Source organism: Caballeronia hypogeia (assembly GCF_001544875.2).
In the GTDB taxonomy this organism is placed as follows: domain Bacteria; phylum Pseudomonadota; class Gammaproteobacteria; order Burkholderiales; family Burkholderiaceae; genus Caballeronia; species Caballeronia hypogeia.
This window is the reverse complement of the sequence record NZ_FCOA02000004.1, coordinates 172,476-228,538: the sequence shown is the minus strand read 5'-3', so window position 1 is coordinate 228,538 and position 56,063 is coordinate 172,476. Positions and strand designations below refer to the sequence as shown.

General features: G+C 63.8%; 53 protein-coding genes (2 of these 53 cut by a window edge). 22 read left to right on the top strand and 31 right to left on the bottom strand.

The window, feature by feature from the left end; all coding sequences use genetic code 11:
* The 7 genes in view from AWB79_RS09750 to AWB79_RS09720 are tightly spaced (at most 28 nt apart) and all read left to right on the top strand, a layout consistent with a single transcriptional unit that may run on beyond the window.
* On the top strand, positions 1–420 hold the final stretch of the coding sequence (locus AWB79_RS09750) for a glycine betaine ABC transporter substrate-binding protein (RefSeq protein WP_061167198.1). 465 nt of this gene lie to the left of the window's left edge; the window shows 420 of its 885 coding nt (coding positions 466–885); its start codon lies beyond the left edge, outside the window; the stop codon is at positions 418–420.
* Between the two features lie 28 nt (positions 421–448).
* Positions 449–1,267 carry a nitrilase-related carbon-nitrogen hydrolase gene (locus AWB79_RS09745; protein WP_061167197.1) on the top strand — a complete coding sequence of 273 codons (819 nt, stop codon included), beginning with the start codon at positions 449–451 and terminating at the stop codon, positions 1,265–1,267.
* A gap of 19 nt (positions 1,268–1,286) precedes the next feature.
* Positions 1,287–2,459 carry an acyl-CoA dehydrogenase family protein gene (locus AWB79_RS09740; protein ID WP_061167196.1) on the top strand — a complete coding sequence of 391 codons (1,173 nt, stop codon included), beginning with the start codon at positions 1,287–1,289 and terminating at the stop codon, positions 2,457–2,459.
* Between the two features lie 17 nt (positions 2,460–2,476).
* A complete protein-coding gene (locus AWB79_RS09735; protein WP_061167195.1) occupies positions 2,477–4,051 on the top strand; it encodes a class I adenylate-forming enzyme family protein in 1,575 nt (524 codons plus the stop codon).
* Positions 4,048–4,848 (top strand): crotonase/enoyl-CoA hydratase family protein, encoded by an 801-nt coding sequence (locus tag AWB79_RS09730; protein WP_061167194.1) that lies wholly within the window; start codon positions 4,048–4,050, stop codon positions 4,846–4,848. The genes AWB79_RS09735 and AWB79_RS09730 overlap by 4 nt, the downstream gene beginning before the upstream one ends.
* A 3-nt stretch (positions 4,849–4,851) precedes the next feature.
* Positions 4,852–6,186 carry an MmgE/PrpD family protein gene (locus AWB79_RS09725; protein WP_061167193.1) on the top strand — a complete coding sequence of 445 codons (1,335 nt, stop codon included), beginning with the start codon at positions 4,852–4,854 and terminating at the stop codon, positions 6,184–6,186.
* A 3-nt stretch (positions 6,187–6,189) separates the two neighbouring features.
* Positions 6,190–7,233, top strand: a complete 1,044-nt coding sequence (locus AWB79_RS09720; protein WP_061167192.1) for a GlxA family transcriptional regulator — start codon at positions 6,190–6,192, stop codon at positions 7,231–7,233.
* Between the two features lies 1 nt (position 7,234).
* Here AWB79_RS09720 and AWB79_RS09715 read toward each other — a convergent pair whose 3' ends face one another.
* On the bottom strand, positions 7,235–7,852 hold the full coding sequence (locus AWB79_RS09715) for a hypothetical protein (protein WP_061167191.1): 618 nt from the start codon (positions 7,850–7,852) through the stop codon (positions 7,235–7,237).
* 438 nt (positions 7,853–8,290) lie between these two features.
* Between AWB79_RS09715 and AWB79_RS09710 the strand changes: the two genes are divergently transcribed.
* Entirely contained in the window at positions 8,291–9,445 is a 1,155-nt protein-coding gene (locus AWB79_RS09710; protein WP_061167190.1) for a porin, read from the top strand.
* 123 nt (positions 9,446–9,568) lie between these two features.
* Here the strand turns inward: AWB79_RS09710 and AWB79_RS39405 are convergent, their stop codons facing one another.
* On the bottom strand, positions 9,569–9,751 hold the full coding sequence (locus AWB79_RS39405) for a hypothetical protein (RefSeq protein WP_157695724.1): 183 nt from the start codon (positions 9,749–9,751) through the stop codon (positions 9,569–9,571).
* 201 nt (positions 9,752–9,952) lie between these two features.
* A complete protein-coding gene (locus AWB79_RS09705; RefSeq protein WP_061167189.1) occupies positions 9,953–10,588 on the bottom strand; it encodes a TetR/AcrR family transcriptional regulator in 636 nt (211 codons plus the stop codon).
* 97 nt (positions 10,589–10,685) lie between these two features.
* Here AWB79_RS09705 and AWB79_RS09700 point away from each other — a divergent pair, with 97 nt between their 5' ends.
* Together AWB79_RS09700 and AWB79_RS09695 are read left to right on the top strand one after the other, a co-directional pair.
* Positions 10,686–11,801, top strand: coding sequence for an MBL fold metallo-hydrolase (locus tag AWB79_RS09700; protein WP_061167188.1), 1,116 nt, complete (start codon positions 10,686–10,688; stop codon positions 11,799–11,801).
* Between the two features lie 159 nt (positions 11,802–11,960).
* Positions 11,961–12,602, top strand: a complete 642-nt coding sequence (locus AWB79_RS09695) for a hypothetical protein (protein WP_061167187.1) — start codon at positions 11,961–11,963, stop codon at positions 12,600–12,602.
* Between the two features lie 24 nt (positions 12,603–12,626).
* Here the strand turns inward: AWB79_RS09695 and AWB79_RS09690 are convergent, their stop codons facing one another.
* The gene (locus tag AWB79_RS09690) at positions 12,627–13,487 is read right to left on the bottom strand and encodes an NmrA family NAD(P)-binding protein (protein WP_061167186.1); all 861 of its coding nucleotides are present in this window, start codon (positions 13,485–13,487) and stop codon (positions 12,627–12,629) included.
* A 129-nt stretch (positions 13,488–13,616) separates the two neighbouring features.
* Entirely contained in the window at positions 13,617–14,624 is a 1,008-nt protein-coding gene (locus AWB79_RS09685) for a LacI family DNA-binding transcriptional regulator (RefSeq protein ID WP_061167185.1), read from the bottom strand.
* A 173-nt stretch (positions 14,625–14,797) separates the two neighbouring features.
* Here AWB79_RS09685 and AWB79_RS09680 point away from each other — a divergent pair, with 173 nt between their 5' ends.
* The 4 genes from AWB79_RS09680 (at position 14,798) to AWB79_RS09665 (ending at position 19,249) form a co-directional block, all read left to right on the top strand.
* A complete protein-coding gene (locus tag AWB79_RS09680; protein WP_061167184.1) occupies positions 14,798–15,832 on the top strand; it encodes a sugar ABC transporter substrate-binding protein in 1,035 nt (344 codons plus the stop codon).
* A gap of 200 nt (positions 15,833–16,032) precedes the next feature.
* Positions 16,033–16,875, top strand: a complete 843-nt coding sequence (locus AWB79_RS09675; protein ID WP_061167183.1) for an HTD2 family dehydratase — start codon at positions 16,033–16,035, stop codon at positions 16,873–16,875.
* Positions 16,876–16,895: 20 nt separating this feature from the next.
* Positions 16,896–18,059: an acyl-CoA dehydrogenase family protein gene (locus tag AWB79_RS09670; RefSeq protein WP_061167182.1), complete on the top strand. Its 1,164-nt coding sequence runs from the start codon at positions 16,896–16,898 to the stop codon at positions 18,057–18,059.
* A gap of 11 nt (positions 18,060–18,070) precedes the next feature.
* Positions 18,071–19,249 (top strand): CaiB/BaiF CoA transferase family protein, encoded by a 1,179-nt coding sequence (locus AWB79_RS09665; RefSeq protein ID WP_061167181.1) that lies wholly within the window; start codon positions 18,071–18,073, stop codon positions 19,247–19,249.
* A gap of 13 nt (positions 19,250–19,262) precedes the next feature.
* Here AWB79_RS09665 and AWB79_RS09660 read toward each other — a convergent pair whose 3' ends face one another.
* From AWB79_RS09660 to AWB79_RS09640, 5 genes are all read right to left on the bottom strand, one after another.
* The gene (locus AWB79_RS09660; RefSeq protein WP_061167359.1) at positions 19,263–20,207 is read right to left on the bottom strand and encodes a LysR substrate-binding domain-containing protein; all 945 of its coding nucleotides are present in this window, start codon (positions 20,205–20,207) and stop codon (positions 19,263–19,265) included.
* Positions 20,208–20,311: 104 nt separating this feature from the next.
* On the bottom strand, positions 20,312–20,692 hold the full coding sequence (locus AWB79_RS09655) for a hypothetical protein (RefSeq protein WP_061167180.1): 381 nt from the start codon (positions 20,690–20,692) through the stop codon (positions 20,312–20,314).
* Positions 20,693–20,733: 41 nt separating this feature from the next.
* Entirely contained in the window at positions 20,734–21,441 is a 708-nt protein-coding gene (locus AWB79_RS09650; RefSeq protein WP_096031516.1) for an RNA polymerase sigma factor, read from the bottom strand.
* Complete coding sequence (locus AWB79_RS09645; protein ID WP_198398998.1) at positions 21,438–21,779, bottom strand: cupredoxin domain-containing protein; 342 nt, start codon at positions 21,777–21,779, stop codon at positions 21,438–21,440. Before AWB79_RS09645 ends, AWB79_RS09650 begins: the two co-directional genes overlap by 4 nt.
* Positions 21,745–22,278 (bottom strand): DUF4142 domain-containing protein, encoded by a 534-nt coding sequence (locus tag AWB79_RS09640; protein ID WP_061167179.1) that lies wholly within the window; start codon positions 22,276–22,278, stop codon positions 21,745–21,747. The genes AWB79_RS09645 and AWB79_RS09640 overlap by 35 nt, the downstream gene beginning before the upstream one ends.
* A 156-nt stretch (positions 22,279–22,434) precedes the next feature.
* On the opposite strand from AWB79_RS09640, the gene AWB79_RS09635 reads away from it, so the two are divergent.
* Entirely contained in the window at positions 22,435–25,173 is a 2,739-nt protein-coding gene (locus AWB79_RS09635; RefSeq protein WP_061167178.1) for an MGH1-like glycoside hydrolase domain-containing protein, read from the top strand.
* 150 nt (positions 25,174–25,323) lie between these two features.
* Here AWB79_RS09635 and AWB79_RS09630 read toward each other — a convergent pair whose 3' ends face one another.
* The 4 genes from AWB79_RS09630 to AWB79_RS09615 all read right to left on the bottom strand — a co-directional run bounded on the left by AWB79_RS09630 (position 25,324) and on the right by AWB79_RS09615 (position 29,425).
* The gene (locus AWB79_RS09630) at positions 25,324–25,683 is read right to left on the bottom strand and encodes a DUF4189 domain-containing protein (protein ID WP_157695723.1); all 360 of its coding nucleotides are present in this window, start codon (positions 25,681–25,683) and stop codon (positions 25,324–25,326) included.
* A gap of 172 nt (positions 25,684–25,855) precedes the next feature.
* Positions 25,856–27,313, bottom strand: coding sequence for an NAD-dependent succinate-semialdehyde dehydrogenase (locus tag AWB79_RS09625; protein ID WP_061167176.1), 1,458 nt, complete (start codon positions 27,311–27,313; stop codon positions 25,856–25,858).
* 148 nt (positions 27,314–27,461) lie between these two features.
* On the bottom strand, positions 27,462–29,123 hold the full coding sequence (locus AWB79_RS09620) for a cation acetate symporter (protein WP_061167175.1): 1,662 nt from the start codon (positions 29,121–29,123) through the stop codon (positions 27,462–27,464).
* Positions 29,120–29,425 carry a DUF485 domain-containing protein gene (locus AWB79_RS09615; protein WP_061167356.1) on the bottom strand — a complete coding sequence of 102 codons (306 nt, stop codon included), beginning with the start codon at positions 29,423–29,425 and terminating at the stop codon, positions 29,120–29,122. The genes AWB79_RS09620 and AWB79_RS09615 overlap by 4 nt, the downstream gene beginning before the upstream one ends.
* 760 nt (positions 29,426–30,185) lie before the next feature.
* Between AWB79_RS09615 and AWB79_RS09610 the strand changes: the two genes are divergently transcribed.
* From AWB79_RS09610 to AWB79_RS09585, 6 genes are read left to right on the top strand one after another with little or no spacing between them, the layout of a single operon-like run.
* On the top strand, positions 30,186–31,445 hold the full coding sequence (locus tag AWB79_RS09610; RefSeq protein ID WP_061167174.1) for an efflux RND transporter periplasmic adaptor subunit: 1,260 nt from the start codon (positions 30,186–30,188) through the stop codon (positions 31,443–31,445).
* Between the two features lie 47 nt (positions 31,446–31,492).
* Positions 31,493–34,717, top strand: a complete 3,225-nt coding sequence (locus AWB79_RS09605; RefSeq protein WP_061167173.1) for an efflux RND transporter permease subunit — start codon at positions 31,493–31,495, stop codon at positions 34,715–34,717.
* A 1-nt stretch (position 34,718) separates the two neighbouring features.
* Positions 34,719–36,206 (top strand): efflux transporter outer membrane subunit, encoded by a 1,488-nt coding sequence (locus AWB79_RS09600; RefSeq protein ID WP_061167172.1) that lies wholly within the window; start codon positions 34,719–34,721, stop codon positions 36,204–36,206.
* Positions 36,203–37,531, top strand: coding sequence for a paraquat-inducible protein A (locus AWB79_RS09595; protein ID WP_061167171.1), 1,329 nt, complete (start codon positions 36,203–36,205; stop codon positions 37,529–37,531). Before AWB79_RS09600 ends, AWB79_RS09595 begins: the two co-directional genes overlap by 4 nt.
* Positions 37,528–39,129: a PqiB family protein gene (locus AWB79_RS09590; protein ID WP_061167170.1), complete on the top strand. Its 1,602-nt coding sequence runs from the start codon at positions 37,528–37,530 to the stop codon at positions 39,127–39,129. Before AWB79_RS09595 ends, AWB79_RS09590 begins: the two co-directional genes overlap by 4 nt.
* Entirely contained in the window at positions 39,129–39,713 is a 585-nt protein-coding gene (locus AWB79_RS09585) for a PqiC family protein (RefSeq protein WP_061167169.1), read from the top strand. The genes AWB79_RS09590 and AWB79_RS09585 overlap by 1 nt, the downstream gene beginning before the upstream one ends.
* A gap of 9 nt (positions 39,714–39,722) precedes the next feature.
* On the opposite strand, the gene AWB79_RS09580 is transcribed toward AWB79_RS09585, so the two are convergent.
* The 10 genes from AWB79_RS09580 to AWB79_RS09535 all read right to left on the bottom strand — a co-directional run bounded on the left by AWB79_RS09580 (position 39,723) and on the right by AWB79_RS09535 (position 49,941).
* The gene (locus AWB79_RS09580; protein WP_232470857.1) at positions 39,723–40,733 is read right to left on the bottom strand and encodes a hypothetical protein; all 1,011 of its coding nucleotides are present in this window, start codon (positions 40,731–40,733) and stop codon (positions 39,723–39,725) included.
* 2 nt (positions 40,734–40,735) lie between these two features.
* The gene (gene fabI, locus AWB79_RS09575; RefSeq protein WP_061167167.1) at positions 40,736–41,518 is read right to left on the bottom strand and encodes an enoyl-ACP reductase FabI; all 783 of its coding nucleotides are present in this window, start codon (positions 41,516–41,518) and stop codon (positions 40,736–40,738) included.
* Between the two features lie 19 nt (positions 41,519–41,537).
* Positions 41,538–42,713 carry an acetate/propionate family kinase gene (locus AWB79_RS09570; protein ID WP_061167166.1) on the bottom strand — a complete coding sequence of 392 codons (1,176 nt, stop codon included), beginning with the start codon at positions 42,711–42,713 and terminating at the stop codon, positions 41,538–41,540.
* A 4-nt stretch (positions 42,714–42,717) separates the two neighbouring features.
* Positions 42,718–43,689, bottom strand: a complete 972-nt coding sequence (locus AWB79_RS09565) for a phosphate acetyltransferase (RefSeq protein WP_074169346.1) — start codon at positions 43,687–43,689, stop codon at positions 42,718–42,720.
* Entirely contained in the window at positions 43,686–45,995 is a 2,310-nt protein-coding gene (locus AWB79_RS09560) for a DUF3141 domain-containing protein (RefSeq protein WP_061167164.1), read from the bottom strand. Before AWB79_RS09560 ends, AWB79_RS09565 begins: the two co-directional genes overlap by 4 nt.
* A 164-nt stretch (positions 45,996–46,159) precedes the next feature.
* Positions 46,160–46,480 carry an RNA-binding protein gene (locus AWB79_RS09555; RefSeq protein WP_157695722.1) on the bottom strand — a complete coding sequence of 107 codons (321 nt, stop codon included), beginning with the start codon at positions 46,478–46,480 and terminating at the stop codon, positions 46,160–46,162.
* Between the two features lie 283 nt (positions 46,481–46,763).
* Positions 46,764–48,464: a SulP family inorganic anion transporter gene (locus AWB79_RS09550; RefSeq protein ID WP_061167162.1), complete on the bottom strand. Its 1,701-nt coding sequence runs from the start codon at positions 48,462–48,464 to the stop codon at positions 46,764–46,766.
* Positions 48,465–48,483: 19 nt separating this feature from the next.
* The gene (gene ppk2, locus AWB79_RS09545) at positions 48,484–49,317 is read right to left on the bottom strand and encodes a polyphosphate kinase 2 (protein ID WP_061167161.1); all 834 of its coding nucleotides are present in this window, start codon (positions 49,315–49,317) and stop codon (positions 48,484–48,486) included.
* Between the two features lie 99 nt (positions 49,318–49,416).
* Positions 49,417–49,674, bottom strand: a complete 258-nt coding sequence (locus tag AWB79_RS09540; protein ID WP_061167160.1) for an RNA recognition motif domain-containing protein — start codon at positions 49,672–49,674, stop codon at positions 49,417–49,419.
* 54 nt (positions 49,675–49,728) lie between these two features.
* A complete protein-coding gene (locus AWB79_RS09535) occupies positions 49,729–49,941 on the bottom strand; it encodes a DUF2964 family protein (RefSeq protein ID WP_061167355.1) in 213 nt (70 codons plus the stop codon).
* Positions 49,942–50,225: 284 nt separating this feature from the next.
* Here AWB79_RS09535 and AWB79_RS09530 point away from each other — a divergent pair, with 284 nt between their 5' ends.
* Positions 50,226–51,164 (top strand): hypothetical protein, encoded by a 939-nt coding sequence (locus AWB79_RS09530; RefSeq protein WP_096031522.1) that lies wholly within the window; start codon positions 50,226–50,228, stop codon positions 51,162–51,164.
* 14 nt (positions 51,165–51,178) lie between these two features.
* Here the strand turns inward: AWB79_RS09530 and AWB79_RS09525 are convergent, their stop codons facing one another.
* The 7 genes from AWB79_RS09525 to AWB79_RS09495 form a co-directional block, all read right to left on the bottom strand.
* A complete protein-coding gene (locus AWB79_RS09525) occupies positions 51,179–51,562 on the bottom strand; it encodes an RT0821/Lpp0805 family surface protein (RefSeq protein WP_061167158.1) in 384 nt (127 codons plus the stop codon).
* An 11-nt stretch (positions 51,563–51,573) separates the two neighbouring features.
* A complete protein-coding gene (locus tag AWB79_RS09520) occupies positions 51,574–52,071 on the bottom strand; it encodes a hypothetical protein (protein ID WP_061167354.1) in 498 nt (165 codons plus the stop codon).
* 63 nt (positions 52,072–52,134) lie between these two features.
* Positions 52,135–52,719, bottom strand: a complete 585-nt coding sequence (locus AWB79_RS09515; RefSeq protein WP_061167157.1) for a hypothetical protein — start codon at positions 52,717–52,719, stop codon at positions 52,135–52,137.
* Positions 52,720–52,795: 76 nt separating this feature from the next.
* Positions 52,796–53,263 carry a glycine zipper domain-containing protein gene (locus AWB79_RS09510; protein ID WP_061167156.1) on the bottom strand — a complete coding sequence of 156 codons (468 nt, stop codon included), beginning with the start codon at positions 53,261–53,263 and terminating at the stop codon, positions 52,796–52,798.
* 82 nt (positions 53,264–53,345) lie between these two features.
* The gene (locus tag AWB79_RS09505; RefSeq protein WP_061167353.1) at positions 53,346–54,260 is read right to left on the bottom strand and encodes a DUF2950 domain-containing protein; all 915 of its coding nucleotides are present in this window, start codon (positions 54,258–54,260) and stop codon (positions 53,346–53,348) included.
* A 10-nt stretch (positions 54,261–54,270) separates the two neighbouring features.
* Positions 54,271–55,491 carry a DUF3300 domain-containing protein gene (locus tag AWB79_RS09500; RefSeq protein WP_061167155.1) on the bottom strand — a complete coding sequence of 407 codons (1,221 nt, stop codon included), beginning with the start codon at positions 55,489–55,491 and terminating at the stop codon, positions 54,271–54,273.
* A 197-nt stretch (positions 55,492–55,688) separates the two neighbouring features.
* Positions 55,689–56,063, bottom strand: partial view of a VIT1/CCC1 transporter family protein gene (locus tag AWB79_RS09495; RefSeq protein ID WP_061167154.1) — the 3' portion only. 306 nt of this gene lie beyond the right edge of the window; the window shows 375 of its 681 coding nt (coding positions 307–681); its start codon lies beyond the right edge, outside the window — the gene reads right to left on this strand; its stop codon occupies positions 55,689–55,691.

The following is a 56,063-nucleotide window of genomic DNA, read 5'->3' as shown; positions in this document are numbered from 1 at the left end:
ACGTTCGCCTGCAACTCGGAGTTCTACGCACGCCCCGACGGTCTGCGCCCGCTGCAGAAGCAGTACGGTTTCGAATTCAGCCAGGGCGACGTGAAGCGCATGGACACGGGCCTTACGTATCAGGCGCTGAAAGATCGTCAGGTGAATGTCGCGCTCGTGTTCGCAACGGACGGCCGGGTGCCCGCGTTCAACTTCGTCTTGCTGAAGGACGACAAGGGCTACTTCCCTTCTTACGCGCTGACGCCGGTCATCCGCAAGGCGACGCTCGACGCCAACCCGACGCTCGGCCCGCTGCTCAACGCACTCTCCGCCAAACTCGACGCACCGACGATGGCCCGCCTGAATGCGAGCGTCGACGTGCAGAAAAAGTCCTTCTCCGATGTCGCGAACCAGTTCCTCAAAGAGTCCGGGCTGATCTGACCCGCACCCTCGCACAAGGATCGAACTCATGACCACGATCAAAGTGGCGGCCGCACAAACCGATACCGCTTACGGCGACGTGCGGGCAAATCTCGCGCGCCATCTCGACCTTATCGCCGATGCGAGAAAGCAAGGCGTCAAGCTGCTTGTCTTTCCCGAGCTTTCCCTTCACGGCCACAGCGGTGGCAAGGACGCGCTGCGTCTCGCGATGACGCGCGACGATCCCGCGATCAAACAGCTTGCCGAAGCGAGCGCGGGAATGCACGTGGTGTTCGGGCTCATCGAGGAAGCGCCCGGCGGACAGTTCTACAACAGCCAGGCAACGGTGGCGAACGGAAAGCTGGTTCACGTGCATCGCAAGACCATGCTGGCGACATACGGAAAGCTGCGCGACGGTCTTTACTTCGCCGCGGGCCAGAAGCCGGAAAGCTTCGCAATCGACGAAGCATGGCGCGTGGCGACGCCCATCTGCAACGACCTGTGGAATCCGGCAGTGGTGCACGGGCTCATGTGCGAAGGCGTCACGCTGCTCGCCGCACCGATCAGTTCGGCGCGTGAAGCCGTGGGCGAAGGTTTCGACAATCCATCGGGATGGGACATCAATCTGCGCTTTTATGCGCTCACCTACGGCGTACCGATCGTGATGGCGAATCGCGTAGGCACCGAAGGCATGATGACCTTCTGGGGCGGCTCGCGCATTCTCGATCCCTTCGGCAAGACCATCGCACAGGCTGCGGGCGAGGACGAAGGTCTCGTCATCGGCGAGCTCGATTACGAGGCGCTCCGCCGCGCGCGCTTCCTTCTGCCGACCGTGCGCGATGCGCGCATCTACGCGCAGCGAACCTGAACGAACATCAACGACAACCATGCGCGATTTTCTTCTCAACGATGCGGACCGTGCCTTTCGCACCGAAGTCCGCGACTTTCTGCAACGCGAGCTGGCGCCGCGCGCCGCCGATATCGAAGACCGTCAGGACTGGGACGCGGTGAAACATGTGGTGCGCGCACTCGGCGCCGCGGGCTATCTGAAGCTGATGTTCCCCGATCTCTATAAGGGCAAGCTCGAACATCCAGGCCTCACGCACGCGACCATTCTTTCCGAGGAAGCGTCGTACCTCAACTATGCGTTCGAGACGACCATCGCAACGGCGCTTTCCTGTGCGTATCCGCTGCATAGGCATGCGAGCGAGCGTCTGCGCGACACGTATCTCCGGCCCATTCTCGAAGGCACGGCAATCGGAGCGATCTGCGTGACGGAGCCGAACGTGGGCAGCGATTCGGCGGGCATGGAGACGCGCATCGAGTTCGATGAAGCGCGCAACGAGTGGGTGATCAACGGCTTCAAGCGCTACATCTCGAACGCGTCGGTGGCGGACGTCTATATCGTGTACGGACTGACCGGCGACGGCATGACCGCCGTTGCCGTGCCGAAGAGCGCGGAGGGAATTGGCTTTCCGCGCAACTACACGTTCATGGGCCGGCGCGGCTGCATCGTGGGCGAAGTGAAGTTCGACGATTGCCGCGTCCCGGCCGATCATTTGCTGGGCGAGCAAGGCGGCGGCTTTCGCATCATGCGCGGCATGTTCAACTTCGAGCGCGCGATTCTCGGCGGCTCGGGTCTCGGCGTCGCGCGCAGCGCGTTCGATATCGCGAAGGCGCACGCGCAGACGCGCACGTCCTTCGGCCAGCCGCTCGGCTGCAAGCAACTGATCTGGGACAAGGTCGCGCAGATGAGCTGGCGCATCGACGCAGCGGAACTCATCACTTATCGCGCGACGAAGATGTACGACGCGGGCGCCGACGGCAAGGCGTTGATGAAGGAAGCCGCGATGGCGAAGCTCGTCGCAACCGAAACCGCGAACTATTGCGCCAACGAAACCGTGCAGATTCTCGGCGGCGATGGCCTCACCAAGGAATACGGCCGCGCGGAGCAGCTTTATCGCGATGCGCGCGCGCTGACCATCGTCGGGGGCACGTCGGAAGTCGCCAAGTATCTGATCGCGGGCCGCGATCTTCCCGATATCCGCATCACACTCTAAAGAGCAACACACGCATCATGCTCACGATCACGTCGCTTTTCGAAAACACGGTCTCCAAGTATCCGGACCGTCCCGCGCTGACCTGCGGCGCCGTCACCTTCACATATGCGCAATGGAACGCGCGCGTGCGCCGTCTTGCGCAAGCGCTGTTCGATCTCGGCGTGCGCCAGATGGATCGCGTCGCCATTCTGCAAAAGACCTCCGACGCGACGCCGACCGCGTACATGGCGTGCCAGTTGCTCGGCGCCATCGCCGTGCCGATGAACTTCCGTCTCTCGTCCAACGAAGCCGCGTTCATTCTGCGCGATGCGGGCGCACGCGCGCTGATCTATGACGACACGATGCTGCCCGTCGTCACGAAGATCGAGCGTGTGTTGCCCGATCTGCGCACGTATGTGTGCGTGAACGGCGGTGCGGACATGCCTTCGCATCATCATTCGTTCGATGCGTTGATCGAACGCGTCGCGCAACTCGACGCGCCGCTTCCACGCCTGCAACCCGGCGATATCTCCGCGCTCGTCTACACGTCCGGCACCACGGGCCGCCCGAAAGGCGCGATCCACACGCACGGCAACGATGTCTCCATCGCGACGAACTGCGTGATGGAGTACAGCCTCACGAGCACGGACGCGGCCTTGCATATCGCGCCGCTTTATCACGTCGGCGGGATGCAGGCGTACTTCGTGCCGCACCTGATGGTCGGCGCGCACAACGTGATCCTGCCGCGTTACGAACCGCTCGCGACGCTGCGAGCCATCGCGCACTACGGCATCACGACGCTGTTCGCGGTGCCGACGCAGATTCAGGACATGCTGTTCCACCCGGACTTCGCCGCCATCGACATGCACAGCCTGCGCATGATCACCACCGGCGGCGCGGCGATTCCCGCACGAACGATGCAGCGCGTCATCGACGAATTCTGCCCGAACATTTTCAACGGCTACGGCATGACCGAAGCGAGTCTCACGCTGCTGCTGCATCCGCGCGACGCGCTCACGTATCTCGGTTCGTGCGGCAAGCCCACGCTCATCAGCACATGCCGCGTGATTCGCAACGATCCGCAAAGCGTCGTGCCACCCGACGAAACCGTCGCGGCCGGCGAAGTCGGGCAGTTGATCGTGAAAGGACCGCAGCTCGCATCGGGCTACTGGAACAATCCGGTGGAGACCGACAAGAAGTTCAAGTCGGGCTGGCTCTATACAGGCGATCTGTTCAGCGTCGACGAAGCGGGCTACTTTCATTTCCAGGGCCGCGCCGACGACATGATCGTGTCGGGCGGCGAGAACATCTATCCGCGCGAGATCGAGGAAGTGCTGTACCACTGCCCCGGCGTGCAGGAAGCTGCGGTGATCGGCGTGCCGGACGAGAAGTGGGGACAAGCGGTGACGGCGTTCATCGTACGCAGTGTGGCGACCTTGACGGAGGACGATATCGTCGCCTTCTGCAAGTCAGGCGATGATCTCGCGCCCTACAAGCGGCCCAAGAAGATCTTCTTCGTCGAGAGGCTGCCGCTGAATCCGAGCGGCAAGGTGCTGCGCCACGAACTCGCCGGACCCGTTTATCAAAGCATGCTGTCAGGAGCCCCGCAATGAGCGAACCCGTGCTGTATCAACAAGACGGACACATCGTCACCATGACGCTGAATCGTCCGGAGACACGCAACGCGATCACGGAAAAGGAAGTCGTCGATGCCATCGTCGCGTGTCTCGAACGCGCGCAGGGCGACATGTCGGTGCGCGCCATCGTACTGACGGGCGCGGGTCCGGCGTTCTCGTCGGGCGGCAACATCAAGCACATGCGCGACGAAGTCGGCACGTTCTCCGGCAGCTCCGCGCAGATTCGCGAGAACTACCGGCGCGGCATTCAGCGCATTCCGCGCGCGTTTCATGAGCTCGACGTGCCGGTCATCGCAGCCGTCAACGGTCCCGCGCATGGCGCGGGCTGCGATCTCGCGCTGATGTGCGATATCCGCATCGCGGGAGAAAGTGCCTTGTTTGCAGAGAGTTTCGCGAAGGTCGGCATCATTCCGGGCGATGGCGGCGCGTGGCTGCTGCCGCGCGCGGTCGGTCTTTCGCGCGCCAACGAGATGATCTTCACCGGCCGCGCGATCGATGCGAAGCGCGCCGAACAATGGGGCCTCGTGTCGCAAGTCGTGCCCGATGCACAGTTGATGGACACCGCCCTCTCGCTCGCGCGCGAAATCGCGGGCAACGCACCCGATATCCTGCGCATGTCGAAACGTCTCGTGCGCGAAGGGCAACGTATGGATCTGCCGAGTCTGCTGGAAATGTCCGCGGCGTTTCAGGGCATCGCGCATCGCACGGCGGATCATCGCGAGGCGATTGCGGCGACCTTCGAACGTCGCGCGCCCAATTACACGGGAGCGTGATGCATGGGCGCATCGGCCATCGCGTTCATTCACGAACTGAGCTTCGAGGCGCTGCCGCCGCAAGTCGTCCGGCAAGCGAAGCTGTGCGCGCTCGACCTGCTCGGCGTCGCGCTCGCGGGCAGAAACACCGAACTGTCGCGCATCGCGCACGATCATGCGGCCGAGTTCTTCGCGGCCGGCACGCTGCGTTCGCGCATGTTGTTCGATGGCCGCATCGCGAGTCCTCTCGGCGCGGGACTCGCGGGTGCGATGACCATCGACAGCTGCGACGGCCACGACGGTCACGCGCAAACCAAGGGCCACGTGGGCGTCGCGGTGCTGCCCGCATTGCTCGCGCTCGCGGATATCCGGCGCGACATGACGGGCCGCGAATTCCTCGCGTGCGTCGCGCTCGGCTATGAACTCGGCACGCGCGCGGGCATTGCGTTGCATGCGAGCGCCTGCGATTATCATACGTCGGGCGCATGGAACGCCCTGGCTGCGGCGGCGCTCGCCGCGCGCGTGTTGCCGCTCGACATGCGGCAGACGCGCGAGGCGCTCGGCATCGCGGAGTATCACGGGCCGCGCAGTCAGATGATGCGCTGCATCGACCATCCGACGATGGTGAAGGACGGTTCCGGCTGGGGCTGCATGGCGGGCCTTTCCGCGGGCTTTCTCGCGCAGCGCGGCTTCACGGGCGGACCGGCCCTCACCATCGAGCAGGAAGAAACCCGCAATCTCTGGAGCGATCTCGGCGAACGCTGGCGCATCATGGAGCAATACTTCAAACCGCAACCGGTCTGCAGGTGGGCGCATCCCGCGATTGACGCCGCGCTCGCGCTCAGGTCGAAGCACGGCTTCACGAGCGAGCAGGTTCGCGCGGTGAACGTCCGTACGTTCCATCACGCGACGCGGCTCGCGCATGCCGCGCCGGCATCGACCGAAGAAGCGCAATACAGCCTGCTGTTTCCGGTGGCCGTCGCTCTGAAGCATGGCGCGGTGCGCTTCGATGCCTTGCAAGGCGACGCGCTCCATGACGAAGAAGTGCTGCGCCTGAGCCATATCATTCGCGCGGACGAATGCGCGCACCACACGTCGCGCTTCCCGAACGAGCGCATTGCGGAGATGAGCATCGAACTATTCGATGGACGGCTCTTCGAGTCGGGTCCGACGCAAGCGCTCGGCGATCCCGATTTGCCGCTCGGCGAAGAGGCGATCCGCGCGAAGTTCCGCGCCTTCGCCGACGCCGCCCGCGTTACGAGTTTCGCGCGCGATCTCGAAGACAGCATCGACGTACTCGATGTGAAAGACGCCGCCCTGACGCCGCTGCTCGATCTCGTGCTCGCGCGTCACGTCTGACGTATGAACGCGAAAGACATCCCGCCCATCGCGCGTTCCGTCAAGGCGGCGCGCACGCCCGCTTCGACCGCTTCCACCACCACGCACGACGCAAGCAAGCCGCAACGCATGGGCTTCTTCCTCGTCCCGCATTTCTCGATGATGGCGCTCAGCTCCGTCACCGAACCCTTGCGCGCGGCCAATCGCGTGAGCGGCAAGGAACTGTATAGCTGGCATCTGATCAGCGCCGACGGCGAGCCGGTCTCGTCGAGCTCGGGCTTCGCGCTGCTGCCCGACTTCGCGATCACGTCGTCGCCGGAACTGAGCCATGTGTTCGTCGTCGCGAGCATCGGCGTTTCGAACTATCGCAACGCGCAGGTCTTCGAATTCTTGCGGCGCTATGCGGCGAAAGGCTCGACGCTCGGCGGCATCAGTCTCGGCACGATGATCCTCGCGCGCGCTGGCCTGCTCGATCGTCGCCGTTGCACGATTCACTGGGAAGCGCTCAAGGAGCTCGCCGACGAGTTTCCATCGCTCGATGTGAGCCGCGATCTCTACTGCATCGAAGGCGATCGCATGACGTGCAGCGGCGGCACGGCGGCCATCGACATGATGCTCGATCTGATCGCGCGTCAGCATGGGCATCAGCTCGCGGCGGAAGTGGCCGATCAGTTCATCCACACGCGCATGCGCACCGCGCAGGAAAGCCAGAAGATGGCGATCCAGTGGCGCTATGGCGTGGAGGACCGGCGCATCGTGCATGCGGTCACGTTGATGGAACAGAACATCGAACGTCCCATTCCGATGAAAACCATCGCGTCGCTCGCGGGAATCTCGCCACGCACTTTCGAACGCATGTGGATCAAACACTTCAACGTGAGGCCTTCGCAGTTCTATCTGGAACTGCGGTTGAAGGCCGCACAGAAGCTGATTCGCGAGTCGTCGCTCTCCCTGCTCGATGTCGCGATGCAATGCGGCTTTGCGAGCGCGTCGCATCTCGGGCGCTGCTACAAGCAGCTCTTCGCGAGGACGCCCGGACAGGAACGCGCTGCAAGCGACGCGGGCTGACTCATCCGGCGTCACCTCCGCTGATGATCGACTGCATGCTCTTCAGGAGCCTCTGCAGATCGTGAAGCAGCCCGACCGTATCGCCGAACTCCATCAGGCCGGGCTTGACTCCGTCGCTGAAAAGCAGGGTGCCGTCGAGCGAGTGATCGACGATCAGGCCCGCATACGCGGCATGCGGCATGTAGTCGTCGCCACCGAGCGCGAAGACATTGCCGTTCACGGCGGCATCGCGCAGGCGCATCAGAAATTGCACTTCGGGCGCGCGCGACGCCGACAACCGATGAATATCGAAGTATTCGGCGACCGCGAGTATCGCGTTCGTGCACGGCACGATCAGCGCGAACGCGATGCGCTTGTCGGCCGTATCGAACGACGGCCACGAGAGCGTGTCTTCGGGCGGCGGAGTCTTGGTCGGCATGCCGTCGTCGCCATGCGCGTGGGCTTGCCTGTCCGAACGCGTGCGCGCGAGTAACGGCTGCGCTTTCGCGAAGTCCGGCGGCGGCGCACCGCGCTCGATCCAGTCGTGCAGCAGGCTCGCATAGGCGACGAGCGTCGTCAGTTGCGCTTCGATGAAGGCGACGCCGATTCGGCATGCGTCCGGATGTCTGTGCTCGGGCATGGCGGCTCCATGAGTTCGCGTGGGAATGTCGTCGATGCAATGTTCGGGCCTGTTCGAAGGTACGTTGCGCGATCGACGGTTAGTTGCACGATTGACACCGAAACCAGACATTGGCTTCGTGACAATGCTGTGGAAGAAATACTACAACTGTCATAAAGCAAATTTACCAATGCCTGACGACACGCTATATTCCAGCAGCTATAGCGTCGGTTCACAGGCCCTGAGGCGCTGCGGCAACGTTACTCTTCTGCGTTCATCGGGCTGCGGGATATCGTCCCGTTCGCCAAGTGCCATGCACATCGCGAAGCACTCGACCTTTGCGCCATCTCGCGCGAAGCCGGGACGTGCGCGCTCGCGCTTTGACCAAGCCGCGTCGTCCTCAATCGAGCCGCGTCGAGCGGCATCCGCATGAAGCGGACAACACCAAGGAAAAGAAGAATGAAGAAGCACATCGTAGCGGCGGCGGTTCTCGGCATGTTCGGCATCGCGGCGCACGCGCAGAGCAGCGTCACGCTGTACGGCGTCATCGACGCCGGTATCACGTATGCGAACAAGGTCGCGACGGCCAATGGCCACGACAGCGTCGTGAAGTACGCCGACGGCGTCGCGCAAGGCAGCCGCTGGGGCCTGCGCGGCACGGAAGATCTGGGCGGCGGTCTCAAGACGATCTTCGTGCTGGAAAGCGGCTTCAACAGCGGCGACGGCACGCTCGGCCAGGGCGGCGCGCTGTTCGGCCGTCAGGCTTATGTGGGCCTTTCGAAGAACGAATACGGCTCGCTGACCTTCGGTCGCCAATACTCGTTCTCGACCGATTACCTCGGCGGCAGCTACACGATGGGCAGCCAGACGCCCGCCGGCAACTACGCGTATCACATCAACGATCTGGACCAGCTGACCTCGAGCCGCATCAACAACTCGGTCAAGTTCAGCAGCGCGAATTTCTACGGCGTGACCTTCGGCGCGATGTACGGCTTCTCGAACTCGACGAACTTCGCGGGCTCGCCCACGACGGGCACGGGCGCGACGGCGGTGCAAGGTTCGTCGAGCGCGTACAGCTTTGGTTTGAACTACGCGCAAGGTCCGTTCGGCATCGGCGCGGCGTACACCAACATCCGCTTCCCGAATGGCGCGACGCCGCCGTTCAGCGTGAGCATCGCCAACGTGAACACGGGCGGCTTGCGCGACCTCGAAACCTTCGGCGTCGGCGCGCGTTACATGATCGCCGCCGCGACGGTCTGGGCGAACTGGACGCACACGAAGTTCGAGCCGATCACGGCGGCTTCGTCGACGCTCAACAACTATGAAATCGGCGGCAAGTATGCATTCACGCCGGCGTTGAGCGCGGGTCTCGGCTACACGTTCTCGGACCTCGGCGGCAACTTCGATGGCCGGTGGCATCAGATCAACGGCGTGATCGATTACGCGCTGTCCAAGCGCACCGACGTGTACGTGATCGGCGCCTACCAGAAGGCCTCGGGTGAGAACCGCGGCGTACCGGTGCAGGCGGAGATCGGCTCGTCCTCGTCGTTCATCGGCAATGCGGGCGCGAACACGCAGTTCGTGTCGCGCGTCGGCCTGCGCCACAAGTTCTGATGCACTGATGTTTCTTTGAGCGGTGTCGTACCGCTCGTGCAAACGAATCCCCTGCAAGTCATGCGGCTTGCAGGGGATTTTCGTTTTCCCGTAGCGTGGCGGGTCGCGTGCCGGTCGTTGCGGTCAATAGCACTTCGAGCCGTGCGCAATATCCTGCATGCGCGATGCAATCGACTGGACCATCGTGACGACGTTGGTCGGATCGAGCACGGTACATCCTCCGATGATGCCGCCATAAACGCGGGCCATCGCCTTGCTGTCCATCTCTTCGTCCCTGGGTAGATCCTTTATCACGAGCGTAGTCATGGCAGTTCTCCGAAGTCTTGGGTATGGAAAGTTCAAAATGCTTTCCATGCGCCTCGTTCATGCATGACCTGTGCCAATTGCAGACGAAATGTCCGCGTGCTTGCGTTACAAGGCTTCGCGCGTTTGTGCCGCCTATGCAGTGTCGATCCTTCGACGACTTAAGCGCTTACCTCTGTCGGTCGGTCGCCGACACTCGCGAAGTTATCGCTTTCGCGTCGGGACGTGCTCGTAGCGCGCGAGAAACATGTCGGCGGCCGTTTCCGCCACTTTCTTCTGTTCGGCTTTCGTGAGCGGCGGTTGACCCATCGTCACTTGCGGCCAGAAGGCGAAACCCTTCACGATGCCGTGCAACTGCTGCCCGGCGAACACCGGATCGGCGACCGCAAGGCGGCCATCTGCGGCGGCCTTCCTGATCCACAGCGTCACGTCCTCTTCGCGCTCGCCGATACGCGCCACCATGTCCCGCGCACGCTCCGGCGAATGAATGCCCGCCGCGATCGCGACGCGCGCCAGCGAAAGAAATGCCTCGTCGTTCATCAGACGCAGCTTGCGCGTGAGCAGCGCGAGCAGTTGCGCGCGCAGCGGTTCATCGGCGCTGTAGGCGGGCGCATCGCCCGCATCGCTCGCGTCCCATAAGCGATGCAGGATCGCCGCGAACAGCGCCTCCTTGCTCTCGAAGTGGTTATAGACGGTGCGCTTGGAGACGCCCGCGCGCGCGGCGATGCGGTCCATGCTGGTCGCGTCGTAACCGGCCGCGATGAACTCGTCCACGGCCGCCTCGACGATGGCGGCGCGCTTGCGGTCGGTCAGGCGCTGGGGAGTGGCGTTCGAATTCATCGTGATATTTTACACCGCTTGGTTTACTTTTTTTTCGAAATTAAACTACACTGTACAGTCTACTTTCATGCCGCGGACTCTCGTCCCGATTCGTCACATGACTTCGTTTGCCGATCGCATCAGCCGTGTCCTGGGTCTCGTCGCCGCCAAACGCGGTCGCGAGTTGTCGAGCGCATCGCCGCAGCATGACGGCGAGCGCTTTCGCAACGTGAAGCCGCGGCCGGTCGAGGGCTTCGGCAAAACTTTGCGCATCATGTGGAACATGCTGCTCAACAAGCCGCGCAACACGGCGCCGGCGCAGGCGCCCGTCGTCGATACGCTCACGCGCGCGCAACTCGACGCCGCCCCCGACCGCAGTCTGTACCGGCTCGGTCATTCGACCCTGCTCTTCAAGCTGCGCGGTGCGTACTGGCTGACCGATCCGGTGTTCGGCGAGCGCGCTTCGCCGTTCAAACGCGTCGGCCCGAAGCGCTTTCATGCGCCGCCCATTGCTCTCGAGGATCTGCCGCCGCTCGCGGCCGTGATCCTTTCGCACGATCACTACGATCATCTCGACCGCGACACCGTGCTCGCGCTCGATGCAACGACGCAGGTCTTTCTCACGCCGCTGGGCGTCGGCGACCGTCTGATCGAATGGGGCATCGATGCATCGAAGGTGCGTCAGCTCGACTGGTGGCAGAGCGCACAAGTCGATGGCCTCGCATTGACCGCGACGCCCGCGCAGCACTTCTCCGGCCGCAGTCTTTTCGATGGCAACAGCACGCTGTGGGCGTCGTGGGTGATCGCCGACGATGACCTGCGCGTGTTCTTCAGCGGCGACACCGGTTATTTCGACGGCTTCAGAACGATCGGCGAGCGCCTTGGACCTTTCGACGTCACGCTGATCGAGACCGGCGCATATGATCCGCAATGGCCTTACGTTCACATGCAGCCCGAGGAAACGGTGCAGGCGCATATCGATGTGCGCGGCCGCTGGCTCGTGCCGATTCACAACGGCACCTTCGATCTCGCGATGCATCCGTGGCAGGAACCGTTCGAGCGCGTGACCGGGCTCGCGCTGGCACGCGGCGTGGGCGTCGCGACACCGCGCATGGGCGAGCGCCTCGATCTCGAAGCGCCGCATCGCGGCGAACGCTGGTGGCGCGAAGTCGCCGACGCCCCGAAGCCTGGATCGTGGCGTCTGTGCGCGTCGCGGGCCGAAGGACTCGAATGACGCGCACACGCCGGGACGACTTCACTCGCCCTCGCCTTCCCCGAGTCGCGCTCGATGCGCGGCCACCGGTTGCTGCATTAATGAATGCCTGAAGGATTACCCACAATGCAGCCAGCCAATTGCGATTTCTTCCCGTTTCCCGGCGGCATCGCCTGAGCCATGCGCACGCCCCGCACAGTGCGAGCCGCAGAGAACTTCGGACGCGTACGCCTCTCGCGTTCGTTCTTCATGCGCGAGTTCCTGTTCAGCGAGATTGCTTGCATGCAGGGCATGTCCAACATGCCGGACGATCCCGAACTGGCGATAGCCGCGGGTCGCGCGTTATGCGAGCACTTGCTCGAACCGTTGCAGGCGACGTTCGGCAGAATCGCGATTCGCTCGGGCTATCGTTCGTCCCAAGTGAACGGCTTCGGCAACGAACACGATTTGAGTTGCGCGTCGAACGAACACAACCGCGCGCGCCACGGGTGGGATCGGCGCGACGCGGACGGCGGCATGGGCGCGATGGCGAGCATCGTGATTCCGTGGCACATGGACCGTTTGCGCGAAGGCGGCTCGTGGATATCACTGGCATGGTGGATCCACGATCATCTCCCGTACAGCGAGCTGGAGTTCTATCCGAAGCTCGGCGCGTTCAACATTGCGTGGCACGAGATGCCGAAGCGCCGCATATCGAGCTACGCCGACCCGCGCGGCGTGCTCACCGCGCCGGGTCATGCGAACCACGGCGGCGAGCATCGCGAGCACTATCCTGGCTATCCGGCGCTGGTGATGCCGCCGCCCTTTCGGCGCGACGATTAACGCGCGACGATTAACGCGCGACGATCAACGCGCGACGAGCTTGCGGATCACCTCGCGCAACGGCGTCGTGCCCTTGACGATTTCATCGCGATTGCCTTCGAAATCGATCCAGCCTTCGTTGAAGCCGTCGAGCATGCGCACGCGCGGCATGGGGTTCTTCATGCCCTGGCTCGTGAACAGCCCTTCCCACGTATCGCGCGGCACGGCCTGCGCGCGCACTTGCTTGCCGAGCACATCCGCAAACGCGGCGGCGATATCGTTCGGGCTGATGCGCTGCGGCCCTTCGAGTTCGACGAAGCGCGCGCCGCTCCACGTTTCCCGAAGCAGCTTCGCCGCGAGCCGCCCGATATCGTCGGTCGCGATCATCGGAATCGCGCGGTCGAGCGGTTGCAGGAACGAGTGAACGATGCCTTCGTTGCGCGCGCCTTCGACATCCCATGCGCAGTTCTCCATGAACCAGCCGGGGCGCAGGAACGTCACCGGAATCGCCTGCTCGCGCAATGCCTCCTCCAATAGCGTGCGCTGCGTGAGCAGATTGGTTTGCGTCGCCTGAGCGCCGATCGTCGAAAGGCACAGGATGCTGCGCGGCCGGGCGCGCGCCACCGCGGCGACGATTGCATCGCTCACTTCGCGCGCTTCAGGAAATCCCGGCGCGGGATCGAATTGCGGCGGCGGGAGAATGAACACGGCCTGCGCGCCTTCGAACGCGCGAGCGAGCGAGTCTGCATCGGTCATATCGGCGAGCGCGATTTCGCAACCGCGCGCCGCCCACACAGCGCCCTTGCGCGCGTCGCGCACCACGGCGCGAACGGGCTCGCCCGCCTGCAACAACGCACTGGCGACCGCGCCGCCTACTTGTCCCGTGATTCCAGTGATGACATACATGTTCCGACTCCTTATGCGATTCGTTTGACTGCAACGGATTGCATGTTAGGACTCGGACCCTGCCGGAAAAATGGCTCGCGCGTTATCGGATTCATGACGCGATGGCATTGACGGCATTCGAATGATGCGTCACGCGGCAGGCGGCAGATTCTCCTGAAGATAGATGGAGATGGGCGTCTGCAACGGCAGCCCCGACGATGTGCCCCGGTTGTAGTGCCCGAGTATGACTTCGACGGCACGGACCGCCTCGACGAACGGGCTTTGATCGAGCACCGCATCCATCACGCCTTCGATGAGCAGCGAGCGGCTGATCTCTGTGAGTTCGTGACCGATCAGAACGGTCGAGTGCTCCTTGCGCAGCGAGCGCAATGCACGCGCGATGCCTTCGTCGCCGACCGACAAGTTGTAGATGCCGCGCAGTGACGAATGCTTCCTGAACGCATCGCGCGTGAGGCGTTCGGTCGACTGGGCATCCTCGCGGCTCTCCACCGTCGCCACGACTTCGCAGGCGGGAAAGCGCCGACGCATCACCGAGCGAAACGCGCCGTCGCGCTCTTCATGGCCGAGAAAGGTGCGCAAGCCCGAGATCACCATCACTTCTCCGCCCTGCTCGCCGAGAAAGCGCCCCATCAGTTCGCCGGCGATGCGGCCCGCGCAGCGATTATCGATACCGACATAAGCCGTGCGGCCCGTATCGGGCAAATCGCTCGCCAGCGTCACGACGGGAATGTTGCGCGCGATGCGCGACACCACATCAACGACGACGGGATGCTCATACGCGATGAGGATCATCCCGTCCGCTTTCTGCGACGCGCGATTGATGACGGTGGCGAGCGACTTCGGTTCGAGGTCGTCGAAGAACGTCAGATGACACACCACGCGATGCGTTTCGAACGACTTCTGCGCGAGCTCGAAGCCCTGCCGCAACGCGACGTAGTAAGGCGATGTCGGCTTCTGCGTGAGGATGGCGATGCGCAGCCAGCGCACCGACACCTCGTCGAGCGCGCGGTCGATCTTGAGCTTGCGCGCCGCTTCCAGCACGCGCGACTCCTTTTCGCGCGCCACGCCGCCGCGTCCGTTCAGCACGCGTTCGACCGTCGAATAACTCACGCCTGAGGCCTTGGCGACGTCGTCCATCGTAGGCTTTCTTCGGGTATTCACGGAGCGTCCTTTTGAAGAAAAGTCCTCAATAAACCGTTTGAGAGCGGAAAGTCGATCAACTAAATTCTAGCCATCGAATGCAGACAAGGGCGGAAAAAGAATCGCTCGTGCATCGATTCAATAGAAATTGCCGTCCAGGAGACAACCCCATGAACCGTATTGCTCATCGCGTGTCCGCCCTGTGCGCGGCGCTCGCTCTCGTGTCAGGTTTCGCCGCTTCCGCACCGGCATCCGCCGACGAACGCTTCGTTCTGGTCAGTCATGGATCGGATTCGAACGTGTGGTGGAACACCGTGAAGAACGGCATGCGCGACGCAAGCGAGGACTTCAACGTGCCGGTTGATTACCGCAATCCGCCATCGGGCGATACCGGCGACATGGTGCGCATTCTCGAACAGGCCGCGGCGCGCAACTACTCCGGCGTGATCACCACGGTGCCGAACTACGAGATGATCCAGAAGGGACTGACCGGGGTGAAGGCGAAGCACATTCCCATCGTGACGATCAACGGCGGCCCTGAAGCGGGCATGAAGCTCGGCGCGATCATGCATATCGGCCAGCCCGAATACGACGCGGGCAAGGCCGCCGGCGAGCGCGCGAAAGCGGCGGGCGTGCATAACTTCCTGTGCGTGAATCATGGCGCGGACATTCAGGCTTTGTGGGATCGCTGCAAGGGTTTCGCCGATGCGATCGGCGCCGACTACAAGAAGTCGACGATGGATAGCGGCGAAGACCCGACTGTGATTCAGAGCAAGGTCGCGGCCTATCTGCGCGCGCATCCGGACACGCAGGCAATCCTCGCGCTCGGTCCCGATCAGGCGACCGGCGTGCTGCGCGGCATCAACGACGCCGGCCTGACGGGCAAGGTCTACGTGGCGACTTTCGACCTTTCGCCCGACATCCTGAAAGCGATACAAGGCGGCAAGATCGCGTTCGCGATCGATCAGCAGCCGTATCTGCAGGGTTATCTCTCGGTCGCGGCAATGGCCATTTCGATTCGCGACAAGACCACGGACACGGCGCGTATCGTCGCGGCATTGAAGGACGACAAGAAGGTCGCGGCGCGTCTCGCCAAGTATGACCTCAAGCCCGTCTATACGGGATCGACCGTCAGCTCCGGTCCGAGCTTCGTGACCAAAGACAATCTCGCGCCGGTGCAGAAGTACGCGGGTTCATATCGCTGATCCGCGAATCATGTGAACGCGATTCACCGCGCGGACAGCGTTCGCGCGATTGATCGCGTACTCCGCAGGAAATAATGCCGCGATAGGATCATCCTATGCCCGGCACATGAAACTGATATTTCCACTCTCCTCCGCATTTGCTTAAAGTCTCCGTGTCCAACAAGAATTAGCTGGCTCATGTCAGCCATGGAGACGACACAATGCATGATTCGCTGGCGTCAATCAAAACGCGCACGGATAGCGCCGCCGATATCGTCGCGCCGACTTCCGTCGCGGCCCTCGCCGCCACGCTCGATTACGATGCCGCGCCGCGCGAAGGCGATGCGCTCCCGCCCTTGTGGCACTGGATCTTCTTCAGGCCGATAACGAAGCAATCGCTGATTGCGGAAGATGGTCATCCGCGCAAGGGCGGCTTCCTTCCCGATCTCGGTCTGCCGCGGCGCATGTGGGCGGGCGGAAGGCTGCGCTTTCCCGCACCGGTGATCGTGGGTGCGAACATCACGCGCGAATCGACGATTCTCGATATCAAGGAGAAACGCGGACGTACGGGCAAGCTCGGTTTCGTGACGGTCGGGCATCGTATTTGCTCAGGCGATATCGTCGCGATAGAGGAAGAGCACGACATCGTGTACCGTGAGCCCGCTGTGCCCGGCGCACCAGCGCCCGCTCCGAACGCCGCGCCGTCCGAAGCGCAATGGCAGCGCGATATCGTGCCCGACGAAGTCCTGCTGCTGCGCTATTCCGCGCTCACCTTCAACGGGCATCGCATTCATTACGACAAGCCTTATGTGACACAGGTCGAAGGCTATCCCGGTCTCGTCGTGCATGGACCGCTCATCGCGACGCTGTTGATGGATCTGTTGCGCCGACGGTTGCCCGATGCCACCGTCCTCGAATTCTCGTTCAAGGCGCAGCGTCCGTGCTTCGCGGGCAACGCGCTGCACTTGTGCGGCCAGACGTCGGCCGATGGCAAGAGCGTCGAACTCTGGTCGAAGGACCACGAAGGATGGCTCGGCATGACTGCGCGCGCCACGCTTGCCTGACCCTGATCGCCACACAGACCATGATCGAAACCACACCCGACGCTTATCAGGACATTCGCGAGGCCGTGCGCGATCTTTGCGGCCAGTTCTCCGGCGAATATTTTCGCAAGATCGATGAAGCGCGCGGTTATCCCGAAGCGTTCGTTGACGCACTCACGAAAGCCGGCTGGCTCGCCGCACTGATTCCGCAGGAATACGGCGGCTCGGGTCTCGGGCTGACGGAAGCCTCCGTCATCATGGAAGAGATCAATCGATCGGGCGGCAATTCGGGCGCGTGTCATGGCCAGATGTACAACATGGGCACGCTGCTGCGTCACGGGTCGGCGCAGCAGAAGCAACGCTATCTGCCGAAGATCGCATCCGGCGAACTGCGTCTGCAATCGATGGGCGTCACCGAGCCGACCACCGGCACCGACACGACGAAGATCAAGACGACCGCGGAAAAGAAAGGCGACCGCTATGTGATCAACGGCCAGAAGGTCTGGATCTCGCGCGTGCAGCATTCCGATCTCATGATCCTGCTCGCGCGCACCACGCCGATCGCGGACGTCAAGAAGAAGAGCGAGGGCATGTCGATCTTCATCGTCGATCTGCGCGAGGCGATCGGCAATGGCCTGACGGTGCAACCGATCCTCAACATGGTCAATCACGAAACCAACGAGCTCTTCTTCGACAACCTGGAAATTCCCGCCGAGAACCTGATCGGCGAGGAAGGCATGGGCTTCAAGTACATTCTCGACGGCCTGAATGCGGAGCGCACGCTGATCGCGGCGGAATGCATCGGCGATGGTTACTGGTTCATCGACAAAGTCTCGGAGTACGTGAAGGATCGCGTCGTGTTCGGGCGTCCAATTGGCCAGAATCAGGGTGTGCAGTTTCCGATCGCGCGCGCGTTCGTGAACGTCGAGGCGGCGAACCTGATGCGCTTCAAGGCGTGCGAACTCTTCGACGCGCACAAGCACTGTGGCGCACAGGCCAATATGGCCAAGCTGCTCGCCGCCGATGCATCATGGGAAGCGGCCAATGCGTGTCTGCAATTCCACGGCGGCTTCGGCTTCGCGGCCGAATACGATGTCGAACGCAAGTTCCGCGAGACACGTCTCTATCAGGTCGCACCCATCTCGACCAACCTGATTCTCGCGTACGTCGCCGAACATATACTCGGGCTGCCGCGCTCGTTCTGAGGAGGCTCGCCATGCGTCCGTTGCAAGGCATCAAGGTCGTCACGTTCGAGCATGCGATCGCCGCGCCCTTCTGCACGCGTCAGCTCGCCGACCTCGGTGCGCGCGTCATCAAGATCGAGCGTCCCGGAACGGGCGACTTCGCCCGCAACTATGACGAGCGCGTCTCGGGGCTGGCCTCCCATTTCGTCTGGACGAATCGCTCGAAGGAAAGCGTGACGCTGGACGTCAAGCATCCGGAGGCGATCGATGTCGTGCACAAGCTGCTCGCCGATGCCGATGTCTTCGTGCAGAATCTCGCGCCCGGCGCGACACAAAGGCTCGGCCTCGATTACGACACGTTGAAGGACCGCCATCCGCGTCTCATCGTATGCGATATCTCCGGTTATGGCTCCGATGGCCCGCTGCGCGACAAGAAAGCCTATGACTTGCTGATCCAGAGCGAATCGGGCTTTCTCAGCATCACGGGTTCGGAGGGCGAACCCGCCAAAGCGGGCTGCTCCATCGCCGATATCGCCGCCGGCATGTATGGCTACTCCAATATTCTCGCTGCGCTCATCGAACGTGGCAAAACGGGGCGCGGCAAGCGCATCGACATTTCCATGTTCGAAAGCATGGTCGAGTGGATGAGCTATCCGCTCTACTACGCCATCGACGGGCAGACGCCGCCGCGACAGGCGGGTGCATCGCACGCGACCATCTTTCCATATGGTCCGTTCCAGGCGGGCGATGGCAAAACGGTGATGCTCGGCCTGCAAAACGAACGCGAATGGAAGAAGTTCTGCGAGATCGTGATCCGCCAGCCCGCGCTTGCGGACGACGAGCGCTTCTGCGCAAACAGCCGGCGCACGCAGCATCGAGATGAACTGACTCGCATCATCGTCAATGCGTTCGCTTCATCGAGCGCGGCGCAGGTCATCGAAAGGCTGGAGGAAGCGGGCATCGCGAACGCGCGCATGAACGACATGCACGATGTGTGGAAACACGAGCAACTCGAAGCGCGTCAACGCTGGACGCGCGTGGGCACACCCGCAGGCTCGATTCCCGCGCTGTATCCACCGGGCCTTTGCGATGCGGACGAACCGCGCATGGATGCCGTCCCCGCGCTCGGCCAGCATACCGAAGCCGTGCTGCGCGAACTGGGTCTCGATAGCAACGCAATAGAACGCTTGCGCGCGGCGAACGCGATCTGAAGTCGAAATGTTCTCACGGCGATGCGCGCTCGCGCATCGTCACGCCTTGCCAGCTCTCGCGTTCGATCTGCTCCCCGATCAGCCGAAGCAAGGTCTCGCGCACCGCGACCGTCGCTGAATTCATCGGCACGTCGTTCGGCCAGCAAATGCTTGCCGGCCTTCTGATGACCGGATGGACGATTCTGCGCATCTTTGGCAAACGCGCCTCGTCCCATTGCGCGATCGCCGACGATGGAAGAATCGTGCACGCCCTGCCCGAATGCGCGATCAGCAATAGCGAAGGCAAGGAATCGATATCCGCGACGATGTTCAGCTCGACCTTCTCGCTCGCGAACGTGCGCTCGATCAGCAGACGCAAACCATTCGAAGCGCCGGGCGCAACGAGCTTCACGCCCGCGAGTTTCGCCAGCGGGCATGTGGTGGCGCGTGGCGAGATATCGCCGCCGGGCTCGCCGAGCAGATAGAGGGTTTCATCGAGCACGGGCATGGCCGTGATGCCGGGCGTATCCGACTCGCGAAACAGGATGCCGAGATCGAGTCTGCCGTTTGCGAGCAACTCGTTCAGATAGCCGCTCATGCTTTCGAAGAATTGCAGACGTATGCCGGGATACTGGTCCTGCATGCGCTCGAACAGAGGCACGGCGAGCACGGAGGCCATCGTCGTGGGCAGGCCGACGGCAACTGTCCCGGACTGCGCGCCCGCGCCCTTCGTCACTTCCTGCTTGAGCTGCTCCATCTGCCGCAACACGACGCGCGCATGACGATAGAGCGCGTCGCCTTCGGCCGTGGGCTTGACGCCGTGATTGCTGCGCAGAAGAAGTGTCACGCCGAGTTCTTCTTCGAGCCGCGCCATCTGCTGGCTGAGCGAGGGTTGCGCGACATGGAGCTGCTCCGCTGCCTTGCCGAGACTGCCGTAATCGACGATGCTGACGAAGTAGCGAAGCTGGCGAACGTCCATGAAGAATGGCGAGTGGTCGATGACGTGGCGCGCTTCCATGTCATGGCGCCGGTCGCCTATTCTATAACTCACATTGGGCCGTCATAGGCAAAGCCTGGGGCATCTCAATGTCCGGGACCGTTCTGCTCAACGCAACTCAACACGAGCGTGCTGTTCATACCCGCTTCGGGGCTGAGCATGGCGGTATGAAACTCGGTGTCGGTGCAGCGCCAGTTGGCCTGGAGATCTTTTCGGCAAGTTCCTGCGGGATCGCTTATGCGCTTTCTGTCCAGCATGTACGCGCATGTATCGCGGCCATTGCACTGACGCGTCAGATCGCGCGTCGCGTTGCCGTTCTGCGCGCCGCAGTTCGCGCCATAAGTTCCGGATATGACCTCGATCGTCCGCGCCTGCGCGCCCGCGATGCCCGCCAGCATCACGATCGCCCCTGTCGCGCATACCCGGCTAAAGCCTGCAGCACGCGCAGCCGCCCTGTCCTTGTCCATGGCGCCTCCTTCCGTTTCGCCGGCAAACCCGCCGCGACACGCTATGACGCGCCGCCGGATAGTTTCGATAGTACGCTCGCCACGACGCGGTCGCACTGCGCGCCGCCGAACTCGAACACGTCGCGCTCGGCGAGATCGAAAGCCTGTGCCAGCGATTCGCGCAACATGCTGCGCGCGCGGAAATGGCGGCTGCGTACCGTCGCTTCGGGTATGTTCAGGCATTGCGCCGTCTCTTCGACGCTCATCTCTTCGATCGAGCGCAGCACGAACACGACGCGAAACAGCTCCGGCAGTTCATCGAGCTTGCGTTCGAGCAGCGCGCGGACCTGGGAGCGCGCAAGCGCTTCGTCGGGGTTATCGTCGTCGTGCGCGCTCATGGCGTCCGCATGTTCGATATAGTCGGGCGCGTCGACGATCGGAATCACGTTCTGACGCCGCGCCGTGCGCCGCAAGCGTGCGAAGCATTCATTGAGCACGAGGCGTGACAGCCAGGTGAAGAGTTGCGAATCGCCCCGAAACTGGCTCATCGATCTGAACGCGTGCAGATAGGCCTCCTGCAGCGCGTCCTCGGCTTCGGCATCGTTGCGCAGGGTCGCGCGCGCCATGCGATAGAGACGCCGGTTATGCCGGCGCATCAGAAGCGCAAACGCGCTCCGGTCGCCCGCGACGATGCGGCGCGCGATATCCATGTCATCGCTTGACGGGACGGTCGTCTGGTTCGCGGCGGGATCGCTCATGATCGTGTTCATCGAACGTTCAGGACCGCGTGCATGGTCGGATGCAAGGTGCACGAATAGGCATAGCTGCCCGCCTCGCGCGCCACATAGCTCCACGATGCATCTGCCGCAATGTCGTGCGAGTCGAAGGCTTTCGCGTCGGCGGTCGCGGTATGCGGGAACAGGTCCTTGTTGAGCCACACGACGCGATCGCCACGCGCCACCGTCAACGCGGGCGGCTCGAAGCGCATCTGCTCGATCACGACGACATAGGTCGCCGCGCCCGCGTCGACATGCAGCGCAAGCACGCCCGCAAGGCCGGCGAGCAAGCGCAGCTTACGCACCGCTCTTGCCCAGTTCGGCCTGCACATGCCGGGCATGTTCGAGATGCGCGACGAACGCGGGCCGCACCTTGACCAGAAGCGCCTTCAACTCCTCGTTTTTCGCCCCCGGAATCAGGGTCTTGTCGAGCGCATCGAGCACGCTTTCATGATAGGCGACCTCGTGATCGATATACGATTTGTCGAAGCTGCCGTCCGATAGCGTCCTCAGCTTCGCAAGGTTGTCGTCGCCGCCCTGCTTCAGGCTCTGGCTCGTCGGGCTATCCTCGGGCGTCACGTTGAGCTTTTTGACGAGCGCCGTCGCGGCCTTGTTCACGCCGCTGTGGTCCGTGACCATCTGTTGCGCGAACGCCTTCACGTCCTTCGATCTGGTCTTCGACTCGGCGAGCTTGCCCGCGTCGATATCGACCTGATTCGCCGTCACGACGATGGCCGCGATCTGCGGGTCGGTAGGCCCTGCGCCCTGCGCGTGGGCGCCGATGGTTGCAAGCGCCAACATCGCGGTGCAGGCGATATGAATCGGTTTCATGTGAACTCTCCTCGCACTCGTTGCGGTTAAGGCGTTGGATGTCGTGACGAAAAATCCCGTTCCCGGCCGATGCGGTCATGCGGCTTTCCACTTCGCTTATCATCGGAAAAGCCGCGCACGAAACATATCGAAAGCACCGGACGCACCGGAGGTCGCATGCCACCGCTACGCGCAATCCATCTGCTGCAATCGAAGGAAGGCTCGCGCCTGCATGGGCCGGAGCGCGACCGGTGGCGCCGCTGGGGCCCGTATCTGAGCGAGCGCCAGTGGGGCACGGTTCGCGAGGACTACAGCGAATACGGCACCGCGTGGGACTACTTTCCGCACGACCATGCGCGCAGCCGCATGTATCGCTGGGGCGAGGACGGCATCGCCGGCTTCGGCAATGACCCGCTCGACTGGTGCGTGTCGCTCGCGCTGTGGAACGGGCGCGATCCGATCATCAAGGAGCGGCTCTTCGGCCTGACGAACGAGCAAGGCAATCACGGCGAGGATGTAAAGGAGTTGTACTTCTATCTCGACGGCACGCCGACGCATTCGTACATGAAGATGCTGTACAAGTATCCGCACGACGCGTATCCATATCAGCAACTCATCGACGAGAACCGCGCGCGCGGCCCGGAGCAACCCGAATACGAAGTGCTCGACACCGGCGTGTTCGACGACGACCGCTACTTCGACGTCTGCGTCGAATACGCGAAGCACACGCCGGACGAGATCGCGATGCGCGTAACGATAGAAAATCGCGCGAATCAGGCCGCGACCTTGCACGTTCTTCCGCAATTCTGGGCGCGCAATCGCTGGGCATGGTCGAGTAAATGGGGCAAGCCGTCGCTCACGCTGGAGCAGGATGCGGAAGAAGGCGCGCGCGTACTCGCGCATCATCCGTCGCATGGCACGATGATCGTCACCGCAAGCGCGGATGCGCCGATCGAGTGGCTGTTCTGCGAAAACGACACGAACGTTCGACGCATTTTTGGCATCGAAGGAACGGGGCCGTTCAAGGATGGCTTCAACGACTATCTCGTCGAAGGCGACGAGGAGGCGATCCGCCGCGATCGCGGCACGCGCACCGCCGCGCACGCGCGCCTCGAACTCGCGCCGCATGCGCGCTCCGTCATGTATCTGCGCTGGCGCGCGGCGAGCAACGCGGTCGACGCGCCGCTCGACCTGGAGGCGCTGTTCGCGCGCCGCCACGCGGAAGCCGACGAGTTCTACGCAACGTTGCAACACGACATCGACGATGCCGACGCGCGCCTCGTGCAACGTCAGGCGCTCGCCGGCATGCTATGGACCAAGCAGTACTATCAGTTCGACGTAACGCGCTGGCACGACGGCGATCCGGGCCAGCCCGTGCCGCCGCGCGAACGCAGGCACGGCCGCAACGCAGACTGGCGGCACATGTGCAACGGCGACATCGTGTCGATGCCGGACAAGTGGGAATATCCGTGGTATGCGTCGTGGGATCTCGCGTTCCACGCAGTCGCATTCGCGACGATCGATCCTGAGTTCGCGAAGAACCAGTTGCTTCTGCTCGTGAAGGAACGCTACATGCATCCGAACGGACAATTGCCCGCCTACGAATGGGCCTTCGGCGATGCGAATCCGCCGGTGCATGCGTGGGCGACCTGGCGCGTGTTCGAACTCGATCGGGAAATGACCGGCATCGGCGATCACGCCTTCCTCGAAGTGATGTTCCACAAGCTGCTGCTCAACTTCGCGTGGTGGGTCAACCGCAAGGACGCGGACGACCACAACATCTTTCAGGGCGGCTTTCTCGGACTCGACAACATCGGCATCTTCGATCGCTCGCAGCCGTTGCCGACCGGTGGCCGCATCGATCAGGCGGACGGCACCGCATGGATGGCGTCGTATGCGCTCGACCTCATGCAGATCGGTCTCGAACTGGCGATGTCGAACGAACGCTATGTCGAGATCGCCGTGAAGTTCTTCGAGCACTTCCTGTATATCGCGGAAGCGGTCAGTTGCGGCGAGGGTTGCAACACCGGACTCTGGGATGGCAGCGACGAGTTTTTCTATGATGTGCTGCGCACGCCCGACGGCAAACGGGTGCCTTTGCGCATTCGCTCAATCGTCGGATTGATTCCGCTGTTCGCCGTGCACGTGCTCGAAGAACGCGTATATGGCGATTTGCCGGGATTGCGCGAGCGGCTCGTGTGGTTCCTCGATCATCGGCCGAATCTTGCGCGGCTCGTCTCGCGCTGGACGGAGCCGGGCAAGGGCAAGACCACCTTGCTCTCGCTATTACGCGGACATCGCATGAAGGCGCTCTTGCGCCGTGCGCTCGATCAGGCGGAATTCCTCTCGGACTACGGCGTGCGGGCGCTCTCACGCGTGCATTGCGACCAGCCCTATATCTTCGATCACGATGGCGTGAACCTCTGCATCCGCTATCTGCCGGCCGAATCGGACTCGCGCGTGTTCGGCGGCAATTCGAACTGGCGCGGGCCGATCTGGATGCCGGTGAATTATCTGCTGATCGAATCGCTGTACGAGTTTCATCGCTACTATGGCGATGAGTTCCGCGTCGAGCACCCGACCGGATCGGGCAACACGCTTTCGTTGAGCGAGATCGCCGACGATCTCTCGCGCCGGATCACCACGCTGTTCCTGAAAGACAAGGATGGCAAGCGCCCCGTGATGGCCGCTTACCCTAAGCTGCAAGCCGATGCGCGCTCGCAGGACCTCATTCTCTTTCACGAGTATTTTCATGGCGACAGCGGCCGCGGCGTCGGCGCGTCGCATCAGACTGGCTGGAGCGGGCTCGTCGCGCTACTGTTGCAACCGCGCCTCATGAAGCTCTCGCACGTGGGCCCCGAGGCGCCCGTCATGGCCGTGCGTCTGCATGAGGATGTCGTGGTGGCTGCGAAGTAGTAGAGCCTATTTCACGATCCCGACGCTCCCGGGAGGCCGGAGCGGCGGATCGGCCCTGCACATCAAAGGCATGACACGGTGAGGATCGAGCGACGGCCGCCGCGATCAAGAACCGTGGTCACGTGCAAGCGGTATAGGGTCCCGAATGCCTCACTCGCAAATCGAGTGAACGATCTCGCAGTTGTCAGCGCATGCTTTGCGTGCGTCGTTCTGAGCATTGCGCGGCGTGGAGCCGCTTCCGATTCCCCAGTTATAACTGGACGACGCATATGAGCCGCATCGTTGAAACGAGCCGAGCACCTTGCAGCCAGTATTGCCATGCGCCCTGCATTGGGCCAACGCTTCCCTCTCCGCCGCCGCGGCGCTTGCAGAGTTGACCGCGTAACCGTATCCGTCCTTCGACGGGTCCTCGCCGGCGGCCTGATCCGCGGCATACGCGCCCCAGGCGAATGCGCTGGATGCGAACAGCATTGCCGCCGAAACTGTGAGGACTTTCAAAAGTGCTTTCATCTTGCAGATACCGCCTGGTGTTGTTCTGAAGGCGGTATGGTGGCACGCACGTCGATAAAAATTTGTCGACAGATACAATTTTTCAAATCGCGCAACAACGTGCATTCAGGCGGCATTCGCTCGTTGCGTCACACTTCTTGCACACGCTTGCGGCGACTTCTGTCGGTCTCCCCTATCCCTCCAGATTCCCAAAGCAGACATACTTCGCCTCCAGATATTCCTCCACACCCGAGGAAGCCCCTTCACGCCCCATTCCCGATTCCTTGATGCCGCCGAACGGAGCTACCTCGTTGAACACGAGACTATCGTTCACGCCCACCACGCCGCATTCGAGCGCCTCCATCACTCTGAACGCGCGGCTGATGTCGGCCGTGTAGAAGTACGCCGCGAGCCCCGTGCGCGTATCGTTCGCCAGCGTGATGACATCGTCTTCGTCCTTGAACCGGAGCACGCTCGCAATCGGTCCGAGCACTTCGTCGCCGCAGATGCTCATCGACGGCTCCACGTCCGTCAGCACGGTCGGCCTGAAAAAATTCGATCCGGGAGCGACGCGCGAGCCGCCCGCCGCGACGGTTGCGCCCAGCTTCACCGCTTCATCGACGAGACTTTCGATGCGTTGCACCGCCGCCTCGCTGATCAGCGGCCCGATCTGCGCGCCTTCGTCCAGCCCGTCGCTCACTTTCAGCAACGCGACGCGCGACACGAGCTTCGCGACGAAGCTCTCATACACGTCCTCATGCACGAAAAACCGGTTCGCGCACATGGCCGCCTGCCCCGAATGACGAAAGCGCGCATCGAGCGCGCCCTTCACGGCGAGGTCGATATCCGCATCGCCGAACACGATGAAAGGACAGTTCGCGCCGAGTTCGAGCGACATCTTCTTCACCGTCGAGGCGCATTGCGACATCAGCTTCTTGCCTTCGTCGATGGAACCGGTGAACGACACCTTGCGCACCTCGGGATGAGCGAGCAGCGTGCTTCTGACCGGATCGCCTTCGCCCGTCAGCACCGACAGCACGCCGCGGGGCAGCCCGGCATTCTCCCCGAGCACGCACAGCGCGAGCGCGGAGAACGGCGTTCGCGGATCGGGATGATGAATGACCGTGCAGCCCGCCGCGAGCGCCGCGCCGACGCGCCGCGCGACCATCGACGAGGGAAAGGTCCACGAGGTGATCGCGCCGCATACGCCGACCGGCTGATGCAGCACGCGTATGCGCTGATTGCGGCGCGGCGCGGGAATGTTGTCGCCGTAAATGCGGCGCGCTTCCTCCGCGAACCAGTCGAGATAATTCGCCGCCTGTGTGATCTCGGAACGCGCTTCGTGAAGCGGCTTGCCCTGCTCGCTGCACAGGATGATGGCGAGATCGTCGCGATGCTGTTCGACGAGCCGCCCCCATTCCCTCAGCACCGAAGCGCGCTCCCTGCTGCTCCAGCTGCGCCAGTCCCGCAGCGCCGCGTTCGCGCATTCGATGGCTTCCGCCACCTGCTCCGCCGTGACTTGCGGAACAGTGCCGATGATCTCCCCGCTGGAAGGATTGGTGACGGGCACGCGCGGCAGCGACGTGCTGTCGACCCACGCACCGCCGATATACGCCGATTGCTCGAAAAGACTGGGGCACTGCAGATTCATGGCTCGCTCCAATGCGTTCGTTGCTTCGTGCATTCAGGTTGCATCGAGCTTAACGCATTTCTTGCCTGCCATTCGGACGCGCGCGGCATCCCGGGTATACGAATACGTATGGCGGCGGCGCATCGTAAAACGCGCCGCCGCGTGCGGGTCAGTGGCTCGCGCCCTCCACCGCGCCGATGCCCGTCTCGGAGCGCACCGTCTGCGCTTCGAAGCCAGCCTGATCGATGCGGGCGCGCGCGGACTTGTCGGTGATCGAGAAGATCCAGATGCCGAGGAAGCCGATCGCCATCGAGAACAACGCGGGCGACGCGTACGGAAACGGCGCATCCGCGTAATGGAACACATCGACCCAGACGGCTTTCGAAAGCACCGTCAGCGCGACCGCCGAGAGCAGGCCGAGGAAGCCGCCGACCGCCGCGCCGCGCGTCGTGCAGCCGCGCCACAGCACCGACATGAAGAGCACCGGGAAGTTGGCCGACGCCGCCACCGCGAATGCGAGCGACACCATGAACGCAATGTTCTGCTTCTCGAACACGATGCCCAGCACCACCGCGACGATGCCCAGCACGATCGTCGTGATGCGCGACACTTTCAGCTCGCTCTTGCTCGACGCCTGGCCTTTCTTGAACACGGTCGCATAGAGGTCATGCGACACCGCCGACGCACCCGCCAGCGTCAGTCCCGCGACCACCGCGAGAATGGTTGCGAACGCGACCGCCGAGATGAAGCCGAGGAACACGTTGCCGCCCACCGCGCTCGCCAGATGCACGGCCGCCATGTTCGTGCCGCCGAGCAGCTTGCCGCCCGCATCCTTGAACATCGGATTGGTGCTCACCAGCACGATCGCGCCGAAGCCGATGATGAACGTGAGAATGTAGAAGTAGCCGATCCAGGTCGTCGCCCAGAACACCGACTTGCGCGCTTCCTTCGCGTTGGGCACCGTGAAGAAGCGCATCAGGATGTGCGGCAGACCCGCCGTGCCGAACATCAGCGCGATGCCGAACGAGATCGCCGAGATCGGGTCCTTGATGAAGTTGCCCGGGCCCATGATCGACGCCTTCTTCTCGTGCACGTCGACCGCCTTGGCGAACAGCGCTTCGGGGCTGAAGTGGAACTGCCACAGCACCATGAAGGCCATGAAAGAAGCGCCGGCAAGCAGCAGACACGCCTTGATGATCTGCACCCACGTGGTCGCGGTCATGCCGCCGAAGAGCACGTACACCATCATCAGCGCGCCGACGATCACCACCGCGATCCAGTATTCGAGGCCGAACAGCAGCTTGATGAGCTGTCCCGCGCCCACCATCTGCGCGATCAGATAGAACGCCACGACGACCAGCGTGCCGGACGCGGCGAACGCGCGAATCGGCGTCTGCTTGAAGCGGTACGCGGCGACATCGGCGAACGTGAAGCGGCCGAGATTGCGCAGGCGCTCCGCCATCAGGAACGTGATGATCGGCCAGCCGACCAGAAAACCGATCGAATAGATCAGGCCGTCATAGCCATTGGTGTACACCGCCGCGGAAATGCCGAGAAACGAAGCCGCCGACATGAAATCGCCGGCAATCGCAAGGCCGTTCTGGAAGCCGGTAATGCCGCCGCCCGCCGTGTAGAACTCCGCGGCGGAACGCGTCTTCTTCGCCGCCCATTTGGTGATGAAGAGCGTCGCGATCACGAACACGACGAACATGCTGATGGCGGTCCAGTTGGTCGGTTGCTTGACCGCCTGCCCGAGATCGCCGCCGGCTGCGAACGAGCTGGCGGACGCGGCGAAGAGCGCGCCTGCCGTGAGGAATCGATATGCCTTCATGCGGCCTCCCGCTTGATCTTGTCGGTGAGTTCGTCGTACGTGCTGTTGGCGTGGCGCACATACAGGCCCGTGATCACGACCGTGAACACGATCACGAACAGACCGATGGGCATGCCCCATGTCATGACGCCCGCGCCCATCTTCGCGGCCAGCAGATCCTTGTCGAACGCGATCAGCAGCACATAGCCGTAATAGACGATCAGCACGAGTGCGGTGAGCGTCCAGCCGAGTTTCGAGCGCTTGCTCACCAGTTCGTGATAGGCGGCGCTCGCCTTGATTTTCTCAACGACCTTGAGGTCCATCTCCGTCTCCTGCATGGGTATCTCTTCTCTGACTGAAAAGGCGCGCGCGTTCCGGCCAGGCCCGGACAGCCAGCGATCCATTTGAATAGGGAAATCCCCGAGCGGGGACGACATGCGATGCACGCGCATGCTTTCGACGCGCTGGAGACTAAGGTAAGAGCATCCGCTTACCCGTTTCTTACGCGAGGCGTTTTCCTGTGGCGGGGTTTACGCGAAGCCATGCGCGCGATCGCCGATCGATCGTTCGCCGCGACGTCGAATATGAAAACATCGACAGTTGCCGCCGATGTTTCAAAATGCGGGATAACGATTCGGCAGACTGATAAGAATTCCATACCGATAACCTGCCGATAACAATTTGTCAGCTTGCCGCAGCTATTCAGCACGTGCTTCGAAGATCGATACACAACGTTCACGAGAAATGGCAATAAACGCTATGGCGTTTTCAGCCGAGTTCGGCTATTACTAGACTCGTCACGCACGTCACGCTAAGCGGCGGCGAACCATCAGCAGCTCTCTCGTCAGAACTCGATCATCAAAAATCGGAGGCAGCTACGACCTATGTCAAGACTCAGGCTCGCGCTCGTTGACGTCGCCAAGTAATCCTTTCCCGCGCGATTTCATCGCATAGCGAAAGCATCCCACGGAAACGCATGTTTTCCGGGCATGCGCTCGCTTGGGTCACCGCGAGCATGCCGTGGCGGGCGCGTTCGAGCGCGTCCACCCTTCAACGATCGGCTATCCCAAAAGGGAGGCGCCTATGGCGTTCGTGTCGAAACAGATACAGGACTGCTGCTCGTTCGCTACACCGTCGCGTCCGCTGGGCGCGCTGCGCCTGTTCGCGATCTGCGCGCTCGCGTCGCTTGCGCTCGCCGCGTGCAAGAAGCCCGCTCCCGAAGCACAGAGACCACCGGTCGACGTCACTGCGATGACCGTCACCGCCCGCTCGACGCCCGTCGACTTCGAATTCACCGCGCAGACGCAAAGTTCGCGCGAGGTCGAAATTCGCGCGCGTGTCGATGGTTTCCTTGAAAAGCGCATGTATACAGAAGGCGATCTCGTCGCGCCGAATCAGGTGATGTTCATCATGGACAAGCGCCCGTTCGAAGCTGCGTTGCAGACCGCGAAGGGTTCGCTCGCGCAGCAGGAGGCGCGGCTGCTCGTCACCCAGCAGAATCTCGCGCGCGTGAAACCGCTCGCCGCGATGAACGCATTGAGCAAGAAGGATCTCGATGACGCCATCGGCAACGAGAAGAGCGCGCAGGCGGCCGTGATCGCCGCCAAGGGCGAGGTGCAGACCGCCGAGCTGAATCTCAGTTACACGACGATCCGCTCGCCGCTCAAGGGCCTGTCGAGCTTCGCGCGCGTACAGGAAGGCAGCTATGTGACGCCGACGCAACAGGGCCTGCTCACCTACGTCTATCAACTCGATCCGATGTGGGTCAACTTCAGCATCTCCGAGAACGAGTTGCTGACGTATCGCGAGCAGATCAAGAAAGGCCTGCTCATCTTTCCGCCCGAGAACAAGTTCGACGTGACCATCATCCAGGCGGACGGCACCAAGTATCCGCAGACCGGCCGTATCGATTTCACGAATCCGGCCTTCAGCACGGAGACGGGTACGTTCCTGGTGCGCGCGGTGTTCGCGAATCCGAAGGGCACGCTGCGGCCCGGCCAGTTCGTCAAGGCGCGCGTCGCGGGCGCGCTGCGGCCCAACGCGATCCTCGTGCCGCAACGCGCGGTGCTGCAGGGCGCGAAGAGCCACTTCGTGTGGACGCTCGACGACCAGTCGAAGCCGCATCAGCGCGTCGTCGAGGTCGGCGAATGGCACGGCGACGACTGGTTCATCACGAGCGGGCTGAAAGCGGGCGAGCGCGTGATCGTCGATGGCGCGATCCGCGTCTCGGCCGATTCGCAGATTCGCATCACGGGCGCGCCCGCCGACAACGGAGCGCCGGCATCCGGCCCGTCGACCACGCTGAGCCAGGCGGACACCCAGAACGGCGGGAATCAGAAGTGAATTGACGAAAAGCCCCGGGTCAGAAAAGCACGTCGCGGAAGAGGCCAATGAACATTTCACATTTCTGCATTGACCGTCCGATTTTCGCCTCGGTCATTTCCATCATCATCACGCTGGGCGGCGCGCTGACCATGCTCGCGCTGCCCACCGCGCAGTATCCGGACATCACGCCGCCGCAGATAACGATTTCCGCGACATATCCGGGCGCGAGCGCGGACGTCGTCGCGAACAACGTGGCCGCGCCGATCGAGCAGCAGGTGAACGGCGCGGACAACATGATCTACATGAGCTCGTCGAGTTCGTCGACGGGCAATCTGACGATCAACGCCTACTTCCAGATCGGCACCAATCCGGAACTCGCCCAGGTCGACGTGCAGAACCGCGTGAACCTCGCGCTGCCGCAACTGCCGCAGTCGGTGACGGCGCAGGGCGTGCAAGTGCAAAAGAAGTCGCAGGCCTTCATGATGGTCATTGCGATCTATTCGCCCGACGAGCGCTACGACGCGACCTATATCGCGAACTACGCGAACGTGTATGTCCTGGACGCGCTCAAGCGCATTCCCGGCGCAAATCAGGCGGCCATCTTCGGCACGCCCGACTACGCGATGCGCATCTGGCTCAAGCCCGACCGCATGGCGCAACTCGGCATCACCGCCAGCGACGTGCAGCGCGCGGTCGCGAACCAGAACCAGCAGTTCGCGGTCGGCCGCCTCGGGCAATCGCCGACGGGCGCTCCGGTCGAGCAGTCCTTCGCGGTGACGACCACGGGCCGGCTCACCGAGCCGTCCGAGTTCGAGAACATCATCATCCGCGCGCAATCCGGCGGCGCCGCGATCGTGCGGCTGAAGGATGTGGGCCGCGCCGAACTCGGGCAAAAGGACTATTCGATCCGCAGCCGCTTCCAGGGCAAGTCGGCGACCGTGCTCGCGGTCTATCAGCAGCCGGGCGCGAACGCGCTCGACGTGTCGAAGCAGGTGCGCGCGACGCTCGCCGAGATGAAGAAGAGCTTTCCGCCGGGCATCGACTACCAGATCGCGATGGATACGACGGAGTTCACGCGCGCGTCCATCTCCGATGTGGTGCACACGTTCTTCGAGGCGGTCGTGCTGGTGGTGATCGTCGTGTTCGTGTTCCTGCAAAGCCTGCGCGCGACGCTGATTCCGGTGATCGCGGTGCCGGTGTCGATCGTCGGCACGTTCATGGGCATGCAGGCGCTCGGCTTCTCCATCAACATGCTGACGCTATTCGGCATGGTGCTCGCGATCGGTATTGTCGTGGACGATGCGATCGTCGTGATCGAGAACGTCGAACGCAACATGACCGTGTTCAAGCTCGACCCGAAGACCGCCGCCAAGCAGGCCATGGACGAAGTGGCCGGACCGGTGGTCGCGATCGTGCTCGTGCTGTGCGCGGTGTTCGTGCCGGTGGCGTTCCTCGGCGGCATCACGGGACAGATGTATAAACAGTTCGCCATCACGATTGCGATATCGGTGGTGATATCGGGCGTCGTCGCGCTGACCTTGTCGCCAGCCCTCGCCGCGTTGCTGCTCAAACCCGGACACCACGAGAAGAAAGGCTTCTTCCGCTGGTTCGACCGGCAGTTCGAGCGCATGACGCACGGCTATACGCGTATCGTGCGGCTCATCATCAAGCGCTTCGTGATCGCGTTGCTGCTGTTCGTCGGCATGATCGCGCTCGCCGTGGTGATGATGAAGGACATTCCAACCGCGTTCCTGCCGCCGGAGGATCAGGGTTATCTGCTCGGCGCGGTCATCATGCCGGATGCCGCTTCCCTCGACCGCACCGGTCAGGTGTCCGACCGCGTCACCGAGTACTTCATGAAGCAGCCGGCGGTGGGCAGTATCACGACGATCGACGGCTTCAGCATTCTGGACAGCCAGAACAAGAACAACGCATCGACCTTCTTCGTGGGCTTCAAGAGTTTCGACGAGCGCTACAAATCCGCGAACATTCGCACGCAGAACGCGCGCGCGGTGCTGGTCGACGCTTACAAGAATCTGTCGCAGATCAGGCAGGGGATCGTCGTGCCGCTGAATCCGCCGTCGATTCCGGGTCTCGGCACCACGGGCGGCACCGAAATATGGATTCAGAGCAAGGGCGACGCGACCATCTCGCAGTTCGCGGCCGTCGTGGACGATTTCGTCGCCAAGGCGAAGGCGCGCCCCGAACTGACGGGCGTGACGAACACCTTCAACGCGTCGTCGCAGCAACTGCTCGCCAGCGTCGACCGCGACAAGGCGGAAACGCTCGGCGTGCCCGTGGAGGACGTCTACAGCGCGATGCAGACGATGTTCGGCTCGCTGTACGTGTCGCAGTTCAATCGTTCAAGCCGGCTGTGGCAGGTGATCCTGCAGGCCGAGCCGCAATACCGCCTGAGGCCGGACGATCTCACGCAGATTTTCGTGAAGAGCAAGACAGGCGAGATGGTGCCGCTCAAATCCGTGGTCACGACGAAATACGTCACCGGACCGGACCTCATCACGCGCTTCAACAACTTCCCTGCGGTGAAGATCACGGCGAACGCGGCGCCGGGTTACGCATCCGGTCAGGTGATTCAGGCGCTGGAGGAAGTCGCAGCGGGCTTGCCATCGGATTACGGCATCGGGTGGAGCGGCGAGGCGTATGAGGCGAAGCAGTCGGGCAGCAGTTCGGCGCTCGTGTTCGTGTTCGGTCTGATCATGGTGTTCCTGATTCTCGCCGCGCAGTACGAGAAGTGGAGCCTGCCGTTCGGCGTGCTGATGGCGGTGCCGTTCGCTATCTTCGGCGCGCTGCTCGCCATTCTGCTGCGCGGACTCAACAACGACGTGTACTTCCAGATCGGCCTCACGATGCTGGTCGCGCTCGCGGCGAAGAACGCCATTCTCATCTTCGAGTTCGCCGTGCTGAACCGCGAACATGGCAAGTCCGTGTTCGATGCGGCGATGACCGCCGCCGAAGAGCGTCTGCGCCCGATCGTCATGACCTCGCTCGCGTTCATTCTCGGCTGCGTGCCGCTCGCGATCGCCACGGGCGCATCGGCCAACAGCCGTCACTCGATCGGCACCGGCGTGATCGGCGGGATGCTGGGCGCGACGGTCATCGCCGTGTTCTTCATCCCGATGTTCTTCTGGGGACTGGAAACGCTCACTTCTCGCTCGAAGAAGAAGAGCGGCGATGCGCCCGCGCCATCGCCGGACGCAAGCTCGACGACGCAAGGCGGCGGCGGACCGAACGCCTCGCCCTCGGCTCCGGACACGGGCAAGGGAGACTGACATGCGGCGCGCACGTCTCATTCTCTCGTTCGCGGGCGTAGTCGCCGCGCTCTCGCTGAACGGCTGCCTGCTCGGGCCGGATTACAAGCGCCAGCCGGTCGAAACGCCCGCGACCTATCGCTTCGCCGCGGCCGAAACCGCCGACGCCGCCAACAGCGAATGGTGGAGGCAGTTCCAGGACCCGACGCTCGACGAGCTGATCTCCACCGCGCTCGCGAACAACAAGGACGTGAAGATCGCGGCGGCGCGGGTCGAGCAGTTCATGGGCCAGTTCGTCACGACGCGCGCGGCGCTCTTTCCGCAGATCGGGGCGGGCGGCACGGCGTCGCGCAATCGCGCATCGGCGGCAGGGCCGCAGCCGCTGAACGGCTTCGGGCCGGTCTACAACAGCTTCGAGCTATCGGTATCGGCGGCGTGGGAAATCGATCTCTTCGGCCGCAACCGGCGTCTCACCGAGGCCGCGCGCGCGAACCTGCTGTCGACCGAGGAAGGCCGGCGCGCGACGATCCTCTCGCTGGTGGCGTCGGTGGCGTCGTCGTATCTGAATCTGCGCAGCCTCGACCAGCAGCTCGAAATCGCCAAACGGACGACCGCGAGCCGCGCCGAATCGGTGAAGGTGTTCACGTTGCGCTTCGAAGGCGGCGAAGTCTCGCAGATGGAACTGGCGCAAAGCCAGTCCGAATACGAGGCCTCGCTCGCGACGATTCCGCAGCTCGAAACGCAGATCGCCCAGCAGGAAGACGCGCTCTCGGTCCTGCTCGGCAACAATCCGGGGCCGATCCTGCGTGGCCACACCCTCGACCAGCTGACGACGCCCGTGATTCCGTCTGGCCTGCCTTCCGATCTGCTGGAGCGGCGTCCCGACCTGCTTCAGGCGGAACAGGATCTGGTCGCGGCCAACGCGCTGATCGGCGCGGCGCGCGCGCTGTACTTCCCGCAAATCTCGCTCACCGGCATGCTCGGCACCGCGAGCGGGCAATTCTCGTCGCTGTTCACGGGACCGGCGAGAGTGTGGTCGTTCGCGGGTCAGGTCACGCAGCCGATCTTCACGGCGGGCAACATCTCGGGGCAGGTACAGAGCGCCGAGGCGCAGCAGCAGGCTGCGCTGCTCACCTATCAGAAGGCGATCCAGGTCGCCTTCCAGGAGGTCGACGACGCGCTCATCTCCTCGCAGAAGCTGCATGAGCAGCTCGAAGTGCAGATCCGCCAGGTCACGGCGCTCGCCACCTATGCGCGTCTCGCGCGGGCGCGCTACGAAGGCGGCTACACGAGCTATATCGAAGTGCTCGACGCCGAGCGCAGCCTGTTCAACGCGCAACTCTCGGAGACGCAAACCCAGGCGGCCGCGCTCGCATCGTTCGTGCAGCTCTACAAGGTGATGGGCGGCGGCTGGGTGATGGCGGCGGACAAGCTGACCACGCAGCAGATGGCGAACCCGCCCGCCGACGCCACCCCAACCGGTCAACCCGCATCGCAGACGGTGCAATGAACACGGCGATCTCCGCGCAGTCGACGGCACGCGATCCACGCAGCGAACGCGGGCTGATCGCATGCCACGAATGCGATCTGCTGCAACGCGAAAACGACGTGCCGCCGGGCGGCGCGCTGCGCTGCTGCCGTTGCCGCGCGGTGCTGTACCGGCGGCGCGGACGCGGCTTCGATCGCGCGCTCGCCTACGCGTTCGCCGCCTGCGTGCTGTGGGTGATCTCGAACGCGTTCCCGATCGTAGGTCTCGCGGTGAACGGCGACCTCGTCGAAACGACGCTGGCCGGCGCGGTGCGCGTGCTGTATCGCGACGGCATGTGGCCGCTCGCCGCCCTCATTTTCGTCACGACGATCCTGATGCCCGCGCTCCAGTCGTTCGGCCTCGTGTGGCTGCTGCTGCCGCTGTACATCGAGCGCCGTCCGTGGCGCGCGGACGCCGTGTTCCGGCTGTTGCGCGTGGCGCGCAACTGGGGCATGACCGAAGTGCTGATGCTGGGTCTGCTGGTCGCGGTGGTGAAGCTCGCGCATATCGCGTCGGTGGTGACGGGTCCGGCGCTGTGGTCGCTCGCCGCGCTGATGCTCCTGCTCGTCGCGGCGAATTCCGCCTTCGACGAACGAGCGATGTGGGAACGCATCGAAACCGCGCCGCCCGCCCTGCCCGCCGACACGCCGCTCGCGGGACGCACGGCGGCGCAAAGCGGCATCTGCGTGTGTCACGACTGCGGATTGTCCACGCGCGGCGCGCGGCCTGACGGGCTCCATGAGGCGCACCTGCGCTGTCCGCGTTGCGGCGCTCGCCTGCATCTGCGCAAGCCGGCGAGCCTGTCGCGCACGTGGGCGTATCTGATCTCGGCGGCGATCCTCTACATCCCCGCGAACCTGCTGCCCGTGATGAACACGAGCTCACTGTTCGGCGCCCAGAAGGACACCATCATGAGCGGCGTCGCGTACCTGTGGCATTCGGGTTCGTGGCCGCTCGCAATCATCGTGTTCATCGCCAGCATCGCGGTGCCGATGCTCAAGATTCTCGCCATCGGCTATCTCGCCACGACCGCAAATCTGCGCATGTCGAAGCGTAATGTGCAGCGCGCGCGCATCTATCGCATCGTCGAGTTCGTGGGCCGCTGGTCGATGCTCGACATCTACGTGATCGCGGTGCTGGTCGCGCTGGTGCAGTTCAGCGCGATGGCGACGATCGAGGCCGGTCCGGCGGCCATCGCGTTCGGCGCCGTCGTCGTGCTGACAATGTTCGCGGCGATGTCCTTCGATCCGCGCCTGATCTGGGACCCCGAGATCTCCCCTGAATTTTCGCGCGAGGTTTCCCCATGAGCTCGCCCGACAACATGCCCGACGCCGAAGTGGTGTCGAAGAAGCGCTGGCGCATTCCCTGGGTCTGGGTCGTGCCGGCGATCGCCGTGATCATCGGCATCTGGCTCGCGGTGCAGGCCGTGCTCGCGCAGGGGCCGACCGTCACCATCACCTTCAAGACCGGCGAAGGGCTCGAGGCGGGCAAGACGAAGATCAAGTTCAAGGACGTCGATATCGGCCTCGTGAAATCGGTGGCGCTGTCGGATGACTTCAAGCACGTGGTCGCCACCGCGGAGCTGCGGCGCGACGCCACGAAAATGCTCGTCGACGACACGCGCTTCTGGGTCGTGCGTCCGCGCGTGGCCGGCGGATCGGTGTCGGGCATCGGCACGCTGCTGTCGGGCGCGTATATCGGCATGGATGTGGGCCACACGAAACGCGACCGGCGCGATTATGTCGGCCTCGAAACGCCGCCGGTCTTCGCGAGCGACGTGCCCGGACGGCAGTTCGTGCTGAAGGCCCCGGATCTGGGTTCGGTCGATGTCGGCACGCCGGTCTATTTCCGTCGCCTGCAAGTGGGCCAGGTCACTTCATTCGAGCTCGACAAGGACGGCAGCGGCGTCACCCTGCACGTGTTCGTCAACTCGCCCTACGACCGCTACGTGAACGCGGATTCGCGCTTCTGGCAGGCGGGCGGCATCGACGTGTCGCTCGGCACCGATGGCCTCAAGGTCAACACGCAATCGCTCGTGTCGATCCTGATCGGCGGGCTCGCGTTCGAGACGCCGGCCGTGTCGCTGACCTGGGCGGAAGCGCCCGCCGACACCACCTTCACGCTGTTCCCGACGCGCACCGAGGCGCTGCGCGTACAGGAGCACATCGTCGAGACTTACGTGTTCAACTTCCAGGGTTCGGTGCGCGGGCTCGCGGTCGGCGCGCCGGTCGAATTCCGCGGCATTCAGATCGGCGAAGTGTCGGCCATCAACACGCGCTTCGATCCGGTCACGAAGCAGATCAGCATCCCGGTGGAAGTGAAGCTGTATCCGGAGCGCTTCACGTCGCGCTTCGCGAACGGGCCGAAGGGCGGGCGCATGGTCAGCGACCCGAAGGCGCTGGCGGACTTTCTCGTCTCGCGCGGATTGCGCGGGCAATTGCGCACGGGCAGCATCCTGACTGGCCAGCTTTATGTCGCGATGGATTTCTTCCCGAGCGCGAAGAAGGAGAGCATCGACTGGGATCGCTCGCCGCCCGAGATTCCGACCACGCCGAGCGGCCTCGATTCACTGCAGGATTCGATCAACCGCATCATGACGCGCATCGACAAGCTGCCGATCGAGCAGCTCACCGCGAGCGCGCAGCAGACGCTCAACAACACGAGCCTGCTGATGCAGAACCTCAACACGACGGTCGTGCCGCAAGCCGCGACGACGCTCGCCGCCGCGCGCGCCGCGCTCGACGCAGCCCATTCGACGCTGATGCCGGATTCGGGTCTGCAGCAGGACACGGCCGAGGCGATCCGCGAGCTGACGCGCACGGCGGCGTCGTTCCGCAGTCTCGCCGACTATCTGCAGCAGCATCCCGAAGCGCTCTTGCGCGGCAAGCCGGAGGACAAGAAGTGATGCGGCCCGCTCTCGCCTCTCTCGTTCTGCTCGTGACGCTGCTCGGCGGATGCGCTTCGCCGACCGCGAAGTTCTATCACCTGAGCGCGGACTCGTCGCTCACGGCGACGGGCGCACGTGCCCCGTCGCGGCCCGTGATCGTCGGGCCGGTGACGGTGCCGGATCTCGTCGACCGCCCGCAGATCGTCACGCGCGATACCAGCAATCAGGTCACGCTCAATGAATTCGCGCGCTGGGGCGAGCCGCTGAAAAGCAGCATCGCGGACGCCATAGCCGGCGATCTGACGCTGTTGCTCGGGTCGGACAAGATCGCGCCCGCAGCGCGCGCGATTCCCGATCTGGACGCGTTGCGCGTGCGTGTCGATATCCAGCAGTTCGAATCGGTGCCCGGCGACCACGTGGCGATCGATGCGCACTGGACCGTGCGCACTTTTGGCGACGACAATGCGCTCACCGGGCGCACGCGCGTGAGCGAGCCCGTCAGCGGCGCGGATTACGATGCGCTGGTGGCCGCGCACAGCCGGGCGCTCGCGCGTGTCTCGCGCGACATCGCGACGGCGATCGGAGGCGGTGCCTCGAAGTGATCCGGCCGATCACAGCACCCAGTTTTCGGCGCCTTCGAGCGTCGAGCCCGCGGGCGGCATGTCGCGGCGCGCGATGCGTACGAACTCGACCGCGCGCGTCTGCGGCGGCTGCATCGGCATGTGCGCGAGGTGAATGGTCAACTGCGCGCCGCATTCGTCGCTGCCGTCTTCCACGAGCAGGTTCATCTGGTTGATGCACAGCGTGCGCTGCGTGACGTGAATCAGCGCCTCGGGCGCCGCGAGCAGATCGATGACCGTCTGAAGCTGCATTTCGATGGCGTCGGCGACCGAGCCCAGCGCGGCCAGCGCCGCCTCGTTTTCCTCGAAGTCGCGTTGCAGACGAGTGGCGTCGCCCGCGAGATCCGTCGATGCGATCAGGCTGCTCATGCCCACGCCGCGCCGGCCGAGCATCTGCATGCGCGCGGTGAGCAGCGCCCGATGCTCCTGCAGCGCGTCGCGGCGCGCGGCCTGCTCCGCCACGCGCGACACCGCTTCGAGCGTCAGTTGCTCGATCACGCGCTGGACGATGTTGTGCCTGAGCGCATCATCGGATTCGTCGCAGATGCGGATGCGCTTGTCATCGAAGCCGATGGTCGTGCGCGCGACATCCGAGCGCATCACGCCGCCTTCGAGCGCCGCGCCCAGCACGCGCCGCTCCACCAGCCGGCTGCTCAGCACCGCATACACGTGATCCGGCGCGATGTGCGCGTCGAACCAGTTGCGCACGTCGGTCGACTGGCCGATCACCTCGGTGATGTCTTCGGGCGTCGCGAACATCGCGCGCAGATGCGCGTCGCCGGCCCAGGCATCGGGCTTCGCATCGCGCGGCGGCGGCAGCGCGGAAACAAGTTCGCGCGCGAACGCCAGCGTCGTGCCGATGACCGGCGCAAGCCGCGCCTCGTAGCGATTCGCGAGCTTCAGTTGCGGCGCGATGCCGGTGATGCGATCGAGCGCGCGGCGCACGTCGTCGCGCGACGCATGATCGGTTCCGCCGCCCCGTTTGAAAAGCCAGTCGAACATGGTCATCCCATGATGTTCACGCCGCCGTCCACATAAAGCGTCTCGCCCGACAGTCGCCGCGCGTACGGCGTAGCGAGAAAGGCGCAGGTGAAGCCGACATCCATGATGTCCACCAGTTCGCCGAGCGGCGCGCGCTCGGCCGCCTCCGTCAGCAACAGGTCGAAGTCCTTGAGCCCCGAAGCCGCGCGCGTCTTGAGCGGTCCGGGCGAGATCGCGTGTACGCGAATGCCCTGCGGTCCGAGCTCATAGGCGAGATAGCGCGAGCAGGCTTCGAGCGCCGCCTTCACCGGACCCATCACGTTGTAATTGGCGACGACCTTGTTCGCGCCGTGATAGCTCATGGTGAACATCGTGCCGCCGTTCTTCATCAAGGGCGCGGCGAGCCGCGCCATGCGCACGAACGAATGGCAGGAAATGTCCATCGCCTTGGCGAAGCCTTCCGCCGAGCAGTTCAGGAGGCCGCCCTGCAAATCTTCCTTCGGCGCCCACGCAATGGAATGCACGAGTATGTCGAGGCCGCCCCACTCCTGTTCGATGCGCTCGAACAGCGCATCGAGTTCGTCCTGCCGCGACGCGTTGAAAGGCATGAAGACCGGCGCTTCGAGACTGCGCGCGAGCGGCTCGACATACGGCCGCGCCTTCTCGTCCGCATAGGTGATGGCGAGATCGGCGCCGAGTTCGCGAAACGCCTTCGCGCACCCATAGGCGATCGAGTGCTCGTTGGCGATGCCCGTGACGAGCGCTTTCGCGCCCTTGAGCGGAGGCTGCGGGACGTTCAATGTCATGCGCTTGCTCCTTGGGGTTTCAGATCAGCGCCTGCGTATGCCGCGCGATCATCAGTTCCTCGTTGGTGGGAATGACCCATGCGCTCACCTTGCTCGACGGCTTGCTGATGCACGCGTCGCCGCGCCCGTTCGCGGCGGGATCGAACTCGATGCCCCACCACGCCGCCTGCTCGCACACGCGCTGCCGGATCTCCTTCGAATGCTCGCCGATGCCCGCCGTGAACACCACCGCATCGAGCCCTTGCAGCGCGGCGCTCATCGAGCCGAGTTCGCGGCCGATGCGATACACGTACAAGTCGATGGCGAAGCGCGCGCGTTCGTCCTGGCTCGCGAGCAGCGCGCGCATGTCGCCCGACACGCCGGACACGCCGAGGAGTCCCGAGCCGCGATACAGCAGGTCTTCGATCTCGCGCGCGTTCATGCCGAGTTCGTCGAACATGTAAAGGATCACGCCCGGATCGAGATTGCCGCAGCGCGTGCCCATCATGAGACCGTCGACGGCCGTGAAGCCCATGGTGCTCGCCACGCTTTTGCCCGCGTCCAGCGCGCACAGGCTCGCGCCGTTGCCCAGATGCGCGACCACCGTGCGGCCGCGCGCGGCTGCGGGCGCGACCTCCGGCAGCACGCTCGCGATGTACTCATAGGAAAGGCCATGAAAGCCGTAGCGCCGCACCCCGTTCTTCGTGATCGACTCGGGCAGCGCGAAGGCCTGCGCGAGCGTCGTCTGGCTCGCGTGAAACGCGGTATCGAAGCACGCCACTTGCGGCAGGTCTGGATTACGCTCCGCGATGATGCGGATCGGCTTCAGATTGTGCGGCTGGTGCAGCGGCGCGAGCGGAGTGAGCTTGTCGAGCTCGTCGAGCACCTGGGCGTTGGCCAGCACCGGCTTCGTGAAATGCGCGCCGCCATGCACCACGCGATGCCCGACGCCGATCAGATGATGTCCCGCTTCATGCCCGCGCAGGAATGCGCCCAGATGCGCGATCGCGCCCGCGTGATCGAGCTGCGCGCCCTCGCCCCAGTTATGCTCTCCGGCCTTCTCGCCGTCCGCGTTGTACGCGACGAAATGCGGCGAGCTGAAAAGACCTTCCACTTGCCCGCGCGTGACGAGATCGAGCCGCGAGCCTTCCACGTCGAAGGCGCTGAACTTGATGCTCGACGAACCCGCGTTGATCACCAGAATGACGTCGGCCATGTGTTCACCCCATCACTTGCGCGTCTTCGCGGCGCTTTGCCGCCACGAGCGCCGCGACCGCGCACGACGCAAGCCGCGATTGCAGCGAATCGGCGCGGCTCGTGAGGATGATCGGCACGCGCGCGCCGAGCACGATGCCCGCGGCATCCGCGCCGGCGAGAAACGACAGGCTCTTCGCGAGCATGTTGCCCGCTTCGAGGTCCGGCACGATCAGCACGTTCGCGCGTCCCGCCACCGGCGAGTCGATCTTTTTCGTCCGCGCCGCTTCCAGGTCGATGGCGTTGTCGAGCGCGAGCGGTCCGTCGACGAGCGCCCCCGTGACCTGATGGCGATCGACCATCTTGCATAGCGCGGCGGCTTCGAGCGTCGACGGCACTTTCGGGTTCACCGTTTCCATCGCCGAGAGAATCGCGACGCGCACTTCCTCGAGGCGCAGCGCGTGACCGAGATCGATCGCGTTCTGCAGGATATCGACCTTCTCTTCGAGCGTCGGCGCGATGTTGATGGCCGCGTCGCTGATGATGAGCACGTTCTCGTGCCCCGGCACGTCCATGATGAAGCAGTGCGACACGCGCCGCTGCGTGCGCAGCCCGCCTTCGCGCCTGACGACCGCGGCCATCACTTCGTCGGTGTGCAGACTGCCTTTCATGAGCGCTTCCGCCTTCGCCTCGCGCACCAGTTCCACCGCCTGGCTCGCGGCGGCGTGGCTATGCGGCGCGTCGACGATCGGCAGGCCCGCGATGTTCAGCGCGCATTCCTCCGCGACTTCACGAATGCGATCACGCGGCCCGACGAGAAGCGGCGCGATCAGTCCCATCTCGGCAGCCAGCACGGCGCTTTCGAGCGAAGTCTTGTCGCATGGATGCGCGACCGCCGTCGCGAGCGGCGGAAACGTGCGGCATACGTCGATGAGACGCTGATATTTCTCGTGCGTGTGTTCCATATCGACTCCGGTGTGGGCGCTGGCTGATGTCAGTGCGCGGCTGCGGGACGGCGCGGCGCGCGCGCGGCCTTCAACGGCAGCGCAGCGCGGATGCGCCCGAGTGTGTCGCGTTGCGCCTCGGTCGGCTCGTAACCCTGAAGGCGGCTATCGGCGAGCAGCTTGTCGATCAGCGTGAGCAGCTTCTTGCGGTCGTCGCTGTCGTCGAGAAGCTCGGGCAGGCTCGCCAGCGCCTGCTCGGGCTCATAGCGCACGATGACCTCCTGCTCGCCGCGCATGCGCCGCCATGCGTCGCGCGGCATCTGCGGGAAATACTCCGCGTAATCGGCCGCCAGCTCCTGCCGCAGCACCATGCGCGCGAGCGGCAGCGGCTCGTCGTGACGCGTCAGCAAGCAGGCGACGCGCGCCACCGCTTCCGCATAGCCGCCCTGAGCGATCGCGGCGAGCGCGTCCTGCACGAAGGGCAAGTCGCGCGGATCGGATTCGTGCTTCGGCGGTTCCTGCTCTTGTGCGTGATGCGCCGAAAACATGTTGCCGTAGATCGAGAAGAACGTCGCTTCGGTCGCGGCGTCGCGCATCGCGCGATAGAAGTCGAGGCTCGCGCTGATCATGTCGGAACCGCAATGCTCCGCGCGGCGCAACACGTCGCGCTCGGAATCGGGCTGGCGCGCGGCTCTCACGGCGTTGGCCGTCGGGCCGAGCCACGCGAGCCACGGGTTGAGGTCGGAGAACATCCAGCGCTGCGCGCGCAACGGATGAAACGCGCGCAGCATGGTCGCGGTCGCATCGTTGGCCATGGCCTGGACGAACGGCTGGGCGAACAGCTCGTAGGCGCGCTGATTGAAATCGGACACCTGCTTTACCGCCTGGAACGGCTGTTCGTCGGCGCGCTCGAAACGGTTGAAGCGCGCGACCACGTCCTCCAGCCTATGCTCGCGGAAGGTGACGTCGTATTCGATCTTGCCGTCGTCGCCGACACGCTCGGCGATGTCCATGCCGTACAGCCCCGGCGGAAACGATTCGATCGCCTCCAGCACCGAGGCGATCTGCGTGTATTCCTTCTTCGCGACCTTGCCGCTCACGAAAATGCCCAGATGCCCGATGCTCTTGTGCATCAAGCCGACGATCACCTGTCCGCGCGCCTTGATCTCGTCGGTGCTGCCGTAAATATCGGCGACCCAGTTGAAAGCCTGTTGCGGCGGCGTGATGTTGTCGCCCATCGAGGCGAACAGAACGATCGGCGAGCGGATTGCGCGCAGGTCGAACGATGCGCCCGAGACGCCGGACACCTCTCCCGACCACAGCTTGTTGCCGACGAACAGATTGCGCGTGATCCACTCGATCTCCTCACGGTTCATCAGGTAATAGCCGCCCCACCAGCGCTCGAAGTCGAGAAAGCGCGGCGGCTCGGTGTCGATCTTGTCGAACAGCGTGTAGTACTTGTCCCAGAAGCTGTTCGCCGGATTCAGGTTCTCGAAGTTCTCGACCAGATACGCGCCGTCGAACTTGCCGTTGCCCAGGTCGGCCGTCAGCGACGCGAGCCAGGTGCCGCCCAGCATGCCGCCCGAATAGCGCATCGGGTTGTCGCCTTCGCCTTCGCTCCATGCGCCGCTCCAGTACGACATCGGCGCGCCGTTGATGACGAGCGGGCCGGTGTCGTCGGGTTGCGAGCTCGCGAGCATCATCGCGGCCCAGCCGCCCTGGCAGTTGCCGACGATCGCGGGCTTCGGGCTGTCCGGATGCAGCTCGCGCACGTGCTTGACGAACTGCTGCTCGGCGGCGCAGACATCGAGCAAGGTCTGACCCGGTTGCGGGTCGCGGAAGAAGGTGACGAAATACACAGGATGACCCGCGCGCAACGCGACGCCCACTTGCGAGTCGTCCTTGAAGCCGCCGATGCCGGGACCGTGCCCCGCGCGCGGATCGATGATCAGATACGGCCGCTTCAGCGGGTCGATCACGACGCCTTCGGGAGGCACGATGCGCAACAACGCATAATTCACCGGCCGCGCGAAGCCGCGTCCGTCGACCAGCATTTCATGGGCGAAATGCAGCACCGGTTCGAGACCGTGCTTCGTCTGCTCGATGAAATTATTGCCGCGCTGGCGCAGCGTGTCCCAGAAGAGAACCGAGCGCTGCACGAGATCGACTGCGTAGGCATAGCCGTTGAATTGGCCCGCCTGGTTGAGATGATCCGCCTGGCCATTGTTGAAAAGCCGCATGCCCGCGTCGCGCGCGCGCTCACTGAACTGCTGCTGCGCGAGTTCCGCGCGCTTCTGGAACACCCGAGTGACCTTGCCTGCGATTTCCTGGCTGCGAGTCAGCTTGCTTGCATACGTCATGACGAGGTCTCCGTTCGAGAGCACGAATCAGGTTTCGTTGCTCTTGCGTTGTCGAGTTCAGACGCCGGCTGGATGCACGAATGGCGAAGCGCATTCGTGATCCCCTGCACATGCAAATTGCGTTGCGAAACGCTTCAACAGCGACTACTGCTGCACGCCTGCACTCAGGCTTCGCATGTATCAGGCATGACCTGCACCACGAGCGTGCGATTCTTCGAGAACCGATGATGGATGCGCGATTGGAACGTGCGAAGCACGTGAGCCTCCACGAGGTCGAAGCTCACGATCGCGGCAGGATGCTCTCCGGCGCCGGAGAAGCGCTGAATCGAGTCGAAAACAGGCAATCCATGCTTGCAGTCGCTGGCCGCGTTGTCAGCGGCATTGCCCGGATAGACTCGCGTGCCATTTCCTGAAACGTCTTGACCGCGATCAAGTTGCCACGCTTCCATGATTGGATGATCTCCACGACGCACCAGACGTCTCACTGTAACCGCCCCGGGCATTGCAATTTCCGGAACATGATTGCGGAGCTCACCGATATGACTCTGACTAAACCAATCTTTCTGTCGCCGACAGGAAACATTTCGCGCGACTTTCTGTTTTCGCCATGCAATCGTGCATGACGAAACCCGAGCCGCAAAAATGCGGCAATAAAACACGCCAGCCGCATCGCTCGAACCGGTCCGACAAACGCAGGCGACGTTGATTTGAATACCATCAATAAAATATATGCGCAACGTGCGACAGGCACATGGCAAGCGCGATTCTTCAGCGGCGCGAAACCAGCGCGTCGCCGCGCGCGACGAGTTCCTGATACTTCAGCGCGACGTGTTCGAGGTTATAGAACATGCGTGCCTCGCCGAGGGTGGCGGCGAGCGGCGAGCGGCGCACCGTCGCGAGCACGCCGGGGTTGAGGCCCGCGAGCCAGAGCGCCATGCCGTTCGCGCTGAAACGCTGCTCCGCTTCTATCAGCATCTTGAGCGCGGTGTATTCGACATCGAACACGCGGCTCAGGTCGAGCACGACGATCCGCGCATCCGATTCGCGCACGAGCGGACGAATCTGCTCCGCGACGCGTTGCGCATTGGCGAAGAAGATGCGTCCCTCGGGACGCAGCAGCAACAGGCCGGGAAACGCTTCATCGTCGGGATGACGCGATGAGGCGCGCCTGAACACGTTCGTGCCCGGTATGCGCCTGAGCGCGTACACCGGCGGATTCGACGCCTGATGAGCGAGCGCGAACAGCGACACGACGATCGCGACCAGAATGCCCTCCAGCGTGCCCAGCAACACCACGCCGGCGCACGCGGTCAGCGCCCATACGAACTCGGTGCCGCGCACCTTGAGGATCGCGCGAAACTCGGCCGGGCTGAACAGACCGACGGAATAGAACACGACGACGGCGGCGAGCGTCGCGTGCGGCATCAGCGCCATCAGCGGCGCGAACATCAGCATCACCGCGAGCGCGATGATCGCCGTCACGATTCCCGCGAGCTGGGTGCGCGCGCCCGCCTGCCGGTTCACCGCCGTCTGGCTCGTGCCGCCGCCCGCCACCATCGCGCCGAACAATGCGCCGCCCGCGTTGGCGAGACCGGTCGCGAGCAGTTCGCGGTTCGCGTCGGGCATGGGCTCGTCGTTGCGCGAGAATGCGCGGGCCGCCGCGATGCTTTCGGTGAAGCTCATCAATGCGATGCCCAGCGCATCCGGCCATAGCTTTCGCGCGAGCGACAGATCCGGCGCTGTCCACGACGGCAATCCCGCCGGCACCGCGCCGACGGTCTCGACGCCATGCGCGCGCAACCCGAACGCCGCCACCGCGATGATCGCCGCCGCGACGACGAGCAGCGGCGCCGGCGCACGCGGCGTGAAGCGTTCGAGCAACACGAGCGCGGCGAGCGTGAGGAAAGCGAGCGCGACCGTGCTCGCCGACGCATGCGGCAAGCCGGCCACGAACGAGCCGACGTTATGAAAAAACGAGCCTTTCGTGAAGTGAATGCCGAAAAGCTTCGGCAACTGGTCCACGACAATGACGATCGCAACGCCTGCCTTGAAGCCGACGAGCACCGGCTCCGAAATGAAGTTCGCGACGAAGCCCAGACGCAGGAGCGCGGCCGCCACCAGCATCGCGCCGACGAGCAGGGTCAGGGTGGCGTTGGCGGCGGCCAGCATCGCCGGATCGCCGCTCGGGACGATCAGGCCGAGCGCGTTCGCCGCGAGGATCGCGAGCGTGGTCGTCGTGCTCACGCTCAAGGGCCGCGACGAGCCGATGAACGCATAGATGAGCATCGGCACACACGCGGTGTAGAGCCCCACCTGCACCGGCAATCCGGCGATGGTCGCGTAAGCGAGCGCCTTCGGAATGACGACGGCGGCGGCGGTCAGGCCCGCGAGCACGTCGGCGCGCGCCCACGGTTTCTCGTAGCGGAACAGCCATTCGGGCGCGATCCGGACGCGCCGCCACGTGGCCATGTCGTGCGCCGCCGCGCGTCTAGAAACGCTCCGGCACGTACCGGAGCGGACGATTGCTCTCGCGATACCCTTCCGGTTTCTGGCGTTTCGGCAGCTTCACCTTTTCGCGCGGCACCGGTTCATAGGGAATACTCTTCAGCAGGTGGCTGATCAGGTTGAGACGCGCGCGCCGCTTGTCGTCCGAGCGCACGACGTGCCACGGCGCGTGATCGGTGTCGGTGGCCTCGAACATGTCGTCGCGGGCGCGCGAATAGTCGTACCAGCGGCTGTACGAGCGCAGGTCCATCGGCGAGAGCTTCCAGATCTTGCGTTCGTCGTGGATGCGTTCCTCCAGACGCCGCGTCTGTTCTTCCTGCCCCACTTCGAGCCAGTACTTGAGCAGGATCACCCCGGATTCGATGATCGCGCGCTCGACCAGCGGCACGCCTTTCAGAAAGGTCTTGGCCTGCTCTTCGCTGCAAAAACCCATCACCCGCTCGACCCCCGCGCGGTTGTACCAGCTACGGTCGAACAGCGTGATTTCGCCGGCCGCCGGGAGATGCGGCAGATAGCGCTGCACGTACATCTGCGTTTTTTCGCGCTCGGTGGGCGCCGGCAGTGCGACCACCCGAAAGATGCGCGGGCTCACGCGCTCGGTGATCGCCTTGATCGTGCCGCCCTTGCCCGCGCCGTCTCGCCCCTCGAACACGACGCAGATCTTCGCGCCCGTATGAACCGCCCATTCCTGCAGTTTCACGAGCTCGACATGCAGGCGCGCCAGCTCCTTGTCGTACTGCTTGCGCGTCAGACGCTCATGCACGTCCGCGCCTTCGCGCGCGGGCCTCGGCTCGCTGGCTTCCTTGTCCTGTTTCATCGCGGTCCCCTCAAGATTGTCGATATGATCCGCGCGGCCGCCGTGCGACCGCCGTCGCGACGCTCGCCGCCGCACATTTGCCTGGCGCGAAGCCCGCCCTCAGGTTTCGTTGCGCTCGGGCATCACCTGCACGACGAGCGTGTGATTCTTCCAGAACATGTTGTGGACGCGCGGCTGGAACGTGCGCAGAACGTGCGGCTCGATCGAATCGAAGCTCACGACAGCGGCCGGATGCTCGCCGGTGCCGGGCACGCGCTGGATCGAATCGAACGGAGGGAAGCCGTAGTTGCAGAGAAATTGCTTGATTTCGTCGTCGGTCGTCGACGCTTCGACATTGCCTAGCCAGAGATCACCCATCGCGTAGTCCTCCAGTTGGTCGTGCGGTTATTCAGCGGCGCGGCGGGCCTCGTTTCAGGCCGATCCGTCGCGCTTTCTCGAGCGGCGCTGCGCGAGCGGATTGAGCGCGATCACGAAGGTCGCGATGCCGATGGCGAGCGCCAGCATGCCGTAGCGGAATTCGGGCTTTACGTCATACAGGAGACCGTGAATAGTGAAATACAGGCCGCCGAGCCAGACGAACACGCCGATCGAGGCTACCACCATGCGAGGCTCGTTCAGTCTCATCGATGTCTCCGTAACGCGATGCGCGAGATAAATCCAGTTTAGGAAATCTGGCGTCGCCATGTGAACACATCCGATGCATTCGGCTTGGCGCGCGCCGCCTGGTACGCTACATTCTCTGCGTGTCACCGTGGATCGGGCAACGGCTCCGTTCGATCGAAAGCGGCGGAGCGGCCGAACATGACGTATGCAACGACCGACCAACCCGCCGTTCAACGTTCAGACTCGCTCCGGACATGCGAAAGCCGATCCTCCCGTCGATCACTCCGAGCCGCTTGCGCAGCTCGATGGCGTTCGTTCTCCTGCTCTCCGCAGCCGGCGCCGCGGGCAATGCATACGCGCAGACCGCGCCGGACCGCACGGTCGTCGGCGCCAACGTAAAGAACTACGCCAACGCCGTGCTCGCGATCATGTCGTACACGGCGGTGCCGGACGTCACGACCAGTTCTCTTTCCATCAACAACGGCACCAGCGGCAACCCCGGCTTCGGACAGACCCAGCTCGGCGGCGGCTTCACCCTCAGCAAATCGTTTCCGCTCTATCTGGAAGGCACGGTCGCCTACAGCCGCTACGATCCGACCTTCATCGCCACCGACGGCAATCAGGAACGCGCCATTCCCGCCAAATGGAACACGGCGAGCACGACGATCGGCATCGGCTGGGACTTTCCGATCACCGATGAGCTGAAGCTTCGGCCGATCATCAACGGCATGATCGGCCGCGTCGCGAGCGACCTGCGCATCGCGCAAACGGTTTTCAATCACGTCGCCGATACGAACCTCCAGTTCCTCGATGACGGCGCGCTCAATGCCTATGGCGTGGGCGGTTCGCTCATGCTCGATCTGGAGCACTACCGCGAGCATTACGAGATCGACCTCGAACTGCGCGCCACCGACATCTACATCCGCAGCTTCGGCAGTTCGTCCTCGGCGGTGCAGGGATCGGCGGCCGCGCAGCAATTCAGCCTATGGGCGCGCTGGCGTGCGCCCACAGGCTTAGCCGCGCTCGACAGGCCGGTGCGCTACGTGCTCGAAACCGCTTACACGCACTATTTCGGCGACAGCGCCGGCGTGCTCGGCTTCAACGATCTGACCTCGCTGGGCGTCGGCCTCGAACTGGACAGCAGCCGCTATCCGGTCATCATCACGCGCACGCGCGCGATGGTGCGCTACGTGTTCGGCCACAACGTGCACGGCGTGTCATTCGGACTGGCCGTCAGCTTCTGAACGCGCTGCCTTCGCTATTGCTTCTTGATGCGCCATTCGCCGCTGCCCGCCTTGCACGCGGTGGGCGTCCACGACTGCGTCTGTCCTTTCGCGACTGCGGTGAGCGTGACCTTGCGGCAGGTCTCGCTTTCGTGCTTCACGGTGTCGCGCGGCGTCACGGTGCCTTTTATCGCAACCGGATTGCCGGTGCCTTCGTTGCTCCACTCGAGCGTCTCGCCATCCTTCTTCGTGTCGAGCGCCTGCTGCGCGGCGCGATTGAGCGCCTGGCGGTCGGCGGGCCGCATGTAGCTGATCGGCGTGTCCTTCAGGAAGTTCAGGTTCGCCGCCTGCGCCCATGCGCACGACAACAGCAGCGCGGCAGGCACGCCGCGCGAAATTCCACGCGTCAAAGCGCTCATGTCGGCACCTTTCAAAGTACGTTGCGCTGGCTCGGATCGTATTTCGGGTCGGGCTGCTTCTGCGTCTGCCTGAGCACGCCCTGCGGATCGAAATAGAAGTTGAAGATCATGTGGTCGATGTTGTTCTCCATGTAACGATACGACCACACCTCACGATCCATCCGCTTGAAATACGCCGTCTCGAACGGACGCCCGAACGCGACCATCACGTCGTTGCGCGTCCACTTGTTGACCTCGGCCTTGTAGAACTCGGCGTCCTGAAGCACCTGACGGCTATCGACCACCTTGCCCGACGCATCGAGATCCACAGCGGTGGTGGTCGATCCCATTGGCTGCGTCGGCCACATGAGCCGCTTGCCGCCATTGGGCAGGTCATAGGTTTCCTTCGGCTGGCCGAGCGTCGCGATGATCGCCTGCCGGTCCATGCCGGGTTGCACGCGTTGTTCCGGCTGCGCGCACGCAGCGAGCACGAGCGCGGCGGCGCACGCGATTCCGAAGCGCTTGTTCATCGTTTTCTCCCCGCGTTTGACCGCTTTTTTCGCGGTCATTTCCGGTTGGCGACTTGCCGATGGCTATTTCGTCTTGGCCGGCTCGACGGATATCGCCAACGCCTCCGTGTAGACCGCCTTCACCTGATCGCCCTTTTTCACGCGCTTGAGGCGCTCGGGGTCCTGCACGTGCAGGTCGACCATATCGCCCCGCGGCCCGCGCAAGGTCACGATCTTCGCGTTCCGGTCGACGGCGACCACGTCCGCGATGATCGTCACTTCGCGGCCGAGCTCGCCGCCCGGCTTGGCGCCGCTCGGCGCGCGCTGCGCCGTGTCGCTCTCCGAGTGATGGGGCTGCGTTTTCTTGTCCATGAGGCTCAGCGTCAGCGACTCGCGATACTGCGCCGTCACGACATCGCCAACCGCAAGCTGATCGAAGTTGCGCGCCTCATTCGTCACTTCGAGCTCCATCACCTTGCCCGCCGCCGTTTTCAGCGTGACGGTGCGGGTCGCCGGATCTATGCCGACGACCGTCGCGGTGACCTTCGCGACGCCGTGCACGGTGGCGCCGCTGGCGTTGCGCTCGACGCTCACGTCGGCGGTCTGGGCAAATGCCGCGCTCGCGGAAATCGCGAGACACGAGAGGACAACGAGACTCACGCGCTTCATGTTGCGCTCCTGGGGTCTGTTTGTCGAAAACGACGCGCCGCTGCGGCGCGCCGCGACGCTGCGGCGCGCCGCGACGCTACTGGATCGAGTAGCCGCGCCCTTGCATGCAGGCCGCCCACGCGCGGTAGTACGTGGACATCGCGCCCTGGCTTTGCGCCTGCGCGTTGGCGTTCTGCTCGCGCCGGTTCTGCCGCGCGCGCGCGCCGCCCGCCATGGTTCCGGCGGTCGCTCCGATCGCCGCGCCCTTGCCCGCGTCGCCCGTGATCGCGCCGATCACCGCACCGCCCGCCGCGCCGCGCGCCGCGCCGCCCACGCGCTCGCCGCCGCCAACGGCCGGTCCGGTCTGCTGCGGCGGCGCCTGTGACGCCACGGCGGGATCGATGCCGGTATTGCTCTTCGCCCAGCTATAGCACGCGCCGTCGTCCTTCTGCTGCTGCTGCGCGCTCTGTCCTTTCGATGGATAGGCAATCGGCTTGCTCTGCGCGCTCGCATCGAGCGCGACGATGGCAATGGCGATAGCGATAGCGCATCTCTTTGCATTCATGGCGACTCCTTGCCTCGGTTCCCTAGGTTCAAGCGATTCGAGATTCAGTCGATTCCACGAGATCCGCGCCCGCGCTCGGGGATCATGGTTCCTGAACGCGGGTCCAGGATGCGTCGGGGTCGAATTCCGTCAGCGGCGGCGCGGATGCACCACGATTCTTTTGATACACGACACCGTTGTTGTTGACAATAAAGGTCATCACGCCGCTCGCGCCGTATTGCGCGGGATACGCGGCCAATGCGAAGCCGGCGATCATGCGCCCATTGATGATATAGCTGAAAGCACCGCCCGCAGCATGCTTTCCCTGCCTCGTGAGGATACGAAAGTAATATCCATGATATGCGTCACCCGGATTGCGATCCTTGAAATAATTCGCGCTCGCGGCGATCAGCGGACCGAACGGACTCGGCTCCTCGTCCTTCGATTCGTCGGCTGGCCAGTAGAGTCCGTCGTGCTTGCCGGGCGAGCTGCCGAGCTTGCGTGCGTATTGCAGCACGCCGTCGCCCATGCGGTCGCGCACCGCGTATTCGCGTTGCGCATCGAGATACGCGCGCAGCACCTTGATCGCTTCGCGCTCGTTCGCGCCGATGCGCCGGTCCAGCACTTCCTGCTCGCCTTCTTCCGTCGCGAAACGCCATGCGCCGTGCTCGCGCACGAGCGGAATCGGCATGGGCCACGCTTCGTCGCCGATACGCAGAATGCGCCGATCCGGCGACGTTTCCTCCAGCAGGTGATACATCTCGAACTCGGCGAGCGCGTCGGCGCGCAACTTCCGGTTCTCGGCTTCGTCCGGCGTCACGACGAGATCCTTGTGCGCGTTGCCGAAGATGGCGACGAGCGCGCTGTCGTCGTTGGACTTGAGCGCCTGTTCGAGCGCGTTCACCGCGTCCTCTGGCGTCGCGAAGGTCTTCTGCTGATCGGCGGCGAGAATGCGCAACGGCGCGAGCAGCATCGCGATCGTCGCAAGCAGAACCAGCAGACGGGTCGATGTATTCATGACGCCGCTCCTATCGACGGCCGCGGCCGCCGCCGCCACCGAATCCGCGGCCTCCTCCGCCGGAGAATCCGCCGCCACCGCCCTGGAAGTTGCGGCCGCCTTGAGCGCCCATCGACTGGCGGCTCGCCGCGCCGCGCGAGCTGTCGGCGCGCGCGCCTTGCGCCGAGCCGTAGCCGCTGAAGGCATCGCCGCCGCGTCCCTGGAAGTTGCCCGTGTTCTGGGCGCGTTGCGTGTTCTGCTTTCCGCCCGCGTTCTGCTCGCGCTGCGTGTTCTGTGCGCGCGCGGGGTTCTGCGCAGCCGATGGCGTGCGCGTGCTGGTTCGCGGGGCGTCGCCCACGCGCTGCGTCGATGCCCGCGTGCCGCCGCCCGACACCTGCCCAGGCTTCTTTTCCGAACGCCAGGTGCTCGACTGCCGCGCGCCGGTTTCGCTGCCGGTCGTGCCGCGATTCGCCGCGCGATTGCTCAGTTCGTTCTTGACATCGGCGCGATTGACGTTGCCTTCGCGGTTGATGTTGATCGTGTTGTTGCCGCCGTTGTAGTTGGTTTCGTAGTGCCCGCCGTGCCAGGCCGCCGTGATCGCCGCGCCCCAGATGAGACCCGTCGCGAAAGCCGCGCCGGGCGCATAGGGATAGTAGTAAGCCGGATAAGGCGCGGGCGCATAGGTATAGACCGGCACCGCGCTCTGCACGACGACCGTCTGCGGGTTGTACTGCGGCACGTAGATGACTTCCGGATTCGACGGCACGATCTTGATGACCTCCTTCTCGACGACCACCGTCTGCTTGTCGTCGGTCTTGAGATTGCCGACCGACTGCGTCTGACGCCGGAAGCGCTGCACGGCCTGCAACACGGCGCTCTGATCCGCGACCACCGCTTCGCCGAGCGCGACGGTCCAGTCGAGCTCGCTGCTCATCTTCCTCACGACCTCGGGGTAATTCAGGAGCGCCTTCACCGGGTCTTGCCAGGACTCGTTCACGGGCAGATCCTTGTCGGTTTTGCGGCGCTCGAGAAAGCGGTCGGCCTGCACGATCTCGATTGGATAAGTGGAAGCCGGAAGAATGATCGCGATGAGATCGTCGGGGTAAAGCGCGATCGGTCCGACGAGCTTGTCGAGGTCCGCCGGGTTCATCGACACGGTTTCGGGGCCGCTGGCCGCCGGCGCCTGAGCAAAGGCATTTGCGCCGCACGCGAGCGCGGACGCCACGATAATCAGGCTGATCAGGTTACGCATCGTCGTGGTCCAACGAGGTTGGCCTTATCGCGCGTCTGGTGAGAACGCGTGAACAGAGCAGCGCATTTCTAGTTTGGTATTGCCGTTTATAGCCCGATGCGCGCCGCATGTTGAACGGCGCCTGATGTTTTGCAATCTCAAGATATCCGAACGTCATGTCGAATACAAGAAGTCGCGACCGCCTGCATCGCTATTAACTACCCGCCTAATGCGATGATCGCCATGGTCAGCAGCACGCCGGTCGCCGTCATCGAAAGTCCCGCTTTCCAGCCGCTCCAGCCCGCATAACCGCCCAGCGCGTAGCCGCAGAAGAACAGCATCACGAGTGTCAGGACACGCGAGACCAGCAATGCCGTGGGCAGGTGACTGAAGATCACGAACGGCGCGGCGACCGGAAAGGTGGACAGCACGATGATGACGAAAATGCCCAGCGCGGCGAGAAAGTCGTCGCGCTCGAAGCGTGCCTTTTCGGGCGCGCGTTCGTGCCGCGCGATGCGCGCGCGGATCGATTCGAGATCGGCGTCGGTGAAGAACCAGTCGAGCGATGCAGGCACTCTATTGCGCAGCGCGCG

Excerpts from the sequence above, each read along its gene's own strand:
- AWB79_RS09640 (WP_061167179.1), bottom strand. The coding sequence starts at position 22,278 with ATGAAACCGATTCATATCGCCTGCACCGCGATGTTGGCGCTTGCAACC.
- AWB79_RS09745 (WP_061167197.1), top strand. The coding sequence starts at position 449 with ATGACCACGATCAAAGTGGCGGCCGCACAAACCGATACCGCTTACGGC.
- AWB79_RS09660 (WP_061167359.1), bottom strand. The coding sequence starts at position 20,207 with ATGGACGTTCGCCAGCTTCGCTACTTCGTCAGCATCGTCGATTACGGC.
- AWB79_RS09715 (WP_061167191.1), bottom strand. The coding sequence starts at position 7,852 with ATGCCCGAGCACAGACATCCGGACGCATGCCGAATCGGCGTCGCCTTC.
- AWB79_RS09655 (WP_061167180.1), bottom strand. The coding sequence starts at position 20,692 with ATGGACAAGGACAGGGCGGCTGCGCGTGCTGCAGGCTTTAGCCGGGTA.
- AWB79_RS09585 (WP_061167169.1), top strand. The coding sequence starts at position 39,129 with ATGCGGCCCGCTCTCGCCTCTCTCGTTCTGCTCGTGACGCTGCTCGGC.
- AWB79_RS09525 (WP_061167158.1), bottom strand. The coding sequence starts at position 51,562 with ATGAGCGCTTTGACGCGTGGAATTTCGCGCGGCGTGCCTGCCGCGCTG.
- AWB79_RS09670 (WP_061167182.1), top strand. The coding sequence starts at position 16,896 with ATGATCGAAACCACACCCGACGCTTATCAGGACATTCGCGAGGCCGTG.
- AWB79_RS09695 (WP_061167187.1), top strand. The coding sequence starts at position 11,961 with ATGCGCACGCCCCGCACAGTGCGAGCCGCAGAGAACTTCGGACGCGTA.
- AWB79_RS09735 (WP_061167195.1), top strand. The coding sequence starts at position 2,477 with ATGCTCACGATCACGTCGCTTTTCGAAAACACGGTCTCCAAGTATCCG.
- AWB79_RS09505 (WP_061167353.1), bottom strand. The coding sequence starts at position 54,260 with ATGAATACATCGACCCGTCTGCTGGTTCTGCTTGCGACGATCGCGATG.
- AWB79_RS09540 (WP_061167160.1), bottom strand. The coding sequence starts at position 49,674 with ATGGGTGATCTCTGGCTAGGCAATGTCGAAGCGTCGACGACCGACGAC.
- AWB79_RS09725 (WP_061167193.1), top strand. The coding sequence starts at position 4,852 with ATGGGCGCATCGGCCATCGCGTTCATTCACGAACTGAGCTTCGAGGCG.
- AWB79_RS09710 (WP_061167190.1), top strand. The coding sequence starts at position 8,291 with ATGAAGAAGCACATCGTAGCGGCGGCGGTTCTCGGCATGTTCGGCATC.
- AWB79_RS09700 (WP_061167188.1), top strand. The coding sequence starts at position 10,686 with ATGACTTCGTTTGCCGATCGCATCAGCCGTGTCCTGGGTCTCGTCGCC.
- AWB79_RS09650 (WP_096031516.1), bottom strand. The coding sequence starts at position 21,441 with ATGAACACGATCATGAGCGATCCCGCCGCGAACCAGACGACCGTCCCG.
- AWB79_RS09615 (WP_061167356.1), bottom strand. The coding sequence starts at position 29,425 with ATGGACCTCAAGGTCGTTGAGAAAATCAAGGCGAGCGCCGCCTATCAC.
- AWB79_RS09510 (WP_061167156.1), bottom strand. The coding sequence starts at position 53,263 with ATGAATGCAAAGAGATGCGCTATCGCTATCGCCATTGCCATCGTCGCG.
- AWB79_RS09580 (WP_232470857.1), bottom strand. The coding sequence starts at position 40,733 with ATGTTCGACTGGCTTTTCAAACGGGGCGGCGGAACCGATCATGCGTCG.
- AWB79_RS09685 (WP_061167185.1), bottom strand. The coding sequence starts at position 14,624 with ATGGACGACGTCGCCAAGGCCTCAGGCGTGAGTTATTCGACGGTCGAA.
- AWB79_RS09595 (WP_061167171.1), top strand. The coding sequence starts at position 36,203 with ATGAACACGGCGATCTCCGCGCAGTCGACGGCACGCGATCCACGCAGC.
- AWB79_RS09570 (WP_061167166.1), bottom strand. The coding sequence starts at position 42,713 with ATGGCCGACGTCATTCTGGTGATCAACGCGGGTTCGTCGAGCATCAAG.
- AWB79_RS09625 (WP_061167176.1), bottom strand. The coding sequence starts at position 27,313 with ATGAATCTGCAGTGCCCCAGTCTTTTCGAGCAATCGGCGTATATCGGC.
- AWB79_RS09680 (WP_061167184.1), top strand. The coding sequence starts at position 14,798 with ATGAACCGTATTGCTCATCGCGTGTCCGCCCTGTGCGCGGCGCTCGCT.
- AWB79_RS09535 (WP_061167355.1), bottom strand. The coding sequence starts at position 49,941 with ATGAGACTGAACGAGCCTCGCATGGTGGTAGCCTCGATCGGCGTGTTC.
- AWB79_RS09550 (WP_061167162.1), bottom strand. The coding sequence starts at position 48,464 with ATGGCCACGTGGCGGCGCGTCCGGATCGCGCCCGAATGGCTGTTCCGC.
- AWB79_RS09560 (WP_061167164.1), bottom strand. The coding sequence starts at position 45,995 with ATGACGTATGCAAGCAAGCTGACTCGCAGCCAGGAAATCGCAGGCAAG.
- AWB79_RS09690 (WP_061167186.1), bottom strand. The coding sequence starts at position 13,487 with ATGTATGTCATCACTGGAATCACGGGACAAGTAGGCGGCGCGGTCGCC.
- AWB79_RS09530 (WP_096031522.1), top strand. The coding sequence starts at position 50,226 with ATGGCGTTCGTTCTCCTGCTCTCCGCAGCCGGCGCCGCGGGCAATGCA.
- AWB79_RS09590 (WP_061167170.1), top strand. The coding sequence starts at position 37,528 with ATGAGCTCGCCCGACAACATGCCCGACGCCGAAGTGGTGTCGAAGAAG.
- AWB79_RS09515 (WP_061167157.1), bottom strand. The coding sequence starts at position 52,719 with ATGAAGCGCGTGAGTCTCGTTGTCCTCTCGTGTCTCGCGATTTCCGCG.
- AWB79_RS09705 (WP_061167189.1), bottom strand. The coding sequence starts at position 10,588 with ATGAATTCGAACGCCACTCCCCAGCGCCTGACCGACCGCAAGCGCGCC.
- AWB79_RS09720 (WP_061167192.1), top strand. The coding sequence starts at position 6,190 with ATGAACGCGAAAGACATCCCGCCCATCGCGCGTTCCGTCAAGGCGGCG.
- ppk2 (WP_061167161.1), bottom strand. The coding sequence starts at position 49,317 with ATGAAACAGGACAAGGAAGCCAGCGAGCCGAGGCCCGCGCGCGAAGGC.
- AWB79_RS39405 (WP_157695724.1), bottom strand. The coding sequence starts at position 9,751 with ATGACTACGCTCGTGATAAAGGATCTACCCAGGGACGAAGAGATGGAC.
- AWB79_RS09730 (WP_061167194.1), top strand. The coding sequence starts at position 4,048 with ATGAGCGAACCCGTGCTGTATCAACAAGACGGACACATCGTCACCATG.
- AWB79_RS09520 (WP_061167354.1), bottom strand. The coding sequence starts at position 52,071 with ATGAACAAGCGCTTCGGAATCGCGTGCGCCGCCGCGCTCGTGCTCGCT.
- AWB79_RS09500 (WP_061167155.1), bottom strand. The coding sequence starts at position 55,491 with ATGCGTAACCTGATCAGCCTGATTATCGTGGCGTCCGCGCTCGCGTGC.
- AWB79_RS09600 (WP_061167172.1), top strand. The coding sequence starts at position 34,719 with ATGCGGCGCGCACGTCTCATTCTCTCGTTCGCGGGCGTAGTCGCCGCG.
- AWB79_RS09740 (WP_061167196.1), top strand. The coding sequence starts at position 1,287 with ATGCGCGATTTTCTTCTCAACGATGCGGACCGTGCCTTTCGCACCGAA.
- AWB79_RS09645 (WP_198398998.1), bottom strand. The coding sequence starts at position 21,779 with ATGTGCAGGCCGAACTGGGCAAGAGCGGTGCGTAAGCTGCGCTTGCTC.
- AWB79_RS09630 (WP_157695723.1), bottom strand. The coding sequence starts at position 25,683 with ATGAAAGCACTTTTGAAAGTCCTCACAGTTTCGGCGGCAATGCTGTTC.
- AWB79_RS09675 (WP_061167183.1), top strand. The coding sequence starts at position 16,033 with ATGCATGATTCGCTGGCGTCAATCAAAACGCGCACGGATAGCGCCGCC.
- AWB79_RS09665 (WP_061167181.1), top strand. The coding sequence starts at position 18,071 with ATGCGTCCGTTGCAAGGCATCAAGGTCGTCACGTTCGAGCATGCGATC.
- AWB79_RS09635 (WP_061167178.1), top strand. The coding sequence starts at position 22,435 with ATGCCACCGCTACGCGCAATCCATCTGCTGCAATCGAAGGAAGGCTCG.
- AWB79_RS09605 (WP_061167173.1), top strand. The coding sequence starts at position 31,493 with ATGAACATTTCACATTTCTGCATTGACCGTCCGATTTTCGCCTCGGTC.
- AWB79_RS09620 (WP_061167175.1), bottom strand. The coding sequence starts at position 29,123 with ATGAAGGCATATCGATTCCTCACGGCAGGCGCGCTCTTCGCCGCGTCC.
- AWB79_RS09610 (WP_061167174.1), top strand. The coding sequence starts at position 30,186 with ATGGCGTTCGTGTCGAAACAGATACAGGACTGCTGCTCGTTCGCTACA.
- fabI (WP_061167167.1), bottom strand. The coding sequence starts at position 41,518 with ATGACATTGAACGTCCCGCAGCCTCCGCTCAAGGGCGCGAAAGCGCTC.